Annotated in this window: 41 protein-coding genes and 3 tRNA genes (1 of these 44 running past the window's edge); 26 read left to right on the forward strand and 18 right to left on the reverse strand. The window is 63.3% G+C overall.

What is annotated here, in order from left to right; genetic code table 11:
- Nucleotides 1-42 precede the first annotated feature (42 nt).
- The 5 genes from dnaA to gyrB all read left to right on the forward strand — a co-directional run bounded on the left by dnaA (nucleotide 43) and on the right by gyrB (nucleotide 7,489).
- On the forward strand, nucleotides 43-1,620 hold the full coding sequence (gene dnaA / locus CIHUM_RS00005; RefSeq protein WP_034996684.1) for a chromosomal replication initiator protein DnaA: 1,578 nt from the start codon (nucleotides 43-45) through the stop codon (nucleotides 1,618-1,620).
- A 662-nt stretch (nucleotides 1,621-2,282) separates the two neighbouring features.
- Entirely contained in the window at nucleotides 2,283-3,467 is a 1,185-nt protein-coding gene (dnaN, locus tag CIHUM_RS00010) for a DNA polymerase III subunit beta (RefSeq protein WP_034996685.1), read from the forward strand.
- A 3-nt stretch (nucleotides 3,468-3,470) separates the two neighbouring features.
- Entirely contained in the window at nucleotides 3,471-4,652 is a 1,182-nt protein-coding gene (gene recF, locus CIHUM_RS00015; RefSeq protein ID WP_034996687.1) for a DNA replication/repair protein RecF, read from the forward strand.
- Nucleotides 4,636-5,244 carry a DciA family protein gene (locus CIHUM_RS00020; RefSeq protein ID WP_034996689.1) on the forward strand — a complete coding sequence of 203 codons (609 nt, stop codon included), beginning with the start codon at nucleotides 4,636-4,638 and terminating at the stop codon, nucleotides 5,242-5,244. The genes recF and CIHUM_RS00020 overlap by 17 nt, the downstream gene beginning before the upstream one ends.
- Before the next feature lie 145 nt (nucleotides 5,245-5,389).
- Nucleotides 5,390-7,489, forward strand: a complete 2,100-nt coding sequence (gene gyrB, locus CIHUM_RS00025; RefSeq protein WP_034996691.1) for a DNA topoisomerase (ATP-hydrolyzing) subunit B — start codon at nucleotides 5,390-5,392, stop codon at nucleotides 7,487-7,489.
- 101 nt (nucleotides 7,490-7,590) lie between these two features.
- Here the strand turns inward: gyrB and CIHUM_RS00030 are convergent, their stop codons facing one another.
- Nucleotides 7,591-8,025, reverse strand: coding sequence for a DUF6918 family protein (locus CIHUM_RS00030; RefSeq protein WP_034996692.1), 435 nt, complete (start codon nucleotides 8,023-8,025; stop codon nucleotides 7,591-7,593).
- Nucleotides 8,026-8,173: 148 nt separating this feature from the next.
- Nucleotides 8,174-8,590, reverse strand: a complete 417-nt coding sequence (locus CIHUM_RS00035; RefSeq protein ID WP_148363811.1) for a hypothetical protein — start codon at nucleotides 8,588-8,590, stop codon at nucleotides 8,174-8,176.
- A gap of 69 nt (nucleotides 8,591-8,659) precedes the next feature.
- Between CIHUM_RS00035 and CIHUM_RS00040 the strand changes: the two genes are divergently transcribed.
- Nucleotides 8,660-8,869, forward strand: a complete 210-nt coding sequence (locus CIHUM_RS00040) for a hypothetical protein (RefSeq protein ID WP_034996705.1) — start codon at nucleotides 8,660-8,662, stop codon at nucleotides 8,867-8,869.
- A gap of 55 nt (nucleotides 8,870-8,924) precedes the next feature.
- Here the strand turns inward: CIHUM_RS00040 and CIHUM_RS00045 are convergent, their stop codons facing one another.
- Entirely contained in the window at nucleotides 8,925-9,197 is a 273-nt protein-coding gene (locus tag CIHUM_RS00045; protein WP_034996706.1) for a hypothetical protein, read from the reverse strand.
- Nucleotides 9,194-9,406 (reverse strand): hypothetical protein, encoded by a 213-nt coding sequence (locus CIHUM_RS00050; RefSeq protein WP_034996708.1) that lies wholly within the window; start codon nucleotides 9,404-9,406, stop codon nucleotides 9,194-9,196. Before CIHUM_RS00050 ends, CIHUM_RS00045 begins: the two co-directional genes overlap by 4 nt.
- Before the next feature lie 61 nt (nucleotides 9,407-9,467).
- On the opposite strand from CIHUM_RS00050, the gene gyrA reads away from it, so the two are divergent.
- Both gyrA and CIHUM_RS00060 read left to right on the forward strand, forming a co-directional pair.
- Entirely contained in the window at nucleotides 9,468-12,017 is a 2,550-nt protein-coding gene (gene gyrA, locus CIHUM_RS00055; RefSeq protein ID WP_034996710.1) for a DNA gyrase subunit A, read from the forward strand.
- Nucleotides 12,018-12,020: 3 nt separating this feature from the next.
- Nucleotides 12,021-12,365, forward strand: coding sequence for a DUF3566 domain-containing protein (locus tag CIHUM_RS00060; protein WP_034996714.1), 345 nt, complete (start codon nucleotides 12,021-12,023; stop codon nucleotides 12,363-12,365).
- A 98-nt stretch (nucleotides 12,366-12,463) separates the two neighbouring features.
- Here the strand turns inward: CIHUM_RS00060 and CIHUM_RS00065 are convergent, their stop codons facing one another.
- The gene (locus CIHUM_RS00065; protein ID WP_034996718.1) at nucleotides 12,464-13,564 is read right to left on the reverse strand and encodes a zinc-dependent metalloprotease; all 1,101 of its coding nucleotides are present in this window, start codon (nucleotides 13,562-13,564) and stop codon (nucleotides 12,464-12,466) included.
- A gap of 387 nt (nucleotides 13,565-13,951) precedes the next feature.
- Between CIHUM_RS00065 and CIHUM_RS00070 the strand changes: the two genes are divergently transcribed.
- The 7 genes from CIHUM_RS00070 to CIHUM_RS00100 all read left to right on the forward strand — a co-directional run bounded on the left by CIHUM_RS00070 (nucleotide 13,952) and on the right by CIHUM_RS00100 (nucleotide 23,178).
- A tRNA-Ile gene (locus CIHUM_RS00070) sits at nucleotides 13,952-14,025 on the forward strand.
- 18 nt (nucleotides 14,026-14,043) lie between these two features.
- Nucleotides 14,044-14,116, forward strand: a tRNA-Ala gene (locus CIHUM_RS00075).
- Between the two features lie 135 nt (nucleotides 14,117-14,251).
- Nucleotides 14,252-15,997 carry an ATP-binding protein gene (locus CIHUM_RS00080; protein ID WP_034996720.1) on the forward strand — a complete coding sequence of 582 codons (1,746 nt, stop codon included), beginning with the start codon at nucleotides 14,252-14,254 and terminating at the stop codon, nucleotides 15,995-15,997.
- Nucleotides 15,998-16,134: 137 nt separating this feature from the next.
- Nucleotides 16,135-16,701, forward strand: coding sequence for a hypothetical protein (locus tag CIHUM_RS00085; RefSeq protein WP_034996723.1), 567 nt, complete (start codon nucleotides 16,135-16,137; stop codon nucleotides 16,699-16,701).
- A gap of 60 nt (nucleotides 16,702-16,761) precedes the next feature.
- Nucleotides 16,762-17,571 (forward strand): phytoene/squalene synthase family protein, encoded by an 810-nt coding sequence (locus CIHUM_RS00090; protein WP_051106284.1) that lies wholly within the window; start codon nucleotides 16,762-16,764, stop codon nucleotides 17,569-17,571.
- Nucleotides 17,568-19,097 (forward strand): phytoene desaturase family protein, encoded by a 1,530-nt coding sequence (gene crtI, locus CIHUM_RS00095; protein ID WP_034996726.1) that lies wholly within the window; start codon nucleotides 17,568-17,570, stop codon nucleotides 19,095-19,097. Before CIHUM_RS00090 ends, crtI begins: the two co-directional genes overlap by 4 nt.
- A gap of 523 nt (nucleotides 19,098-19,620) precedes the next feature.
- Entirely contained in the window at nucleotides 19,621-23,178 is a 3,558-nt protein-coding gene (locus CIHUM_RS00100; protein WP_034996728.1) for a hypothetical protein, read from the forward strand.
- Between the two features lie 224 nt (nucleotides 23,179-23,402).
- Here the strand turns inward: CIHUM_RS00100 and CIHUM_RS00105 are convergent, their stop codons facing one another.
- The 3 genes from CIHUM_RS00105 to CIHUM_RS00115 are packed head-to-tail and all read right to left on the reverse strand — an operon-like array spanning nucleotide 23,403 to nucleotide 26,600.
- Complete coding sequence (locus CIHUM_RS00105; RefSeq protein ID WP_051106196.1) at nucleotides 23,403-23,840, reverse strand: hypothetical protein; 438 nt, start codon at nucleotides 23,838-23,840, stop codon at nucleotides 23,403-23,405.
- 55 nt (nucleotides 23,841-23,895) lie between these two features.
- Nucleotides 23,896-25,989, reverse strand: coding sequence for a YhgE/Pip domain-containing protein (locus CIHUM_RS00110; protein WP_034996731.1), 2,094 nt, complete (start codon nucleotides 25,987-25,989; stop codon nucleotides 23,896-23,898).
- A complete protein-coding gene (locus CIHUM_RS00115) occupies nucleotides 25,986-26,600 on the reverse strand; it encodes a hypothetical protein (protein ID WP_034997727.1) in 615 nt (204 codons plus the stop codon). Before CIHUM_RS00115 ends, CIHUM_RS00110 begins: the two co-directional genes overlap by 4 nt.
- 96 nt (nucleotides 26,601-26,696) lie before the next feature.
- Here CIHUM_RS00115 and CIHUM_RS00120 point away from each other — a divergent pair, with 96 nt between their 5' ends.
- Nucleotides 26,697-27,251 (forward strand): TetR/AcrR family transcriptional regulator, encoded by a 555-nt coding sequence (locus tag CIHUM_RS00120; RefSeq protein ID WP_034996733.1) that lies wholly within the window; start codon nucleotides 26,697-26,699, stop codon nucleotides 27,249-27,251.
- Here CIHUM_RS00120 and CIHUM_RS00125 read toward each other — a convergent pair whose 3' ends face one another.
- Entirely contained in the window at nucleotides 27,252-28,010 is a 759-nt protein-coding gene (locus tag CIHUM_RS00125) for a hypothetical protein (RefSeq protein ID WP_273680219.1), read from the reverse strand.
- 314 nt (nucleotides 28,011-28,324) lie between these two features.
- On the opposite strand from CIHUM_RS00125, the gene CIHUM_RS00130 reads away from it, so the two are divergent.
- The 5 genes from CIHUM_RS00130 to CIHUM_RS00150 all read left to right on the forward strand — a co-directional run bounded on the left by CIHUM_RS00130 (nucleotide 28,325) and on the right by CIHUM_RS00150 (nucleotide 34,132).
- A complete protein-coding gene (locus CIHUM_RS00130) occupies nucleotides 28,325-29,257 on the forward strand; it encodes a methylenetetrahydrofolate reductase (protein WP_034996739.1) in 933 nt (310 codons plus the stop codon).
- 13 nt (nucleotides 29,258-29,270) lie between these two features.
- Complete coding sequence (gene metE, locus CIHUM_RS00135) at nucleotides 29,271-31,529, forward strand: 5-methyltetrahydropteroyltriglutamate--homocysteine S-methyltransferase (RefSeq protein WP_034996741.1); 2,259 nt, start codon at nucleotides 29,271-29,273, stop codon at nucleotides 31,527-31,529.
- A gap of 226 nt (nucleotides 31,530-31,755) precedes the next feature.
- Entirely contained in the window at nucleotides 31,756-32,721 is a 966-nt protein-coding gene (locus CIHUM_RS00140) for a PDDEXK family nuclease (protein ID WP_034996743.1), read from the forward strand.
- A gap of 154 nt (nucleotides 32,722-32,875) precedes the next feature.
- Nucleotides 32,876-33,397, forward strand: a complete 522-nt coding sequence (locus CIHUM_RS00145) for a peptidylprolyl isomerase (protein WP_034996746.1) — start codon at nucleotides 32,876-32,878, stop codon at nucleotides 33,395-33,397.
- A gap of 66 nt (nucleotides 33,398-33,463) precedes the next feature.
- On the forward strand, nucleotides 33,464-34,132 hold the full coding sequence (locus CIHUM_RS00150; protein WP_034996748.1) for a rhomboid family intramembrane serine protease: 669 nt from the start codon (nucleotides 33,464-33,466) through the stop codon (nucleotides 34,130-34,132).
- A 271-nt stretch (nucleotides 34,133-34,403) separates the two neighbouring features.
- Here CIHUM_RS00150 and crgA read toward each other — a convergent pair whose 3' ends face one another.
- From crgA to CIHUM_RS00190, 8 genes are read right to left on the reverse strand one after another with little or no spacing between them, the layout of a single operon-like run.
- Entirely contained in the window at nucleotides 34,404-34,679 is a 276-nt protein-coding gene (gene crgA, locus CIHUM_RS00155; protein WP_034996749.1) for a cell division protein CrgA, read from the reverse strand.
- A gap of 51 nt (nucleotides 34,680-34,730) precedes the next feature.
- On the reverse strand, nucleotides 34,731-36,809 hold the full coding sequence (pknB, locus tag CIHUM_RS00160) for a Stk1 family PASTA domain-containing Ser/Thr kinase (protein WP_074431952.1): 2,079 nt from the start codon (nucleotides 36,807-36,809) through the stop codon (nucleotides 34,731-34,733).
- Entirely contained in the window at nucleotides 36,810-38,381 is a 1,572-nt protein-coding gene (locus tag CIHUM_RS00165; protein WP_273680220.1) for a serine/threonine-protein kinase, read from the reverse strand.
- A complete protein-coding gene (locus CIHUM_RS00170) occupies nucleotides 38,382-39,836 on the reverse strand; it encodes a penicillin-binding transpeptidase domain-containing protein (protein WP_034996754.1) in 1,455 nt (484 codons plus the stop codon).
- Nucleotides 39,833-41,185: an FtsW/RodA/SpoVE family cell cycle protein gene (locus CIHUM_RS00175; protein ID WP_034996761.1), complete on the reverse strand. Its 1,353-nt coding sequence runs from the start codon at nucleotides 41,183-41,185 to the stop codon at nucleotides 39,833-39,835. Before CIHUM_RS00175 ends, CIHUM_RS00170 begins: the two co-directional genes overlap by 4 nt.
- Nucleotides 41,182-42,540 (reverse strand): PP2C family protein-serine/threonine phosphatase, encoded by a 1,359-nt coding sequence (locus tag CIHUM_RS00180; protein WP_034996764.1) that lies wholly within the window; start codon nucleotides 42,538-42,540, stop codon nucleotides 41,182-41,184. The genes CIHUM_RS00175 and CIHUM_RS00180 overlap by 4 nt, the downstream gene beginning before the upstream one ends.
- Nucleotides 42,537-42,986 carry an FHA domain-containing protein FhaB/FipA gene (locus CIHUM_RS00185; RefSeq protein WP_034996765.1) on the reverse strand — a complete coding sequence of 150 codons (450 nt, stop codon included), beginning with the start codon at nucleotides 42,984-42,986 and terminating at the stop codon, nucleotides 42,537-42,539. Before CIHUM_RS00185 ends, CIHUM_RS00180 begins: the two co-directional genes overlap by 4 nt.
- 11 nt (nucleotides 42,987-42,997) lie before the next feature.
- Entirely contained in the window at nucleotides 42,998-43,882 is an 885-nt protein-coding gene (locus CIHUM_RS00190) for a DUF3662 and FHA domain-containing protein (protein WP_034996766.1), read from the reverse strand.
- Between the two features lie 179 nt (nucleotides 43,883-44,061).
- Between CIHUM_RS00190 and CIHUM_RS00195 the strand changes: the two genes are divergently transcribed.
- The 5 genes from CIHUM_RS00195 to CIHUM_RS00215 all read left to right on the forward strand — a co-directional run bounded on the left by CIHUM_RS00195 (nucleotide 44,062) and on the right by CIHUM_RS00215 (nucleotide 57,656).
- Nucleotides 44,062-44,145, forward strand: a tRNA-Leu gene (locus CIHUM_RS00195).
- Between the two features lie 1,927 nt (nucleotides 44,146-46,072).
- Nucleotides 46,073-54,343 (forward strand): DUF7507 domain-containing protein, encoded by an 8,271-nt coding sequence (locus CIHUM_RS00200; RefSeq protein WP_273680221.1) that lies wholly within the window; start codon nucleotides 46,073-46,075, stop codon nucleotides 54,341-54,343.
- Between the two features lie 144 nt (nucleotides 54,344-54,487).
- Complete coding sequence (locus CIHUM_RS00205; RefSeq protein ID WP_034997730.1) at nucleotides 54,488-55,033, forward strand: LURP-one-related family protein; 546 nt, start codon at nucleotides 54,488-54,490, stop codon at nucleotides 55,031-55,033.
- An 84-nt stretch (nucleotides 55,034-55,117) separates the two neighbouring features.
- The gene (locus tag CIHUM_RS00210; protein ID WP_034996778.1) at nucleotides 55,118-56,470 is read left to right on the forward strand and encodes an MFS transporter; all 1,353 of its coding nucleotides are present in this window, start codon (nucleotides 55,118-55,120) and stop codon (nucleotides 56,468-56,470) included.
- Between the two features lies 1 nt (nucleotide 56,471).
- Nucleotides 56,472-57,656 (forward strand): hypothetical protein, encoded by a 1,185-nt coding sequence (locus tag CIHUM_RS00215; RefSeq protein WP_051106200.1) that lies wholly within the window; start codon nucleotides 56,472-56,474, stop codon nucleotides 57,654-57,656.
- Here the strand turns inward: CIHUM_RS00215 and CIHUM_RS00220 are convergent.
- Nucleotides 57,637-57,671 carry the 3' portion of a cupredoxin domain-containing protein gene (locus tag CIHUM_RS00220; RefSeq protein ID WP_034996780.1) on the reverse strand. 349 nt of this gene lie beyond the right edge of the window, so the window shows 35 of its 384 coding nt (coding positions 350-384); the start codon falls outside the window, past its right edge; it ends in the stop codon at nucleotides 57,637-57,639. The two genes, CIHUM_RS00215 and CIHUM_RS00220, sit on opposite strands and share 20 nt — an antisense overlap.

Raw genomic sequence — 57,671 nt, forward strand, 5'->3', positions numbered from 1 at the left:
TTGTGGATTGCACATGTAGACAGGAACAGACTGGAGACGACGTTGGCGGACCAACACCTCGAGGACCTGTGGCGCGGCGTCGTCGACGAGCTGCTGCGCCTCTCGGAGCAGGCCACCTCGTCCGTACCCACGCTTACCCCCCAACAGCGCGCCTACCTGCGGCTAATGAAGCCGGTCGTGCTTGTCGACGGCTACGCCCTCCTCTCCGCACCCCACCAAGCCGCGAAAAATGTCATTGAGGAGTCCCTGTCTCCCCACATCACGGCACTGCTGTCGTCCCACACCGGCCAGCCCTACGCCTTGGCCGTCTCCGTCGCCGCGCCCGAGCCGGAACCCGAACCAGAGCCTGAGCCTGTTCAGCCGCCGGCGCCTACACCGGAGCCGAGCTGGCAACCCACCCAATCCCACGTCGAAGCGCCGGCAGCGGGGGAGCAGATCCCCATGGGCCTGGACGAATTGGCGCAGATGCATGCTGCCCAGGTGGCGGGGCGTCGTCGAGAAGCAACTGCGCACCCCACCGTGGACCCAGTGGACCGCCGCATCCCCCGCGAGAAACCCGCGCACGACCCGGACCGCGAAGCCAGCCTGAACCCGAAGTACACCTTCGAAAACTTCGTCATCGGCTCGTCCAACCGCTTCGCCAACGGCGCCGCCGTCGCCGTCGCCGAAAACCCCGCCAAGGCCTACAACCCCCTGTTCATTTGGGGCGGCTCCGGTCTCGGCAAAACCCACCTCCTGCACGCCGCAGGCAACTACGCGCGCGTGCTGCAGCCGGGACTGCGCATCAAGTACGTCTCGTCCGAGGAATTCACCAACGACTACATCAACTCCGTGCGCGACGACCGCCAAGAATCCTTCAAGCGGCGCTACCGCAACCTGGACATCCTTATGGTCGACGACATCCAGTTCCTCGAGGGCAAAGAAGGCACCCAGGAAGAGTTCTTCCACACTTTCAACGCTCTGCACCAGGCAAACAAGCAGATCATCCTGTCCTCCGACCGGCCGCCGAAGGAGTTGACCACGCTCGAGGACCGGTTAAGGACACGCTTCATCAGCGGCCTAATCACCGACGTGCAGCCGCCCGACCTGGAAACCCGCATCGCCATCCTGATGAAGAAGGCGGCCGCCGACGGCACCCAGGTCGACCACGCCGTGCTCGAGCTCATTGCCTCCCAGTTCGAGTCCTCTATCCGCGAACTCGAAGGCGCGCTGATCCGTGTCTCGGCGTACTCGTCGCTGATCAACGAGCCGATCACCATGGAAGTCGCCCAAGTAGCACTGCGCGACATCCTCCCCGACGAAGGCGACGTCAACATCACCGCCGACGCCATCAAGGATGCCGCCGCCGAGTACTTCCAGGTCTCCCTGGACCAGCTCACCGGAGCCGGAAAGACCAGGCAGGTCGCCCACGCGCGCCAGATTGCCATGTACCTGTGCCGCGAACTGACCGAGCTATCACTGCCGAAGATCGGCGACGAGTTCGGCGGCAAGGACCACACCACCGTCATGTACGCAGACCGCAAGATCCGCAAGGAAATGACGGAAAACCGCGGCACCTACGACGAGATCCAGGAACTCACGCAGGTGATCAAGAACCGCGCCCGCATGCACGCGCGGTAGGTCGGGGCTCGCCGCGGCCTGTTTCGCGCCGGTTCACGCTCGTTCGCGCTAGACCCTGGGAGGCTCACCCTGGGATAGCGCGATTTTTGGCTGAGCCCAGGGTCTGGCTCCCAGGGTCTAGGTGGTGGCGGCGCACCCGTGTAGCCACGGCCACCCAATTCTCCTCCCCGATTCACTTCCGCACCACTCTCCACAGGCCTATCCACACCTGTGTAATTACACCGGTGTAGTTTGGCCAAACAGATCACAGTGTAACCGACGTCACACACTCGGGGCCTGGGGACAGCGTGTGCATAACCGGTGGATGAACGCGGTTCCGCTTGTGTAATTTCAACGCACCCGAAAAACTATCCACAAGCGACCCGACTTATCCACAAGTTATCCACAACCTAAATCACACGGGCGACACGCCGTGCGAACGGCACAAAGACGGCCCAATCCACAGATTCCCCAAGACCTACTGTTGTTCCCCTCTTTACTTCTTGTAATTCAATCTGGAGAAAGAGAGGGTGTGCAATCTTCGGCCCGGCCCTGACATTCGGCGGCGAACCGGAGGTGAGGCGTCGATAGGCAGAGTGCGCGCGGGTGAATCACAAATGTAGAGTGGTGTCCGATCTGGCTCTGCCCGAAATGCCAAACATGCCAAAGGAGACTGCGCAGTCATGGACAACAATGTGTCGTTTCGCGTCCATAAGGATGAGCTCGCGGACGCTGCGGCGTGGGTCGCGCGCAGCCTGCCCACCAAGTCGACGCAACCGGTGCTGCGCGCGCTTGTGATTACAGCCGACGACAACGGCCTGGAGTTCGCGGGCTTCGACTACGAGGTCTCTACCCGCGTGCGCATCGGTGCCGAGGTCAACGATCCGGGCCGCGTGGCGGTAGCCGGCAAGCTGCTCGCGGACATCGTGGGCACCATGCCTAACGACGCCATCGAGGTCTCCACCGATTCCAAGGTGATGACGCTGAAGGCGCGTTCCTCCCGCTTCGAACTGCCGCTGATTGCGCTGGACGATTACCCGCAGCTGCCGCACCTGCCGGAGGTCACGGGCCGAATCTCTCCGGCGGCGCTCACGGGCGCGGTGACTCAGGTGGCCTCCGCCGCCGGCCGCGATGACACGCTGCCGATGCTCACCGGCATCCACCTGGAAATCGACGGTGAGAATGTCACCCTCACGGCAACGGACCGATTCCGCCTGGCGCAGCGCCACCTGACCTGGGAGCCGACCAGCCCGGACGTCAAGGCGGACTTGCTCGTCCCGGCGAAAACGCTGCTGGACAACGCGCGCACGCTGGACACGTCCATCGACGATCCGGTGGAGCTCGCCGCGGGCACTGCCGACAACATCGGCGGCGACGGCCTGTTCGGCCTGCACACCGGCAACCGGGAAACCACCACCCGCATGCTGGATGCGGATTTCCCCAACGTTGCGCCTCTTTTGCCGAAGACGCACACGGCGATCGCGTCGGTGGAGGTCGCGCCGCTTCTGGAGTCCATCCGCCGCGTCAGCCTGGTCGCGGACCGCAACGCGCAGCTGCGCATGCACTTCAAAGAGGGCGAGCTGACGCTGTTTTCCTCCGGCGCGGATTCGGGCGCCGCCCAGGAGACCCTCCAGGCCGCGTTCACCGGGGTGGATGAGCTGCTCATCGCGTTCAACGCGGGCTATCTTCGCGACGGCCTTTCCGTCATCGGCACCGACCGCGTCGTGTTCGGCTTCACGGAGGCTTCCCGCCCGGCGATCATGATCCCGCAGCCGGAGGAGCTTCCGGAGCGCGGCGAGGACGGCACGTTCCCCACACCGGACACGCACTTCACTTACCTGCTCATGCCGGTTCGCCTGCCGGGCTAGCCCATGCACGTCCGCGAGCTTGATCTGCGTGATTTCCGCTCGTGGCCCGAGCTGAATCTCAAGCTTGAGCCGGGCGTGACGGTTTTCGCGGGCCGTAACGGCCACGGCAAGACCAATATCGTCGAGGCGGTCCATTATTCGTCGAAGTTGTCGAGCCACCGCGTATCGACGGATGCTCCGCTCATCCACGCCAACGCCGAGAACGCCCGCGTATCCGCCACCACCGTCAACGACGGCCGCGCGCTGACCACGCACCTGCTGATCAAGGCGCACGGGGCGAACCAGGCGCAGATCAACCGCACCCGGTTGAAATCTGCCCGCGAGCTGCTGGGCGTTTTGCGCGTGGTGATGTTCTCTCCGGAGGACCTGCGCCTGATCACCGGCGAGCCGGCGGAGCGCCGCAAGTTCTTAGACGACCTCGCAGCACTGAGAACTCCGCGCCTCGGTGGTGCCCGCGCGGACTACGAGAAGGTGCTGCGCCAGCGAAACGCCCTGCTGAAGAGCTCGAACATGGCGCTGCGCCGCGGCTACCAGGACGAAGATGGCGCAAGCGCGCTTTCCACCCTGGACGTGTGGGACAGTCAGCTCGCGGCGCTTGGCGCGCAGGTGGTGGCGGGCCGGCTCAGCCTCGTCGATGAGCTGGCCGAGCGCATCACCGAGTCCTACCAGTCCGTCGCGCCCGAGTCGCGCCCCGCGTCCGTGGCGTACAGCTCCACCCTCGACCAGGCCGTGACTGAGCTCAACGGCGGGCCCTCGCGCGACCCGGCGGTGTTTGAGGCCGCCATGCTCGCTGAGCTGGGCCGGCGCCGCAAGGACGAGATCGACCGCGGCGCCACCCTCGTCGGCCCGCACCGCGACGACCTCGCCCTCATGCTCGGCGACCAGCCCGCGAAGGGCTACGCATCCCACGGCGAAACCTGGTCCTACGCGCTGGCCCTCCACCTCGCCGAATACCAGCTTCTGGCCAGCGAGGGCACCGACCCGGTGCTGATCCTCGACGACGTATTCGCCGAGCTCGACGCCAAGCGCCGCGAACGCCTCGTCCACGTTGCCGCCGTCGCGGAGCAGGTCCTGGTCACCGCCGCGGTGGGCGACGACCTGCCGGGCAACCTCGACGACGCCGTCGCCGCGCGCTACGCCGTGACCATGCAGGACGGGGTGAGCGCCATTGAGCGATCTGATTAAACGCAGCTTCGACACCGTCCGCGCCACCGCCCGCAAACGCGGCCGCCCTCTGCCGGACTTGTCCCGCCAGGGCACCAGCACCATCCCCAGGCGCAACAATCCATCGCTTCACGACGGACCAAAGGCCGCCATCACCGTTCCGGGCCTTGAAACGGGGCTTGATCAGCCGGAGAAACGTCGTAAAGCAAATGTGCGCGGAATCCCCACCGGCCCGGACGGGCGCGCATTGCTGCGCAGCTACAAGGTTTCCTCCTTTTCCAACCTGCTGGGCTCTGAAATCCGCAAACGCGACTGGACCGAGAAGATGGCGCACGGCTGGGTCATGGGGCACTGGGCAGAGCTGGTCGGCGAGAAGATCGGCCAACACACGCACGTGGAGATGATCAAAGGCGGCGAAGTGCACGTCAGCTGCGATTCCACTGCCTGGGCGACGCAGATGAAGTACATGCAGCGCGAAGTACTCGCGGCGATCGCGGCGAAGGTCGGGCCGGACGTGGTGACCAAGCTGCACGTCTACGGGCCGAAGACGAAGAGCTGGCGGTATGGCCCGCTGCACGTGAAAGGCCGCGGCCCGCGCGACACGTACGGGTAAGCGCGAGCGAAAACCCGCGTGAAACGCCCTCTCGCGCGATGGACACCTCCCCGTTATGGCCCCCTCACCGTGTAATATAGGACAGGTTCAACGGGCCTGAATGACACATTCGGCCCACATTTACGCATGGAGGAGCTTCCCGAAAGTGGCAGAGCAGCAACCCCATTACGACGCGTCATCGATCACCATCCTCGAAGGCCTGGAGGCGGTGCGCAAGCGCCCGGGCATGTACATCGGTTCCACCGGTGCACGCGGCCTGCACCACCTGGTCTGGGAGGTCGTGGACAACTCGGTAGATGAGGCGATGGCGGGCTACGCCGACCGCGTCGACGTCACCCTGCTGGAGGATGGCGGCGTCGAGGTCGTGGACAACGGCCGTGGTATCCCGGTGGAGATGCACCCGACCGGCGCCCCGACCGTGCAGGTGGTTATGACCCAGCTGCACGCCGGCGGCAAGTTCGACTCGGAGTCCTACGCGGTCTCCGGCGGCCTGCACGGCGTGGGCATTTCCGTGGTCAACGCGCTGTCCACCCGCGTTGAGGCGGACATCAAGCGCGACGGCAAGCACTGGTACCAGCGCTTCAACATGGCCGTGCCAGACGAGCTGGAGGAGGGCGGCAACGCCCGCGGCACCGGCACCACCATCCGTTTCTGGCCGGACGCGGAGATCTTCGAGACCGTCGATTTCAACTACGACACCATCTCGCGCCGCCTGCAGGAAATGGCCTTTTTGAACAAGGGCCTGACCATCACGCTGACGGACCAGCGCGTCACCGACGAGGAGCTCGAGCTCGAGGCCATCGCCGACGAGGGCGACACCGCAGCGGCCATCGACGGCGACTCGTTCGACGACAACACCGAGACTGTGGACGCCGCCGATGTCGACCAGGACGGCGACGGCGACACGGTGGAGGCGGGCGACGAGGTCGCACCGGACGTAAAGAAGAAGCGTGAAAAGAAGGTCACCTTCTACTACCCGGACGGCTTGGTCGATTACGTCAAGTACCTGAACAAGTCCAAGACGGCCATCCATCCGACCATCATCGGTTTCGACCAGAAGGGCGACGGCCTGGAGGCCGAGGTGGCAATGCAGTGGAACGGCTCCTTCAAGGAATCCGTGCACACGTTCGCCAACACGATTAACACGCACGAGGGCGGCACCCACGAGGAGGGCTTCCGCGCCGCGTTGACGTCGTTGATGAACCGCTACGCGCGCGACCACAAGCTGCTCAAGGACAAGGAGCCCAACCTTACTGGCGACGACTGCCGCGAGGGCCTCGCCGCCGTCGTCTCCGTGCGCGTGGCCGACCCGCAGTTTGAGGGCCAGACCAAGACCAAGCTGGGCAACACCGAGGTCAAGGGCTTTGTCCAGCGCGCGGTGAACGAGAACATCTCCGACTGGTTCGACGCCAACCCGGCCGAGGCCAAGGTCATCGTGAACAAGGCCGTGTCCTCCTCCCAGGCCCGCCAGGCGGCCCGCAAGGCCCGCGACCTGGTGCGCCGCAAGTCCGCCACCGACCTGGGCGGCCTGCCCGGCAAGCTCGCGGACTGCCGTTCCAAGGACCCCATAAAGTCCGAGCTGTTCATCGTGGAGGGCGACTCTGCAGGCGGCTCCGCCAAGGGTGGCCGCGACTCCATGTACCAGGCCATCCTGCCGCTGCGCGGCAAGATCCTGAACGTGGAGAAGGCCCGCATGGACCGCGTGCTGAAAAACGCCGAGGTGCAGGCCATCATCACCGCGCTGGGAACCGGCATCAACGACGAGTTCGACATCGCTAAGCTGCGCTACCACAAGATCGTGCTGATGGCCGACGCCGACGTGGACGGCCAGCACATCGCCACCCTGCTGCTGACCCTGCTGTTCCGCTTCATGCCGGAGCTGGTGGAAAACGGCCACGTCTTCTTGGCCAACCCGCCGCTGTACAAACTGAAGTGGGGCAAGGGCGAACCGGGCTACGCGTTCTCCGACCGTGAGCGCGACGAGCTGCTGGCGGAAGGCCTGGAGGCCGGCCGCAAGATCAATACCGACGACGGCATCCAGCGCTACAAGGGCTTGGGCGAGATGAACGCCAAGGAGCTCTGGGAGACCACCCTGGATCCGGAGACCCGCATCCTGCGCAAGGTCGAGCTCGAGGACGCCCAGCGTGCCGACGAGTTGTTCTCCATCCTCATGGGCGACGACGTTGCGGCCCGCCGCAGCTTCATCACCCGCAGGGCGAAGGACGTGCGCTTCCTGGACGTCTAGGCGCTCGTAAAATCTGACAACGCCCCGACGCGTTTTCCCAGGTGAGGGAAAGCGCGTCGGGGCGTTTTGTCAACTTTTACGCGGGGGCGCTTGAGACGTCGTTAAGCAAAGCGCTCCACGATCTCGCCGAGCTGCGGCAACGACGGGCCCACGATCTTCGCGGCCTTGCCGCGCAGTGTGGAGTACACTTTCTTGATGGCGCCGGGCATGGAATCCGCCTGCTTGTCGCCTGCGTCGAGCATCGCCTTGACCACGTCGTCCTCGCGGCCGGAAAGGAACTCGCCGAAGCCCTGCTGGCCGCTGGCCTGGTAGGCGGACCAGTGCGGGTTGAGCTCGTCGACGATCTGCGGGAGGAACTTGTTCACGCCCTTGGAAATGGCGTCCGCGTCGGCCTTCTTACCTGCGGCGACAGCGGATTTGAGGGCCATGCCGGTGAGGCCGGATTGGCGGGCGACGGTGTCGTCGACAAGAGTGGTGATCTCCTGGACAACCTGGGGGCGCTTTGCTGCGTCGAGCAGCTGGGAAAGATCAGTCATGGCCACCAGTTTAACGGGAAAAACGGCCGGTGCGGGACCGGCCGTTCTCGGTTGCAGCTCTTCCACCACAGCACCCAGACCTCACATCAGTCACATGGATCACTGCAACCACAACGGGCACAACCGTAACACAGGGTGTGTGGCGGAGCTAACGCTGGGGCAGGTACTGATCAGCGTAGGACTGCACGAACGCCGTGATCTCCTTCGCCGGGATCAGGCGATTGCCTTCCGACGAGCCCGGCACATGCGTCAGATTAAACTGCTCCGCCAGGTTGTCCACCGCCTCGCGCGCCTGCGGCACGAAATCGACGATGAGCTGCACCGCAACCGCCGTCGCCGCAAACGCAATAGCCAAGGAGATCGGAGCCGAGCCCGTGTAGGACCCCTCCAGCGCACGCTTCTCCGGCGGGTTGACGTCCTTGTCATAGTCCGGGCGGTAGTTCGGCTTGGACGAACCCTTCGAGCTTGTAGAGGACAACTGCGAAATAGCGGTGTCCTGCGCAAAGGCGGGGGAGGGGGCGGCGAGCAGGGCGGCGGCCGCCAGCGCCGCAATAGTTTTCTTCATGGGGAACATGTTAGGCGCTCAGGTGGGCCGAAAAGGGAACCGCCGGGTGGTTGCGAGCGTCTAAGACACATGACCCACCTCTACAACGGCATGTCCACCACCGCTGGCGCGCTGCTTTACCCGAACCCCGGGCGTCTGTTACCGGGTATGACCAGCGTGAGCGGGAAGTTCCTCGTGCCACGCTCCGTACTGCGCCCGGAAAGCCTGGTCATCCGCGACTCCGTGCGCCACCCTCGCCGGGTGCGCGGATTCACAAAAGTTGACGAGCCCAAAATCTGACCTGGGGGTTCGCACCCGAGTTTCGAGCGGGTTGTCAACTTTTGCGAGCAGATGCTTATCGACGAGCATCCGCCCACCTCCGATACACCTCCGCCACGACAGCAGCGAACCCCTCGTTGGAGTCCGACAGCGGCGAAAGCGCCACCACGGCCTCAGAAAGCGCCGCGGCGGCAGCGTCCACGGAGTCGAACACGGCCACGCCGTGGAAACGGGCGCCGGGCACAGCGGCGCAGGCGGCCAAGGCAGCGAACGAGCGGACCTGGCAGCCGTGGAAGGCGCAGTACTCGTCCGCGATGGCCAGGAGCTGCTCGGGGGAAAAGCCCCTCATCCGCGCGCCTGCCGGATGCGCGATTCCATTCCGGAATAGGAGGGGATGAGGGAGCGGGCGAGGTCGGTGACGTGGGCGTCGTCAAGCAATCGCGATGCTGCCGCCACTACCGCACGGCGCGCCGCCTCCTGCTTCGAGCACCCCCACGCTGAAGCCAGTAACAAGAGCGCCTTGTCCTCGTCTGCGGTCAACCGGAGCGTCATAGCCATACCATTGTGATACCACGTTGCTCCTTCGCTCCAAGCAGAAGCCCCGCTAGACTCCATACACATGGCTGATGACACCACTGGCGGCTTGGACCGCATTCAACCAATCGACATCAACGAGGAGATGCAGACCAGCTACATCGATTACGCCATGAGCGTGATCGTGGGTCGCGCGCTCCCCGAGGTGCGCGACGGCATGAAGCCGGTGCACCGCCGCGTGATCTACGCAATGTACGACGCGGGTTTCCGCCCCGAGCGCTCCTACGTCAAGAGCGTGAAGGCCGTCGGCGAGACCATGAGTAACTACCACCCGCACGGCGACAGCGCCATCTACGACACCCTGGTGCGCATGGCCCAGCCGTGGTCCATGCGCTACCCGCTTGTGGACGGCCAGGGCAACTTCGGTTCCCCGGGCAATGACGGCCCGGCCGCTATGCGTTACACGGAGTGTAAGCTCACCCCGATCGCCATGGAGATGGTCCGCGACATCCGCGAAAACTCCGTGGACTTCGCCCCCAACTTCGACTCCAAGACCCAGGAGCCGACGGTCCTTCCGTCCCGTGTGCCGAACCTACTGATGAACGGCTCCAACGGCATTGCGGTGGGCATGGCAACCAACATCCCGCCGCACAACCTCAACGAGCTGGCGGACGCCATCCAGTGGATCCTGGAAAACCACGACGTCGAGGAGAAAGAGACCCTCGACGCTGTGATGGAGCGCGTGAAGGGACCAGACTTCCCAACGGCGGGCCTGATCGTGGGCGACCAGGGTATTAAGGACGCCTACACCACCGGCCGCGGCTCCATCCGCATGCGCGGCGTGACGGAGATCGAGGAGATCGGTAACCGCCAGGTCATCACGATCACCGAGCTGCCGTACCAGGTCAACCCGGATAACTTCATCCACAACATCGCCGAGCAGGTCACCGCCGGCAAGATGGTGGGCATCTCCAAGATTGAGGACGAGTCCTCCGACCGCGTGGGCATGCGCATCGTGGTCACGCTCAAGCGCGACGCGGTGCCGCGCGTGGTGCTGAACAACCTGTACAAGCACTCCGCGCTAGAGACGAACTTCTCCGCCAACATGCTCAGCATTGTCGATGGCGTCCCGCGCACCCTGCGCCTGGACCAGATGCTGCGTTTCTACGTCAAGCACCAGATCGAAGTCATTGTCCGCCGCACCCAGTACCGCCTGGACGAGGCCGAAAAGCGCGCCCACATCCTCCGCGGCCTGGTCAAGGCGCTGGACATGCTGGACGAGGTCATTGCCCTGATCCGTCGCTCGCCGACCGTGGACGAGGCCCGCGCCGGGCTGATCGACCTGCTCGACGTGGACGAGATCCAGGCCAACGAGATCCTGGCCATGCAGCTGCGCCGCCTGGCCGCCCTGGAGCGCCAGAAGATCGTCGACGACCTGGCCGCCATCGAAAAGCAGATCGCGGACTTCAAGGACATCCTGGCCAAGCCGGAGCGTCAGCGCGCGATTGTCGGCGACGAGCTCAAGGAGATCGTCGATAAGTATGGCGACGAGCGCCGCACCCAGATCGTCGCCGCCACCGGCGACGTCACCGAGGAAGACCTCATCGCCCGCGAAAACGTGGTGGTCACCATCACCTCCACCGGCTACGCCAAGCGCACCAAGGTGGACGCCTACAAGAGTCAGAAACGCGGCGGCAAGGGCGTACGCGGCGCCGAGCTGAAGCAGGACGACGTGGTGAAGAACTTCTTCATCTGCTCCACCCACGACTGGATCCTGTTCTTCACCAACTTCGGCCGCGTCTACCGCCTCAAGGCCTACGAGCTGCCGGAAGCGGGCCGCACCGCCCGCGGCCAGCACGTGGCCAACCTGCTGGAATTCCAGCCGGAAGAGAAGATCGCCCAGATCATCCAGATCCAGACCTACGAGGACGCCCCCTACCTGGTGCTGGCCACCCGCGACGGCCGCGTGAAGAAGTCCCGCCTCACCGACTACGAGTCCGCCCGCTCCGCCGGCCTGATCGCCATCAACCTCAACGAAGGCGACGCGCTCATCGGCGCCTCCCTCGTCGGTGAGGACGACGACCTGCTGCTCGTGTCCGAGCAGGGCCAGTCCATCCGCTTCTCCGCCGACGACGAGCAGCTGCGCCCCATGGGCCGCGCCACCGCTGGCGTGAAGGGCATGCGCTTCAAGGGCGACGACCAGCTGCTGGCCATGACCGTGGCCAAGGACGGCGAATACTTGCTCGTGGCCACCTCCGGCGGCTACGGCAAGCGCACCGCCATCGAGGAGTACAACACGCAGGGCCGCGGCGGCATGGGCGTGATGACCTTCAAGTACAGCCCGAAGCGCGGCAAGCTCATCGGCGCCCTCTCGGTTGCCGAGGACGACCAGATCTTCGCCATCACCTCCGCCGGCGGCGTGATCCGCACCGAGGTCGATCAGATCCGCCCGTCCTCGCGCGCGACCATGGGCGTGCGACTGGTGGACCTCGCCGACGGTGTGGAACTTCTGGCCATCGACCGCAACGTCGAGGACGAAGGCGAGGAGGAAGCCACCGCAGTCGCCACCGGGCAGAAGACCATCGAGCAGGCGCTTAGCGACGACAGCTCCGACGCCGGCGAGGACAAGGAGTAGCCCGTGGCCGTCCGCAAAGTGACCGTGCGCCACATCGGCGCCGGCTCCACCTTCAAAGTGGCAACTCTGCTGGCCTTTTTGGGCTTTATCGCCTGGATGGCCGCGTGCGTACTGGTCTACTACGGGCTGGAGCGCGCCGGGGTCATCGAGTCCATCAACTCGCTGATCGGCGGTGTCGGCGGCGACCAGGTGGTGGACATGAAACTGGCTATGTCCGCCGCGGGCCTGTTCGGCCTGGTGGGGTTCCTGTTCCAGGTGATCATGGCCCCGCTGACGGTGGTCATGTACAACGCCATCGCGGACCTGGTCGGCGGCGTTAGCTTCACCATGTCCAACCGGGCCAAGTAGGCGAATTTCCGCATTGCGGACAATCCCGGTGATCCCAATTATTGGTGCGCACCAATAAAAAGCGCCCCGCCAGAAGCGGGGCGCACGTTTCGGCGGGTTTAGAAGGGGAGCAGGCCGTTCATGGCGGCGAAACCTGCACCCGCGATGCCCAGGACGGCCAGGGCAGCGACGACGGAGCCGACGATGGCGGCGACGTTCACATCCGTGGCCTTGACAGGAGCGGTCTCGGCGGAAACCGGCTCGGCCTCAGAAACATCAGAAGCCTGTGCTACCGGAATCGCACCGTGGGAGACAGTGCGGGCGCCGAGCTCCACGGCGTCGCGGCCGATGCGCGGGGTGTCCAGGACGAGGGCGTCCCAGTCGACGGGCACCTCGACGGGGCCGTCCGGGCCTTCGGCGGTGTAGGGCTCCTCGGAGTAGTTGAAGTGGGTGAACTGGCGGTCGTAGTTCATCACGGACAGGTACTCCGCCGGCGTGGCTTGGGTGCGCGGCAGCTTGCGGGCGACGTCCGCGGAGCCGTTGTGGCGCAGGCCCAGGGTGTGGCCGAACTCGTGGAGGATGGCGTTGCGGAGCTGCTCATCGCTGTCGATCTGGTCATTGTTGGCAACGAAGAAGGCGCTGTCGCCGACCAGGGCGACGCCGGTGGTGTAGTCGCCGCGGTCGATCTGGTCGCCGATGATGCCTAGCCGGAAGGCGTTTGAACGGTCGCCGAGGTGGGTCTCAATGTCCTTCAGTAGACGCACGCCGGAGATCTGGTCGGCGAAGTAGTGCTGCGAGTAGGCCACGGTTTCGCCGCCGTGGAACTCGGTGTAGTTGGGGATGTTGGTGTGGGTCTCGCCGGCGTCGATGTGCAGGGCGATGCCGTGGTCGTCGAAGAGGTCGACGATGTCCTGCAGCGCTTCCGCGGACGGCGCGAAGGACTTTCCGTTATGCTCTTCCATCCAATTGATCTGCAGGAACAGGTCGGGGCGGTTGGGGTCGACGCCCCAGTCGGGGAGGGCGAGCTCCGTGCCGTCGTGAAGCACGATGCCCTCGGTTTCCCAGTCGTCGGGGAGGCCGTCGTTGTCAGAGTCGATGGCGTACTCGGCCGCTTCGAGGTCAACGAGTGCGGTGGTGTCCGCTGCGGCGGCCGGCTGAAGGCCGGTGAAGGCGAATGCTGCTGCGAGTGCGGCGGCGAGGGCCGTGGTTTGTGCGCGCATCTCGTTGCTCCTTTGACGTTGTGGTGGACATGGGCTGCTTTGATGCCTTCTACTTTATTCAGTGCGTTTGCGCAGGTAAACCGGGGTAAGATCGTTCAACACTTGGTTCGGATTGTTCAACGTTTGTCAAGCCCCCAGAGCCCGGATTGTTCACCAATCAGCCCCTGCCAAGCACCGCGCGCAAGCCCGGGCAGCCCGCTCACCTCGGGAGATGTGCAAAACCTCAGGAAAACCCGGATTGTTCACCATTTTCCGCCGCGCTTACCCCCGTCAGTTACCCCTGGGTGCCGGGGCGTGGAACGTCGATAAGCAATTGCTCTTTTATGGGCCATACGCTGGCGATTTGGAGCTGCAGTGGGTGCTCTGTAATATTCCTATTCGTTCCAAGGGCCTATAGCTCAGTCGGTTAGAGCGCATCGCTGATAACGATGAGGTCGCAAGTTCGATTCTTGCTAGGCCCACGGTACCCTTGGGTACGCGGGGCATTAGCTCAGTTGGTAGAGCACCTGCTTTGCAAGCAGGATGTCAGGAGTTCGATTCTCCTATGCTCCACAGAATGGCTCCCTCCAGTTGGAGGGGGCCTTTTTGCTTTGCGACGTAAGCTTCGCACTTTCCACTACCAAAGTCAGAATGAAACTCCGAAATCGCAGGTAGACAAAGTGTGAAAGTGTGGATACTGTGCGAGTTATGTCCTGGACTGAGCGGCGGTTGCGTGAAACACTTTCCCAGTTGCGTGCGTTTGGAGACGATACGACCCTGGTTGAGTGCAAAACAGCAGGTGGGGGAGTCCCTGAGCAGCTGGGCGAGACGCTGTGCGCGTTTGCGAACATGCCACAAGCTGGCGCAATCATTCTCGGGGTGAGTGAACGGCGTGGGTTCGAAGTCACCGGCGTTGCCGAGCCTGCGCAGATGGAGAAATCCGTGGTGAACGTGAACCGGAGTGCGGTGACGCCGGCGCCACAGTTGGAATTTTTCCACCACGTGCTTGACGGGAAGAACGTAGTCGTTGTGGAAGTTACGCCGCTTCTGGCTTCAGAGAAGCCGGCGAAGTTCGAGGGCAAACCATTTTTGCGCCAGGCAGACGGCGACTACGTGATGAATTCGAATGACTTGAAAATGTTGTCGCTGTCGGCGCTGACTGAGACTCAGCAAACCCACTTCGATTTTGCATCTTTGCCAGGCACCGATTCCGCCCTGCTTGACTCGAGCGTGCTTGACACATACGTGAAAACGGTGCGTGCTTCTCGGAGCCGCATAGCCAAAATCGACAACGTCGATCAGCTACTGCAGGTCACTAACGTTACGGACAACCAGGGCAACGTTCGCTTTGGCGGTTTGTACGCGCTGGGGTACCTCCCGCAGTCGGTTGAGCCAGCACTCGGAGCGACAGCGGCGGTGCGGCTGGCTCGAGGGGAGGGAGCGGGCCGAAACAGGAACCTGACTGAGATCGAGGGCCCGTTGCCCGTGATGCTGACGGAAGCGATGGAATGGATTCAGCGAAATGCGGACACCGTGAGCCGTTACACCGAAGCCGGCCACTTAGTGGATCAGCCGGAGTTTCCCCCGAGCGCTATCCGAGAAGTGCTAGCGAACGCTTTGGTGCACCGGGACCTGGGGCCCTCTGTGGACGTGGGCAAGAAGGTGGAGATCAGGCTCACGGAGCGAATGCTCATAATTGTCAGCCCAGGCGGTTTGCGTGGCCTATCCGTTTCTCAGCTTGAGGCGCCTTCATTGACTAAAGCCCCGGTTAACAAGCGTCTGTACGAAATCGCGCGTTACCTCCGCACGGACGACAGAGAGCGTGTAATTGAGGGCGAAGGTGGCGGCATTCAGGAAATCGTGACGGCGATCCGGGAGGCGCGCATGCCGAAACCTAAGTTCGTAGACAATGGTGTCGAGTTCAAGGTCCTCTTTCCGCGCGGATCCCGTTTCACGAAGGAAGAGGATGCCTGGTTGGAGGGTTTGCAGCGTGACGGGCTGCGATTGAGCCCGACTGAAGAGGATCTTCTGGTGGACCTGCGGAATCACGGCGGCGCCACGCTCTCCGGCATCCTGCAGCGCTACTCGCCTTACAGTGAGCAGTCATGCAAGAGGATGCTGGGTAGGCTCACGGAGACAGGGGTGCTCCAGGAAACCGACGGCCGGTACGCCTTGCCTGGAGCTCGGAACGACACACTGAGGTTCGAGGCCCTGCGGCCGGACATCACCGCCGCTTTCCACATTGATGATCTGGCTTCCCTTGGCAAAAACGTTCCCGCCGTCTACCGGGCTTTTACTCCTGGTGCACAGGTCACGTTGAAGGAGTTGCAGACTCAGACGGGCCTCTCGGCGGCGCAACTGCGGTATGCCCTTGAGCCCCTTCTCCACCACGGGCACGTAGTCATGCTCGGTGGTCAAGGCCGCCGGGGCACGACGTATCGGTTGAACTACTAAGACTTTCGCACTTTCCACTACCAAAGTCAGAATGAAACTCCGAATTAGCAGGTAGACAAAGTGTGAAAGTGCGAATCCCGAAACTGGAACTTCCCCACCAGTACTATCGCGGGCAAAACCACGTAGAGAGGCCCGCCATGAAGCAAAAAATCATCTCCGCGGTTGCCGCCGCAGCGCTGTGCCTGGGAGCCGTGGCGTGCGGGGCGGAGGAGACGAACGACACGAACCGCATGCTGGAGGTCAGCTCCGGGCCGCTGACAGTCCGGGTGCCGGAGAGCTGGTCGGAGTTTGATAAGTCCAGCGACCCGGATTCCATCGAGGACCCGTGGGTAGTGGGCGCGCGCGACAGCGAGGACGCGATGACGGTGCAGATCCGGCTGAGCAAGGACACCGGCGTGGCGCCTCATGCAGACGCGACCAACGCGGCCGTGCTGTACGGCAACATTTTCGCCCAGGACACGGTGATTGAGCCGAAGGGGGAGGACGCCGCCGACGTGGACGGCGCGGACAAGGCGATCGTGTCCTACTTTGAGGCCGTGGACGACGACGGCGACTACTGGGACGGCCTGTTCCTCTCCGCGGAGAACTCCGAGACCGGCAACGTGTCCACCATGGAGATGATCAGCCTGCGCGGGGAGGGGTTGTCGCAGGATGAAGCGAAGGAGATCATCTCCAACGCCACCTACGACAAGTCCAAGGAGTAGCGCCACGCACGCACGGTAAGCTGGCCAGGCGTGAACACCTTCCTCTCCCGCTTCGACGCCATGGCGGACAAGGCGGCGGCGCAGGTGATTGCGCAATATTCCACGAGTTTTTCCCTTGCTGTGCGGATGCTGCCGAACCGGGAGCGCACGCACATCCGGAACCTCTACGCGGTGGTGCGCATCGCGGACGAGATCGTGGACGGCACCACCGCCCAGGCCAACGAGTGCCCGGAAACCGCGCTTGACCTGTATGAGGAGCAGGTGCTGCACGCCTCGGCCCACCGCTTCCACACGGATCCGGTGCTGCATGCGTGGGCTTGCACCTACCGCGAGTGCCGCCTGAATCCCGAGCATGTGCGGGCATTTTTTGCCTCCATGCGCGCGGATCTGACGCAGACGGAATTCACGCCGCAACAGCTGGATACCTATATATATGGCTCGGCCGAGGTGATCGGCCTGATGTGCCTGGACATTTTCCTGCGCGGCCGCGACACCCCACGCCGCCGCGAGCTGGAGGAGGGCGCCCGTGCGCTCGGCAGCGCGTTTCAGAAGGTCAACTTCTTGCGCGACCTCGGCGAGGATAGCCGCGCACTCGGTCGAGCGTACTTCGGCGCCCCGCTCGACGACGACCTAAAGTCCACCCTCACCAGCCAAATCGCCGACGAACTCGACCGCGCCCGCGAGGCCATTTTGCTGCTGCCGCCAGCAGCGCGCGGGGGAGTGGCCGCTGCTGAAGCGCTGTTCCGTGAGCTCAACGCCCGTATCGCGGCCACCCCGGCAGCCGAGCTGCAGACCACCCGCGTCCGCGTGCCCAACTACCTCAAAGTAGCGCTCACAGCGAAAGCGCTAGCGAACTCGAGGAAGCCATGAACAAGCATCCGAAGTCAGCCATTGTGATTGGCGCCGGCGTGGCCGGCATGGCCACTGCCGCGTTGCTCGCCCGAGAGGGCATCGACACCACCGTGGTGGAGAAGCTGCCCACCTACGGCGGCCGCGCCGGCAACGAGACCATCGACGGCTTCCGTTTCGACACCGGCCCGAGTTGGTACCTGATGCCGGACGCGTTCGACCAATTCTTCAGCCTTTTTGGCAAGCGCACCGAGAACCTTTTGGACCTTCAGCCGCTCGCACCCGCCTACCGCCTTTTCCCGGAGACCGGCCAGCCCATCGACGTCCACTCCGGCCGCGACAACGCCGCGGAGCTTTTCGAAAGCATCGAGCCCGGCGCCGGCACCAAGCTCCGCGAGTACCTGGACAGCGCCGAGGAGATGTACGACCTGGCGATGCAAAACTTCCTGTACACCAACTTTCGCTCCCTGGCCCCGTTGAAGGGCCTCCGCGGCCGTTACGCCCGCCTCGCGCGCTACCTCACGGAGCCGCTGGATAGGTTCGTGGCGAAGCGCTTCACGGACACGCGTCTGCGCCAGATGCTCACGTATCCGTCCGTGTTCCTCTCCTCGCACCCCAGCCGCACGCCGAGTATGTATCACTTGCTCAGCCACACCGACCTCACCCAAGGTGTGCTGTACCCGCAGGGCGGTTTCGCGGCGGTTATGGACGCGCTGTTCAACCTCGCCGTCGACCAGGGTGCGCGGTTCCGTTTCAACTCCGAGGTCGCGGCCATCGAGGACAGGGGCGTCTTGCTTATCGACGGCCAAAGGCTCCCCGCCGACCTCACCATCTCCGCCGCGGACCTCCACCACACCGAAACCCGCTTGCTGCCGAAGAGCAAGCGCACCTACGACGAATCTTGGTTCGCCCCGCGCGACCCTGGCTTGGGCACGGTGCTGGTCATGCTGGGCGTTAGAGGCGGGATCCCGGAGCTGGCCCACCACAACTTCCTGTTCAGTGACGACTGGTTGGACGATTTTGATGCTGTATTCAATGGTCCCGTTGCCAGCCGGCCGCAGGCGGCGTCGCAGTCCATCTATGTCTCTCAACCTTCCGCCACTGATCCTTCTGTTGCGCCCGCGGGCTATGAGAACCTGTTTGTGCTGGTGCCGGTGCCCGCGGACCCGTCGGTGGGCCACGGCGACATGTACCGGGGTGAAGCTTCTGAGCAGGTGCAGCGCATCGCCGACGCGGCTATCGAGCAGATTGCGGCGAGGTGTGGGGTTGCGGGGTTGGGCCGGAGGATCGTCGTAAAGCAAACGCTTGGTCCCGCTGATTTTGCAGAGCGCTACAACGCCTGGTCTGGCGGATCGATCGGGCCCGCGCACACGCTGCGGCAGTCCGCGTTCCTGCGCGGATCGAATAAGAGCCGTAAGGCTGGCAATGTCCTGTACGCCGGGGCTACGACGACGCCGGGGGTCGGAGTGCCCATGTGTCTGATCTCTGCGGAGAACGTGCTGAAGCGGGTACGCGCGGATCGATCCTCCGGTCCGCTACAGGGATAAGGTTTTCGGCAGGTTTGCTCAAGCAATGGTGGCATCTGTGACTAGAAACACAGCGTCTATACCATTGCGTTACAATCCTTTATAACCCGAGGTAGAAGCACTATTTTAGGCAATTTTCAGATCGCTTAAGACAGTTTTAGGATTTAGTCTTAAATCTAGCTAGATATGCGTATACGTTTATAGCAGCAGGTAGAGGCGGTGAAAATTGACCGCTCGAAATTTCGTTGCGAATGTATGTGTTTTTCACAGCAACACACCCTTGGGGGAAGCGTTGAACAATCTGGAATGCAGCCTGTAGAACCTGTACTATCGGTCAAGTACCGAAACAGGTCGTTGAAAAAAGAGGCTCTGAGCAGGGAAATCAAGAAAGAGTTTCCATGCAGGGAGAGATCGAGACTTTTCAACACTTGTCGCGGACGAGGGCTGGGTGCCCTCGATTACTGCATTGAAGTTTTTGACGTTTGTCCCTCCGCCGGCAGTTCGCTGGCGCTGACAGATCCCTTATCGAGAGGAATTAAGGAAGATGGCTTCCAACCAAAAGAAGCGGATGCTCGCAATCGCGATTGCCGGTGCCACCGCGGCCGGCAGCACCGTAACGTTCGCGCCGAGTGCAAAGGCGTACACCCAGCAGCAGGTCCAGCAGCAGGTGATCGGCTCTGGCAATGACCTGCCGTTCAACTCCGGTTGGGTTGTTCGTGAGAGCACTCACTACATCACCTTCGACGAGGCGACCCCGACCTACTACATGGACCTCTACGATTGCTACGAGTGGCGCATCGTTAGCGGCAAGGAGATCCTCAACGTCAGCCCGAACGTGCAGCAGGATGAGTGGGGCAACGTCTGGACAACCGGCATCAAGCTTTCCCCGGCTCAGGAGAACCTCAGCGGCACTGTTGAGCTGCAGCTGCGTGACCAGCACGGCAACATCACCATCTACTACCTGTGCATCACCAATAACATGATCACCGGTGACTACCCGTCGAACCCGGTCGTGCGTACCGTGACCGAGACCGCTGCGCCGGTCACCGTCACAAACACCGAGACCGTGACCCAGGATCCGGAGGTCGTCGAGGTCACCAAGACCGTTGCTGGTCAGCCGGTCACCGAGACCAAGACCGTTACCCCTGAGGTGCGCACCGAGACCGTCGTCACCACCGTCGAGGGTGAGCCGGTCACCACGACCGTCGAGAAGACCGTTACCCCGGAGCCGAAGGTCGTCGAGGTCACCAAGACCGTCGAGGGCAAGCCGGTTGTCGAGACCAAGACCGAAACTCTCGTTGCTGAGCCGGTGACGAAGACCGTTACCCCGGAGCCGAAGGTCGTCGAGGTCACCAAGACCGTCGAGGGCAAGCCGGTTGTCGAGACCAAGACCGAGACCCCCGAGCCGGAGGTTGTGACCGAGACTGTCACCCGCACCGAGACCGAGACCGCTGCGCCGGTTACCGTCACCGACAAGGAGACCGTGACCCAGGACCCGAAGGTCGTCGAGGTCACCAAGACCGTCGAGGGCAAGCCGGTCACCGAGACCAAGACCGTTACCCCTGAGGTCATCACTGAGACCGTCACCCACTACCCGAAGCCGGAAGAGCCGGTCGTTCAGACCGTGACCAAGACCGTCACTCCTGAGGTTGAGACCCCGGCCCCGGTTACCGAGACCGTCACCACGACTCTGCCGGTGGAGAAGGACTCCGAGGGCAACGAGATCATCATTGTGAACAACAATGTGAACAACAACATCATCAATACTGGTGGTACCTCGAACCCGAACCAGCCGGCCATCAACTCGAACACCTCCGAGGTTGTTGTGACCGAGGGTGACGCCGACGGCAGCATCCAGGTTTCCGAGGCACGTCTCTCCAAGGAAGAGGGCGACCACGTCCGTGTTGCGGGCACCGTGTCTATTGACGACTCTGCGGTTGTGATCTCCGACGAGTCCAAGCTGATCATGGATCGCAACGAAGCTGGCGAGATCATCCTCGTGGCTACCGACGAGGCTCAGGTTGGCGACAAGATCGTTGTCAAGATCGGCGAGAAGACCATCATCAACGTCACCATCACTGAGGAGACCGTTGAGAATCCGATCGACTACTCGGTCAGCGTTGTTGAGAAGACCATCAAGAACAACCAGGATGTCGTCCTCGAGGGCAACGGCTCCTACGAGGTTGTGAAGGGCGAGGACCAGGTCATCGTCTACAAGGATGAGACCGGCGAGTTCCGCTTCATCCCGGTCGAGGGCGCAACCGGCGAGGTTGTCGTCGAGGAGACCGTCGATGGCATGGTCGTCACCCGCTACGTCTTCACCATCACCGACCAGGAGATCACCCGCGAAGTCACCACCACCAACACCGGTTCCGTCTCCGTCACGGTGACCCCGGAGTCCAACGAGGTGCGCGTCGCCGAGGGCTCCGAGGACCTCGTCGAGGTGAAGAAGGACGAGAACGGTAAGTGGATCGTCCTGCCGAAGGGTCCGGTTGGCACCGCTGTTGTCGAGATCGTTCACCCGGAGACCGGTCGCGTTGTTGGTCGCTACAACATCGACATCCAGCCGAGCATCAAGAACTACAAGATCCTGAGCATCCAGAAGCTCAAGATCAACCCGATCGTCGACGGCAACAAGCTGGTTGTCGTCGAGGGCGGTGACCTTGGCGAGCTCGACGGCAACGTCTTTGTCCCGAACGACGACGCACAGGGCCGCGCAACGGTCCACGAGATGGACGCTGACGGGAACATTGTTGGCAAGTACATCATCGACATCACCCGTGGCGCCTTCACCCACGAGCTGCGCGAGAAGGACCAGTTCCTGATTGCATGGGATGAGAACACCCGCGTCGACATCACCAAGGGTGAGGACATTGTCGACGTCAAGGTGGAGACCGTCGACGGCCGAAAGGTTTGGGTTGTCACCCCGAAGCCGGGTAAGGAAGGCACCGCTGTTCTTGACCTGATCAAGACCATCAACGGTGAAGAGCGCGTCGTCTCCCGTTACTACCTCAACGTGAAGAAGGACGAGCGCAACGTCCGTATCGAGGACGAGTACTCCTCCAACGGCGAGACTGTTGTAGTGACCCCGGGCAAGAAGGGCAGCACGCTCAAGGTCCTTGAGGGTGGCTCCCTGGTCGACGTCAAGGAGAACTCGGATGGCTCCGTGGAGATCATTCCGAAGGATCCGAAGAAGACCGGCGGTGTCGTCGTGGTCAGCATCGACGAGGACGGCAACGTCGACAAGCAGATCAACATCGGCCTCAACAACGACGACCCGGAGACCGAAGAGGGCGCGAAGATCCTCATGCCGGAGGACGGCAAGGACGGCCGCTCCATCAGCATCAAGCTGCCGAAGGACAAGGGTGACCTGAAGCTCGTCGGCAAGGACGGCGAGCCGCTCGACTCCGAGTCTGGCCTGGAGCTGATCGAGAACGAAGACGGCACCTACGAGCTGAAGTGGTCCGGCGACGCTAACAAGACCCCGGAGTTCAAGCTCCAGTGGTTCGTCGACGGCAAGCTGGTCGAGGAGCACATCGGTCACGCCCGTACCGAGGGTGGCCACACCTACATCACCTTCATCCAGAACCCGGGTGGTACGGATATCGACACCAACATTGTCGAGAACGGCTCCGCTAACGGCTCTTCCGTGAAGGACCTCGACGGCAAGTGCATCGCCGGCCTCGTCGGCCTCGCAGCTCCGCTGATGCTGGCTATCCCGGTTGCTGTGCTTTCCCAGGTGCAGATCCCGGGCCTGGAGGGTATCTCCGGCCAGATCAACGGTGCTATCCAGGATGTAAACACCCGCATCCAGCAGGGCCTGGGCATCTTCAACGAGGATCGCGCTTCCCGCGCCGCTGGCTTCCAGGGCGCTTTCAACATCCAGAACCCGGAGATGCTGGGTATGGCTGGTGGCGCGATCGCAGCCATCACCCTCGGCCTGCTCGCTATCGACGGTCTGATGCGTGCCTGCGGTGCGGAGGAGTACACCTCCTCCTACCAGGTGGGCAAGGCAACCGGTAACGAGAAGCTGATGGGCCTGTCCTCCACCAAGGTGGACAAGGACACTGACGCTAAGGGCGACGACTCCTCCGAGAAGTAAGCCCTCACCGGTCCGCGACGAGCGGACAGGATGACAGCGAACCGCCCGGCAACCGATACGGTTGCCGGGCGGTTTCTTCGTTTCTGGGGCGTGTGGACGGGTATCGCCGCACTACCCGCTCCATCTTCCAGTTACGCATGCGGCGGGTTCCAAGAATGCGAAAACCCCGTGCCAGCCGCCTGGATGACGTGCATGGGGTGGCGCAGCGCAGCCGCGCTTGGCGGCTACTTGCGTGGAAGGGCAGCCAGCGCCAGGCCGATGCCCACGAGCCAGGAGTCCTTCGCAATGGCGAGGCCTGCGCTGGACGGGCGGATGCCGTCGTCCTCGGTGTACTGGTCGTTACCGAAGTACATGGAAAGCAGGCCGGCACCGAACGCGGCCAGGCCCAAGCCGGCCAGGCGGTTCGGGATCAGCGGGCACAGGAGTGCCGCACCCAGGGCAGTCTCAGCCGAGGCGAGGCCGGTGGCGAAGTTTTCAGCGTCGATCTGGCCCAGCTGCGGGATACCGTCTGTAGCCATGTCGCGCAGGCCCTCGGCGCCTTCCTTGTCCACCTGGAATTTGCCCAAGCCGGAGTTTAAGATCAGGGCGCCGGTGGGGATGCGCAGCGCCGCGGACGGCAGACGCAGGTTGATCTTGTCCTTGTTGGATTTCTTGAAAAACATGGGTGGGGTCCTTCGGTCTATCTGGGGAAATGTTGTGCCCCGCCCATGGTAGGGGTTAAACGGACAGCTCGGGGTGGAGGTCCTTCATGTGCCAGGTCCGGCGGCCGTACAAAGCCACGCACGAGATGGCCACGGACAGCGCGCCGACGAACAGCAGCACGGTCACAGCGGTCCACATGCGCGGGTCGTAGGACGGGGTGCCGAACAGCGCGTAGCGCACCAGATCCACCGAGTAGCGCATCGGGTCCCAACTGTGCACCCACTGGATGAACGCGGGCTGCACCTCCGGCGGATACAGGCCGTTCGACGCCACCAGCTGCAGCGACATCAACGCCATGGTGGCCAGGCGCCCAGGGGCGGGGCCCAGCGCGGTGTTCAGGGCCATGATCGCGGTGACGAACACCCAGGACACCAGCACCAGCACGGCGAACAGTGACAGCGGGTGCAGCGGCTCGACGTCCAGGATGAACGTCTGCATCACCCACAGGGCGATGGACTGGAAGAAGCCGATGATGAATGACGGGATCATCGTGTACAAAAGCACACGCAGCGGGTTGGTGCCCGAGTCGATCGCTCGGCGGCTAAACGGCGGCATGATCATGTACATAATCAGCACGCCGAACCACAGCGACAGCGACAGGAAAAACGGGCTGAGGCCCTTGCCGAAGAAGGTCACGCCGTCGCCGGTGTTTTCGGTGTGCACCGGGTCCGCGGCGGCGTCGATAGCCTTGTTCAGGCGCTCACCCTCCCAGCTTGGGGCCTTTTCGGCGCCGTCGGAAAGGCTCATGGAGAGCTCGCCGGTACCATCGGAGAGCTTGACCAGGCCGTCGTTGAGGTCGCCCAGGCCCACCACCAGCTGGTTAGACCCGGCGGCCAGGCGCGAGGTGGCGTCGGTGGCGGTGTTCGCCGCCACGACCAGTTTGCCCGTGCCGTCCTTCAGCGTGGTCACGCCGGCGACCAGGGTGCCGGAGCCTTCCTGCAGGCGCTTCAGGCCGTCCGCAAGCGTCTTTGCGCCCTCGACGGCGCTGTCAACGCCGCCGCGGTACTTCGCGCTCGGGTCCGATAGCTGGGTGGCCAGCTCGTGTGCGCCGGCCTGCAGCTGCATCAGCTGGCCCACCAGGTTGTTTTCCGTGACCGCCTGCAGCGGGCCGGCGTTGATCTGCAGCTGCACGCCACGCGCCTGGTTTGCCAGCTCGTTGCTGCCCGGGATGGGGGAGCGGTCCAGGTCCGCGATCACGTTGTTCAGGTTTGCGTTGATGTCGTCCAACGCGGCCTGCAGCTCGTTGATCTTGCCGGCAAAGCCAGCGATTTTGTCAACGCCGCCGGCGATCTGCGTCGCGCCGTCGCCAAGCTGCTGCGTACCCGCCTGCAGCTGAGTCAGGCCGTTGGAGAGCTGGTCGGCGCCGCCGGAAGCGGTGGTGATGCCGTCGTTGAGCTGGATCGCGCCGTCCTGCAGGCGTGCGACACCGCCGTCGAGTTTGGTCACGGCGTCCGGCAGCTGCTGCACCTTGTCGTTGAGCTGCTGGATGCCGTCGTTGAGCTTCGTGCCACCCTCGTTGAGCTGCTCCGAGCCGTCGTGCGCCTTGTTCGCGCCCTCGTCCAACTGCCCGGCGCCGTCGGCGGCCTTATGCACGCCGTCCGAGAGTGTGTTGATGCCTACAAACAGTTGCTCAACCACCCTGCTGCCCACGGAATTCGACACGGCAGAGCCGATCGCCTCCGCGGCCTTCTCGCCCAGCATGGTGGGGATGAAACCGTTGGTCTCGTTCAGCGTGATGTTGATCTTCGCTGAATGCGGGTCATCTTCCTTCACGCTGGTCACAGCCTCAGAGAAGTCCGTGGGGATCTCCAAGCCCAGGTAGTACTTGCCGCTGGCGATGCCTTCCTGGGCCTCCTCGGCGCTGACAACCTGGAAGTCCATGGGGCGCTGCTCCAGCAGCTTGTCCACAACCTGCTGGCCGTTGTCGCCCTCGTCCGAGTTCACCAACGCGACGGGCAGCTTGTGCAGGTTGCCCAGCGGGTCCCAGTACGCCCAGGGGAACAGGCCGCCGAACAGCAGCGGCAGCAGGCATATCGCCGTGATGGCGAGCGGGGGAAGCTTGCCGTGGGCGAACTTCCGGAAGTCGGATCCAATGTGCAGGCCACTCATAGCCCCTCCTCATTCACCGTGTTCACCATTACGGGCAGGTGCACCGCGACCCCGCGCAGATCATCCAGCAGCTTGCGGCGGATGTCCATCTTGCGCACCTGGTCCACATCGTCCACGATCAGCATCTTCGCGTCCGGGCGGGAAATCAGCGCCAGCAGCACGCGCAGGCGGAAACGGTCCGTCGGGCCGATGTCGCCGACGTGCGCCGTCATGTCGATGTCTTCCAGCTGCAACGGCCCCAGCCACTTTTCCACGTTGTCGTGGGACTTGATCGCCTCGGATGAGTGCGGTGTGCGGGCGAAAAAGTTCTGCGACCACGCAATCTGCTCGCGCACCACGTCGCGGATGCGCACGAGGCGGTCCAGCCCGTCAATTTCGGTCACGCCTGCAAGCGCGATCTGCTTGAAGCGCTGGCGTGTCCTGGTTTCTTCCCCGTCGAGGAGGATCGTGCCGGAGTGCGGGTTGAAGCGCCCCGCCAGCGCGAGGCTGAGCAGGGTCGAATCGGACTCTCGCCGCGTGTTCAGCAGGGTCAACCCCCGACCGATGTCGAAGTTTTCCGGGGTGTCGCCCTTGCGGAGCACGAGGTCTTGCGTGCTGAGTATGGGGGTCATGCGGTCCCTTAACCGTAGGGTGGACTATCACTTAACTCGTGCTATGGTGCTCCCCAAAATAGTCACTGTCAAACCCAAAAAGGGGGCTGGTCAACAATGCGTGCAGACGCCCGCGCGAAACGCGACCAGATTGTCACCGCTGCGCTGGCCCAGATAGGTACTCGCCCGAACTCCGAAATCACCCTCGAGGGCATCGCGGCGGACGCCGACGTGGGCATCGCCACCCTCTACCGTCACTTTCCCACCCGCGCCGCGCTCTACGACGCCTGCGCGATCGTCTTCCTCGAACGCATCGAATCACTCCTCGATGACGCCCTCGACGGCTTCGAAGACAATCCCACCGAACATTTCGAATCCTTCGTCTGGGCGCTCGTCGATTCGGGCGTGGGCATCCTTGCCACCGCGCTGGCCGCCGATAGCTCCGACGGCGGTCTCGGCGCACGGCGTGACGCGTTCATGAGCAAAGTGCAATTGCTTATCGACGCCGCCGCCCCCCACGGCATCATCGCCCCCGGCCAGTCACCCATGCAGCTGGCCACCGAGCTCGTCGTAGCGACGCGGCCGCTCACCGCCCCGCTCGCAGACATCCTTCCGGATGTGCGCGACCGCCTAGTGCGCCACCTCATGGCAGGCTGGCGCACCACGGCTTAACTACTTGTTGCCGTCCTGCGGGAAGTCGTTCAGGTCCTGTCCGATACGGCCGTCGCGGAACGTGCGTTCCGCCGGTTCTTCGCGCAGCTCGTGGCGGCCGCCCTCAGTGCCGGCGGCGTCCTCCACGGAGTGCTGGGCGTGGGTGGCCTTGCGCTGGTCCTCCGCCAGGGTGTCCAGGGTGGTCAGGCCCTCCCCGCCGAGGTCTTTGGTGGTGCCTGCCAGATCATCTTCCGTACGCGTCGAGTACACGATGGTGGAGGAGCCGGTCTTATCCGTCTCCGTGCGGGTCGATGCCGGGCGGTACGTCTCCGCCGGCGCCTCCTCGCCCGCGAGCTTGTCCTTGAGGAAGAACTCCCAGGCAGCCCACGCGCCACCCGCGAGCGCGGCGGTGCCCAGCGTTGCGCCGACGACCTTGCCAAACCCGCCCTTCTTCTTTTTCTTCGCGGTCTTCGCGTGCTTCTCCAGGAACTCCTGGCGCTCCTTGCGGCTCGGGGCCGCGTCCGCGAACTGCTTGCGACGGCGGTCCAGGCGGTCGTGCGCGTCGCGGGTGATCTCGCCGGCCTGCGCCCGGGCGGCGCCGTAGAGTTCCTGCAGCTGATCGACGTCGAACTTCTCGTGGATGTCGTCCAGCTTGCCGTCCTTCAGGTTGTCCAGCAGGGACTGGTAGATATCGCGCTCGCGCTTGTCGTTCTGGTCGCGCAGGTACTTCCACGCCTGGTTGGCAATAGCGGCGGCGAAGCCGATGTTCTTCAGGTTCACGGGTTTCTCCTTGTGTTGCGTTTGTAAGTTTCGGGTGGTTGCGGGGCCCAGGGTAGCGAAATCCGCCGTGCCTGCTCGCAAACCGGGAGCGCCATCGCACCACCGGGCTCAGTGCGTACCAAGCGTTCCGCAAAAGTGAACAGCTCGGTTCATTGTGCGCGATTAACATTCACACCAAATAACCCGGTACGCAGCACAGACAGCGCTTAAAACCGTCAACTCATTGTGGCGGTTACGTGGCGTAAATAAGTTTCAAGGCACCGTTTAAACACGGTGCAACGAAACACAACAACCCAGCCGAGAAAGGTCCCGCCATGTTCGAAGCCTCTCTTTCGACCAGGCTTTCCGCCTCGGCGCCGCTGGACCGCGAGGGCGCGCAGCTGATCCGCCACCCCCGCCGGGAACGCCAGCGCACCGCCCTGAGTTTCGAGATCATCCCGCCTCGCCCCACGGACGACCCGGAGAAGAACGACCAACTCATCGCGGGCCTGGCGGAGTACAAGCCGGATTACGTCTCCGTGACCAGTTCGCACCGCAGCGAGTGGCTGGAGGGCACCGCCGCCGTGATCTCCCGCATCGCGGAGACCACCGATCTGCGCACCATCGCGCACCTCGCCTGCACCGCGGGCACGCGCGATGAGATGGCGGAGTGGGTGCGGGTGCTTATCGACGCCGGCGTCCGCGGGTTCCTCGCCCTGCGCGGGGACCTGCCGGAAGAGGGCCTGCCTGCGGACCACCTGCAGTACGCCACGGATCTGCTCAACCTGATCCAGGACGTGCAGGAGGAAGAGGCGTTCCGCCTTGCCGCCGGCAAGCTCGCGCTCTCGGTGGCCTGCTACCCCAAGGGCCACGAGGAGTCGCGCAACTTCGACCACGACCTGGACGTGCTGTTGACCAAGCAACGCCTGGGTGCGGACTTCGCCATCACGCAGCTGTTCTTCGAGGCCCAGGACTTCCTAAAGTTCGTCGAGGTGGCGCGGCTGGCGGGTGTGCGCATCCCGCTCATCCCCGGCATCATGCCCATGACCTCGCTGCAGCGTGTCCGACGCATGGGGGAGTTGTCGGGGCTGGAGGTGCCGGTAGGCGTCGAGAAGCAATTGCTCGAAGCGGACGACGAGTACGAGGCCGGCATGCAGCTCACCGCCAACTTGGCGCGCGAGATCTTGGATGCCGGCGCGGGCGGACTCCACGTGTACACGCACAACAACCTGCACGTCACGCGGGACTTTCTGGACCGCATCGGATAGATAAAGGACAACAATGACCACTTTCCCCAAGGCCACCATCGAGGGCTACCCCCGCATCGGCGCGAACCGTGAGCTCAAGCGCGCGCTGGAGAGCTACTGGGCGGGCCGCATCGACGCTGAGACGTTCCGCTCCACCACACGCGCCTTGCGAGTGAACAACTACAACCACCTGCGCGACCTCGGCCTGACCGAAGATTACGCCATACCGGCGGACGTTGCGCTCTACGACCAGGTGCTCGACACCGCCCTGACCGTCGGCCTCGTGCCGGGCGGAGTCGACTTGGACGAGGAGTTCGCGCTCGCCCGCGGCAACGACACCCGGGTGCCGCTGGAGATGACCAAGTGGTTCGACACCAACTACCACTACCTCGTGCCGGAGATCGAGCCAGGCCAAACGATCAAGGCGGTGCCGGAGCGCATTCTGCGCATCGTGGAAGAAGCCGTCGAGGCCGGCCACAAGGTCCGCCCGTTCCTGGTCGGCCCGGTCACGCTGATTGCGCTGTCCAAGCCGGCCGAGTGGTCGCTGCTGCCGTCGCTGGTGGAGGCGTACGCCGAGGTTTTCGCCGCGCTGAAGGATGCCGGCGTGGAGTGGGTCCAGATCGCCGAGCCCGCCGTGGTGGCCGACCTGTCCACCCCGGACGCGGAGATCGCTTCCTACCTGCGTGAGGCTTGGTCTGATTTGCTGGGCCGCGAGACCCGCCCGAACGTGTACCTGACCACCCCGTACGGCTCCGCCCGCAAGTCCCTGCCGGTGCTCGGCGAGCTAGGCGTGGAGGTGCTGCACGTGGACCTGTCCCCGTGGACCCTCGAGGCGGATGCCGGCTACCCGGAACGCGTGCGCGAGGCGATCCCGGCCGAGACCCACCTGGTCGCCGGACTTATCGACGGCCGCAACGTCTGGACCGCCAACCTGCGCGAGCGCACCGAGGTGCTCGAGTCCCTGGGCCGTTCCGCTGATTCGGTGTCCGTGTCCACCTCCACCTCCCTGCAGCACGTGCCGCACACCCTGAAGACCGAGCGCAACATCCCGGTCGAGGTCGCCCCCTGGCTGGCGTTCGCCGACGAGAAGCTCGCCGAGATCCAAGCGCTTGTCGCAGGCTCGGACGAGGCCGTCGAGGCGTTTGCCCAGTCCGACCGCGCCGTGCGCACCCGCGCAGAGTCCACCACCATCCACAACTCCGCCGTCGTGGACCGCGTCGCCGCTCTGCCGGCCGGCGCCGTCAAGCGTGAGCCCGCGTTCGAGGAGCGCAACAAGGTCCAGCGCGAAGAGCTCGGCCTGCCGACGCTTCCGATCACCACGATCGGTTCCTTCCCGCAGACCACCGAGATCCGCAAGGCGCGCGCGGACCACCGCGAGGGAACCTTCTCCGACGCCGAGTACACCGAGGCGCTGAAGGCCGAGATCAAGCAGGTCATCGAGCTGCAGGAGGAGATTGGCCTAGACGTCCTCGTCCACGGCGAGGCGGAGCGCAACGACATGGTGCAGTACTTCGCCGAGCTTCTCGACGGCTTCGTGGTCACCGAAAACGGCTGGGTCCAGTCCTACGGCTCCCGCTGCACCCGTCCGCCGATCGTGGTCGGCGACGTCTCCCGCCCGGAGGCCATGTCGGTGGAGTGGTCGGCCTACGCCCAGTCGCTTTCCGACAAGCCGGTCAAGGGCATGCTCACCGGCCCGGTGACCATCCTGGCCTGGTCCTTCAAGCGCGACGACGTGCCTTTGAGTGTTTCCGCCGACCAGATCGGCGTCGCACTCGCCGACGAGGTCGCGGATCTGGAGAAGGCAGGCATCAAGGTCATCCAGATCGACGAGCCGGCGCTGCGCGAGCTGCTCCCGCTGCGCGAGGACGACCGCGCCGCCTACCTGGACTGGGCCCAGCGCGCCTTCCGCCTGGTGTCGTTGAACGCGAAGCCTGCGACCCAGATCCACACCCACCTGTGCTACTCCGAGTTCGGCCAGATCATCGAAGCCGTCGCAGGCCTCGACGCCGACGTCACCTCCATCGAGGCAGCCCGTTCCAGGATGGAGCTGCTCGAGGACATCGACGAGACCTTCCACTCCGAGATCGGCCCCGGCGTGTGGGACATCCACTCCCCGCGCGTGCCCTCGGCCGAGGAGATCGCCGGCCTGCTGCGCGCCGCACTGAACCACGTGCCCACCGAGCGCCTCTGGGTCAACCCGGACTGCGGCCTGAAGACCCGCGGCTACGCCGAGGTCGACCTCTCCCTGCGCAACCTGGTCGCGGCACGCGACGAGGTCGTCGAAGGGCTCTAGCGCGCCGGGCGGGGCGGAGCTGACGTCGTCAAGCTTGAGCCCCCGCGCCCAGCCCTCACCCTCGCGCCCCTCGCCGCCCTCACCCCGCGAAAGTCGAGTACGGGAGGTCGAGTAGGCCCGCTATTTGGGCCGAACTCGACCTCCGCCGCTCGACGTTTGGCGGGGCTCTTTCGTTCTCGCCAGTAGCCATGTACTCTGAGCGAAACAAACAAACATCGGGGGGATCATGGACAGGAGAAAGCTAGCGCAACTACTGGTCAGGCCGGGTGAGTCGGACCGGCAAGCGTGCATCAAGTTATCCGCGAACAAATTCATCGCAGAGGTGGAATGGTCGCGGCTGAAACACCACGAGCGGGAGTTTCTCAGCTGCTATGCAGTCGGCACCGCGAGCCGGAAAGCGGTGCTGGTGGGGCGCTCCGCGGCAATCGTGCACGGCCTGTGGACGCTGCCCGCCCCAGACGCGCCCGTCCTACTGGCCATCCCGGGACAAAAACCGCCCGCCAGGGCAAGCTGGCCGGAAGGGGTCGAGTACCGCAGCCTGCGCATCCCCGAAGAAGATGTGGTGGCCATCGAGTGCGCGACGCCTGGCGACGTCCTCCGGTTAACCAGCCTCGTCCGCACAGCCGTCGACGTCGCGCGCCTGCACGGGGTGAGGGCAGGAGTCGTCGCGATGGATTCCCTGTTTGTGGGCAAGCCACCGCTGGAGCAGGAACGCATCCAGGCCGAACTCCATGCGACGATCAAGCGTCTGGCCGGCAAGAAGGGGATCGGGCGGGCACGGCAGGCGCTGCGTTGGTCGTCCACCAAGTCCGAGTCGCCGTACGAGTCTCTCCTGCGCGTGATCCTGCGCGAGCGGAACATTGTCGTCCGCGAGCAGATGTGGATTGGTCGTTACGTGCGCCCGGACTTGCTCTGGGGGCAGGTGGCGATTGAGATCGACGGGCTGGTCAAGACGGTGAAGAAAGACGAGGAGGCGGCGAAGAAGGTGTCGCGCGACCAGCTCCTGCGTGAAAATTGGTTACGGAAGCAGGTCTACGAGGTCGCCCGCTTCGAGCCGTTGGATATTCTCCGGGACGAGGAGGCCTGTGTCCGGGAGATCCTGGAGCTCAAGGCCCGCTCCGGTCTCCTCGGCGAGCCGAAAGTACCGGCCACGGTGTTCAGACCGGTGCACGGGGAACACTGGCGGAGGTAGGGGCGCTATACGCCGCCGAAAGTCGAGTACTGGAAGTCGAGTACGGCACCGAAACCGGGCGTACTCGACCTCCCGGACTCGACCTTTAGGGCCGTGAGCCCAACCCCGCACCCGCCCACACCCCACGCGGCGGAACCCGCGTACTCTGGAGCGCATGACTCAAAAGACTCAGACGATGACTCTGCACACCAATCACGGCGACATTGTGATCGACCTGTTCGGCAACCACGCGCCGAAGACGGTCGAGACGATTACGGGCCTGGCACAGGGCACGGCCGACTACTCCACCAAGAACGCCAAGGGCACCACGGATGGTCCGTTCTACGACGGCGCGATTTTCCACCGCATCATCCCGGGCTTCATGATCCAGGGCGGAGACCCGACCGGCACCGGCACCGGCGGCCCGGGCTTCCAGTTCGCCGACGAGTTCCATCCGGAGCTGCAGTTCGACCGCCCGTACCTGCTGGCCATGGCTAACGCTGGTCCGGGCACGAACGGTTCCCAGTTCTTCATCACCGTCGACGCGACCCCGTGGTTGAACAACCGCCACACCATCTTCGGCGAGGTCACCGACGAGGCGTCGAAGAAGGTCGTCGACGAGATTGCGAACGTGCAGACCGGCCGCATGGACCGCCCGGTCGAGGATGTCGTGATCGAGTCCGTCGACATCGCCTAAGCCAAAAGCGCCACTTGCGCGCCGCGCCCCCGCCACCGTGCGGGGGCTTTTTCGTACCCTGATCCCATGCCTACTCTCCGCAACTTGCCCCGCACTGCCCCCGCTACGACCGCGCTCGCGGCGATCTGCACGCTCGTCTTTTTCGTCGCCGCGCTCCAGGCTCGTTCGCTCACGGACGTGGTGTGGGATTCGTCGGTGGGTTCCAGCACCATCCTCTACGGCCCTGAGGTGTACGGCGCGGGCTACCTCCGGGCGCTGACTGCCGGCTTCATGCACTTGGACGTCACACACCTCTTCGTCAACATGTTCATGCTGGTCTTGGTGGGTGCGGAGGTGGAGCGCTTCCTCGGCTCTGGTCCGTTTGTGGTGGCTTGGGTCGCGGGGGTCCTTTGGGCGTCGGCAAGTGTGCTTGCATTTAGCTTTACGACGCCCACGGCCGGCGCTTCCGGCGCCCTCTACATGCTGATGGCGCTGCTGATCGCCATTGCTTTTCGACGTTCCACGGACCTGCGCGCGCCCCTTGCCCTGGTGGCGGTGAACGTGGCCTACACGCTGCTCAGCCCGGGTGTGTCGCTGTGGGGGCACCTGGGTGGTTTGGCTGCGGGGGCGGTGATGGCGTGGCCGTTGACGTCGCAAAGTATGCGCACCCGCTGGATCACGGCGGGCGTCGCGGCCGTGGTGGCGTGTGTGGCCATCTGGGCGCTGACGATCCCGTCGACGCTGCCGGTGTACTAGTTATCCACAGCGGTTGTCCACAATGTGGAGAACTACACGCGTGTAACTCCTCGAACGACACGTCGAACAACCAAAATGACACGCCGACGGAACCTGGCATTTTCGAAAGAAAACCAGCACATTTCGCAGCCCTGTGGAGTTGTGCACAGAGTTATCCACAGGTGTGGATAGAAGAAGCCCGTTGAGTCCGGCTCACCCCACCAACGCAAAAATCGGATTGTGGCAAATATTTGCCACAATCCGATTTCACACATCCCCCCGGAGGAAAGCGCTATCGCCAACCCATAGTCATCAGCAGACCGAGGATCATGCCGGCGAAGCCGATGGCGTAGTTCCACGGCCCGAGCTGCCCGAGCCAGGCGATCTGGTCGCCGGCGAGGTAGTAGAGGATCAGCCAGGCCAGGCCGAGGAGCATCAGCCCGAACATGATCACCTTGTACCACATCGGGGTTCCGCCGGTGTTGACCTTCACCGGGGTACGGTTTGTGCCAGCGGAGGTGCTGCTAGCTGGGCGGATAGGGTCTTTGGTTACTTTTGCTTTAGGCATGTGCGCTCCCTTAGTGTGTGCGGGCCATAGCGTCTAAAGCGTCTTAGACGCCTAAAGCCCTAGCTCGCGCTGCATGTTGCGCAGCGCGGTGTTCGCGTTCTGGGGTTGAACTGTATCAGCCTGCCGTGAAGCCGCGTTATTCTGCGGAATGAGTTTGCCTGCATCGAACTTCCACAGGTTGTAGCCGATGGCCTGGTCCTTGCGGATGGTTTCGCCGGCGGCGATTTCTTGGTGGCCGACCAGGCCGTCGTCCACAAGCGCGCCGGTGGGCACCGTCGGGCCGGGCACGAAGCGGCCGTTCCAGCCGGCGTCGCGGAGTGCTTTTTCGGCCTCTTCGGAGCTCTGGCGTGTGATATCCGGCATGGTCATGAGCATGCCGTTGGAAACGCGCAGCTCGATGGTGGTGCCGGATTCGACGTCGGTGTTTTCGCCCGCCACGGCGAGCACCTGCCCCTCCGGCTTGGTCGAGTCCACGCTGGTGACCGTGGAGCGCAGCTGCAGGGAAGACAGGGTCGCGGTGGCATGCTCGACGTTCAGGCCCACCAGGGACGGCACCTGCACCATTTCCGGCCCGGAGGAGACGGTGATGGCGATGCGCGAGCCCTTGGCGATCTGGGTGCCGCCGGCCGGATGCTGCGACGTGATCAAGCCTTCTTCGATGTTGTCGCTAGATTCGCGGCGCACGTTGGGGTTGAGTTCCAGCCCGGCGTTCTTCAGCTCTTCGATGGCTTCTTCGGCCGTCAGGTTGGTCACGTCCGGCACGTCGGTCATTTCCTTGCCGGTGGAGACGGTCAGCGTGATCTGGGTGCCGCGCTTGAGTTCGGAGCCCGCGGCGGGGTTGGTGGAGATAACGTTGCCGCGTTTGATTTCGGGGCTGGGCTCTTCCGTCACAGAGACTTCGAAGCCGAGGTGCTCGAGTTCGCGGATGGCGTCGTTGCGCGGCATGTCCACGAGTTCGGGCACGGGCACCATTTCCTCTTTGACTACCTCAGCGCTGTCGTTGTTTACGGAGAAGTAGTCGTAGACGAACCAGCACACCGCGCCCGCGAGCAGCAGGCCGAGCAGCGCGGAGAGCCACTTGAGCCAGTTGGAGGAGGTTTTCTCGTTGGCGGCGCGGTGGTCGGCGTAGCGCGTGTGCCCGGAGGCAGCAGTTGCTTCTCTGCGCACCACAGGTTCGCGCACCACATCCCCAACCACAACGGTGTGGTCCTGGGACGGCGAGTCCACGGCGTGGGAGCCTGCGTCTTGTTCGGCGGCGGCGAGGTGGTTGCGGGCGGCGGTGGTGACGTTGCCGCGCTCTAAAAGCGCGAAGTCCGCGCCCATTTCGTCGGCGGTTTGGTACCTGTCGGCGGGGTGTTTCGCCATCGCGGTGAGGATGACCGAGTCAACGTTGACCGCCTCGTTGTCCGACAGCGGCGCGGCGATGCGCTCGGACGGCGGCACCGGGTCTTCTTGCACGTGCTGGTAGGCGACGGCGAAGGGGGATTCGCCCTCAAACGGCGGCACCCCGGTGATGGATTCGTACATCACGCAGCCGAGCGCGTAGACGTCGCTGCGCGCGTCGGCGGCTTTTCCGCGGGCCTGCTCGGGGGAGAGGTACTGTGCGGTGCCGATGACGGCGGAGGTTTGCGTCATGGCGGAAGTGGAATCATCCAACGCTCGCGCGATGCCGAAGTCCATGACCTTCACGGCACCGGTGTTGGTGACCATGATGTTGGCGGGTTTAATGTCGCGGTGGATGATGCCGGCGTCGTGGCTGGCCTGCAGCGCCCGGGTGACTGGCAGCAGCAGTTTCGCGGCGCGCTCGGGGGACAGCGGCCCTTCGTTGCGCACGATGTCGCGCAGGTTCATGCCGTGGACGAGCTCCATCACGATGTAGGGCACGTCCACGCCGGAGGTTTCCACGGAGCCGGTGTCGTAGACCGAGACGATGTTGGGGTGGTTCAGACGCGCGGAGTTTTGCGCTTCGCGGCGGAAGCGTTCGCGGAAGTTTTCGTCGCGCGCCATGTCGATCTTCAACATCTTCACGGCGACTTCGCGCCCAAGCGAGACATCGGTGGCGGCATACACGTCCGACATTCCGCCAGTGCCGATGATGTCGCCGAGTTCGTACCGGTCCGCGATCAGCATTTACCTGCCACCTCCGAGCAAGCTATCAAGGTTGGGCAATTCTACCGCAGGGGCCGGTGAGTTTGTGACCTCGGGCTGATTGCTTATCGACGTCGCGCTTTCCGGTGTTCCAGCCTGCTGCGTAGGAGTCGCCGCGGACGGTGCAGACGGTTCGGAGACGTCGGCGGACGGAGCAGAGGGCTCCGCGGACGGCTCCGCGGGAGCCGGGGCGTTGTCGGTCTCGGACTCTTCGAAGCGCAGGGTGCCCGGGTTGCGCGGTTCCGTGATCGTGGTGCGCTCGCGCTCCGTGGTGGTTTCGGTGACCGGCTGTTCTGCGTCTTCTGTGTCTTCTGCCTCTTCCTCCGCCGTCGGCGTGGTCGCGCTCATGGTGGGCCGCGGGGTGGTGGGGGTGCCGCCGCCGGTGAAGCGGTCGAACACGCCCTCGGTGTACGCCCAGGCGGCGCCGCCGGCAAGCAGCGCGAGCAGCAAAATCGCGGAGATCACAGGCCCGGCCGCGGAGGACTTCTTCTCCGGCGCGTGTTCGCGCGGCGCTGGTGTCGCGACGCGGGAGGGGGCGGGGGGAGCCGGAGGACGTCGAGAAGCAACGGCTCTTGCTGCGGACGGCGGGTAGGCGCCCTCCGGGTGGGAGGTGCGCTCCTCGGCAACGCTGGCCAGCATCTGGGTGGACGCGGTCGCGGACGGCTCGGTAGCCACCACCTGGGTGTGGCCACCCGGCTGGGCGGGGCGCAGGCCCTGGCGGACCTGGGAGATGGCCAGCTGGAACTCGTTGCCGTCGCGGAAGCGCTGGCCGGGGTCCTTGCGCAGCGCGATCTCGATGAGCTCGCGCGCCGGGGCAGAGACCGAAATGGGCAGCGCGGGCGGCTCGGCGGAAACGTGCGCGAGCGCCACGGACACGGAGGAATCGCCGTTAAAGGGGCGCTTGCCGGAGAGCAGCTCGTAGCCCACCACGCCCAGCGAGTACACGTCGGACGCCGCGGTGACCTTCATGCCCTGGGCCTGCTCGGGGGAGACGTACTGGGCGGTGCCCACCACCATGCCCGTGCGCGTCAGCGGCACGGCCGCGGCGGCCTTGGCGATGCCAAAGTCCGTGATCTTCACCTGCCCGTGCTGGGTGAGCATGAGGTTGCCCGGCTTGATGTCGCGGTGCACCAGCCCCATGCGGTGGATCACGGCCAGGCCGTGGGCGGCCTGCTCGAGCACGTCGAGCGCCAGCGCCTCATCCAGCTGGCCTTCGCGGGCGATGAGGTCCGCGAGCGACTCGCCGCGGATGTACTCCATGATGATGTAGCAGACGGTGGAGCCCGCGTCGGTGTCTGCTTCGCGGTAGTCGTAGGTGGCCACCACGTTGTCGGAGTTGATGCCCTGGGCGGACAGCGCCTCGTTGCGGAAGCGGGCGAGGAACTCCGCGTTGGAGCTGTACTCAGGGCGCAGCACCTTGATGGCCACCTCGCGCTCGTTGGCCAGGTCGTCTGCCAGCCACACGGTGGACATGCCGCCGTGGCCGATGATCCACTGCAGCTTGTAGCCGTCGCCGATGAGCTGTTGCAGGTCCTCGCGGTTTTCGGTGTTCATCTACTCTGCTCCTTCCACGGGTGCGGGGGCGGCGGGTGCTGCGCGCAACACGGCGCGTCCGATCGGTCCGGCGACTTGGCCGCCGGTGGCGGCCTCGCCGAGGTTGCCGCCGTTTTTCACCACCACGGCAACGGCGACGTCCTTGGCCGGGTCGAACGCTACGTACCACACGTGCGGGGCGGCGCCTTCGGCGTGCTCGGCCGTGCCGGTCTTGGAGGCGAAGCCGTTGCCGTCGTAGCCGAAGGTCCACCGCTCGGACGCGAACATCAAGTCCGTGATCGTTGCGGCTTCTTGTTCCGTTACGGCCTCGTTCAGCTCCACCGGCTCGGTTTCGTGCAGGAGTTTGCCGTTGGCGTTGCGCACCTGCCGCACCACGTGCGGTTCCATGCGCTTGCCTTTATTCGCGATGGTCGCAGACATCATCGCCGCCTGCAGCGCAGTCATGGTCACGTCGCGCTGGCCGATGGCGGACTGGGCCAACTCGGCCCCGCCGGGCAGCTCGCCCAGCGAGCCCGCGGCGTTGGGCAGGCCCAGGTTGTAGCGTTCGCCGACGCCGAAGCGGGCGGCGGCGTCGCGCAGCGCATCGGGGCCCATAGCAAGGCCCATCTGCACGAACGCGGTATTGCAGGACAGGGCGAACGCGGTGCGCAGCGGCACCTGTCCGCCGCCGGCGCAGGCCTGGCCGCCGTAGTTGGTCAGCGGGATGTTGTCCGTGCCCGGCAGGATCGTCTGCGCCTCGCCGGTCAGCGGCGACTCCGGCGTGAAGCCGTTTCGCAGGCCTGCGGCGGTGGTGATGATCTTGAAAATCGAGCCTGGCGGTAGTTGCTCCTGCGCCGCGTGGTTTAACAGCGGGTTCGCGGGGTTGCCGGTGGCCTCGGCCCAGGCGCCCTCGGCGGTCGCCGGGTCGGCAATGCCGTTGGGGTCAAAGCTGGGGGTCGAGGCCATGGAGAGCACCTCGCCTGTCGACGCCCTCACGGCCACCACCGAACCATCAAAGCCCGGCTTGGCCAGCTGGTCGTACGAGAAGGCCTGCAGGTTCGGGTCTAGGGTCAGCTCGACTGTGTCGCCCTTTTTGCCGTCCTCGAGCCCGGTGCGCAAAAAGCGCGATGCGGCGCCGGAGTCGCCGGTGAGGTCACCGTTGTGGGTAGCCTCCAGCTGGGAGGTGCCGAACTGGTCGGAGACGAAACCGACGATGGGCGCAAACGAGAACGGCATGTTGGGGTAGGCGCGCTGGTAGAAGCCGGTTTCCTCGTCGCGGTAGCTTTGGGCCAGCACGGTCTCGCCCGCGACGATGTCGCCGCGGTTGGTGCGCTTGAGGTCCATGAGGATGCGCGAATTGTGTTGGTTTTGCGCGTACTCGTCTTCGCGCAGGCCCTGGACCACGGTGAAGTTGACCATAAGCGCCGCGATCATCACCAGCGCGACGACGGCGCCGTAGCGGATGGACTTGTTCATCGTGCGCCCACCACCTCAGGGCGCGCGGTGCCGGCGGCGACGGCGTCGTAGTCCGCAGGGCGGTTGGCGCTGTTGGAGATGCGCAGCAAAAGGCCCAAAAGGATGTAGTTGGCCATCACGGAGGAGCCGCCGGCTGACATGAACGGGGTGGTCAGGCCCGTCATGGGCAGCATGGCGGACACGCCGCCGGCGACCACGAAGATTTGGATGACAATGGTCAGCGCCAACCCGGACGCGAGCAGCTTGCCGTAGGAGTCGCGCGCCTGCATGGCGGTGCGGAACCCGCGGGTGATAAACACCGCGAACAGGCACAGCACCGCAGCGATGCCCACGAAGCCGAGCTCCTCGCCGATGGCGGCCAGGATGTAGTCGGAGTGCGCCACGGGCACTAGCTCCGGGTGGCCGTAGCCCAGACCGGTGCCGGTGATGCCGCCCCAGCTCAGGCCGATCAGGGCGTTGGCGGGCTGGTTGCCAATGCCGTCGAAGTCCGCGAATGGGTCGATGAAGTTGGACACGCGCTCCTGGATCTTGGAGCTGACCTGGTAGACGGCGTAGCCGCCCACGGCCACCAATCCGACGCCGATGAATAGCCAGGACGCGCGGCCGGTGGCGAAGTAGACCATGCCTAGCACGGTGGCGAACAGCAACAGCGCCGGGCCGAAGTCGTTGGAGATGCCCATGATCAAAATCGCGATCGCCCACACCATGAGGATCGGCGCGAGGTCGCGGATGCGCGGGAAGGTCATGCCCAAAAAGCGCTTGCCGGCCACGGTGAACAGGGCGCGCTTCTGGGCCAAAAGCTGGGCGAAGAAGATCAGCAGCAGGATCTTGGAGAACTCGCCGGGCTGGATGGAAAACGGGCCCAGCCACAGCCAGATGCGCGCTTCCTCGTAACCCGGGGGCTGCGGCCACACCAGCGGCAGGGCCAGCAGGATCAGGCCCACCAGGCCCAACAGGTAGGAGTAGCGCGACAGGGATTTGTGGTCGCGGATGACCACCAGGGTCAGCACCATCAGCCCCACGCCAACGAGCGACCACAGCATCTGGCGCTCCGCCAGCGGCCCGTAGCCGGGGCGCTCCGCCAGGTCAAGGCGGTAGATCACCACGAGGCCCACGGCGTTGAGCAGCGCCACCACGGGCAACATCACCTGGTCCGCGTACGGCGCCAAGAAAGCGATGGCCACGTGCGCGATGGCGTAGACGCCCATGAATCCGCCGATGATGTAGAGCATTTCGGTGGACAGGGTGCGCCCTTGGCTCGTCTCTAGGCCGAAGAGCATCAGCGCAAGGAGCCCTGTGGCGAACAACAAGAGGAGCAGCTCGCGGCTGCGGGATACTAGGCGGCTCATCGCACCTCCCGGCAGGTGTCTTCCTCGGCGCTCTTCTTGTCGGTGCAGGCCGGCAGCGCCTGATCCGCCAACTCATTCAACTTGGCTAATACGTCATCGTAGGAGCCGGTGACGTCTTCGACCTCGCGCTTGTCCTTGGGCAGGTCGGAGGTGGCAAAGATGCTGCAATCGCCCGGCTTGGTGTCCTTGGAAATCACGCGCATCTCGCCCTTGGTGTTTAAGCAGGCGCGCTGGATGTCCTCGGTTTTCGCGTCCGCGAACAGGTTGTCGCGAGTGGTGTGCTGCACCACAAACTCGCCGGAGTCCTGCACCTTCAGCACGTAGGCGTCCGTGGCGCGGGATTGCGACCACATCACGCCCGCCACCGCAAGCACCAGCAGAAGCACTAGCGTTGCGACGACCCAAGGCCACACCGACGACGGCCCCTTCTTCCCGGCTCCGCTAGTGTGGCCCTCCTCGTCGTCGGAAGCATCTGCGTCCTGGAGTTTGGCCCGGTTGTGGTCCGGGGTGATGGTTTCGGACCTGCGCAGCAGTGCTGCGGCGCGGGAGGCGGCGGAGTCAGGGTGGGATGACTCGTAGCCCGGGTCCAGCGCGCCGGCTTTGACCACGGCGCGAGTCTCTGCCGCGGCATCGCCCTCGGAGGCCTCCACGACTTCCGCCACCACCACGGTGACGTTGTCCGGCCCGCCGGAGCGCAGCGCCAGCTCGATCAGGCGGTTCGCCGCCATCTCCGGGGTGCCGTCGCCGAGCGCGAGCTGAATGGTCTGCTGTGTCACCGGGTCGCTCAACCCGTCGGAGCACAACAGCACGCGGTCGCCCGGCTTGACCTCGATGAGCTCCAGGTGCGGCTCCACGGCCCGGCCGGTGTAGGCCTTCAGAATCAGGGACTTCTGCGGGTGCGACGAGACGTCCTCGGGCGCGAGCTTGCCGCCGTCCACCAGCGACTGGACGAAGGTGTCGTCGACGGTGAGCTGCCGCAGTTCGCCTTTACGAAGCAAATAGCCCCTGGAGTCGCCCACGTGGATCAGGCCGAGCTCGCGGCCATTGAACATCGTCGCGGTAAGTGTGGTGCCCATGCCGGCCTGCTCGGGGTGCTCAGCCACAGACGCCTCGATCGCGGCGTTGCCGTCCTCCGCTGCCGCGCCCAAAAGCGCGAGCATGTCCGCGTCCTCGGGGTCGCGGTCCAAGTGCTCGAGGTGCTCGACCATGAGCTGGCTGGCTACCTCGCCGGCGGCGTGGCCGCCCATACCGTCCGCAAGCACCAGCAGGTGCGGGCCCGCGTACGCGGAGTCCTCGTTGTTGGCGCGGACCAGGCCCCGGTCGGACGCGGCCACGAAATCTAGCGCGAGCTTCACGGCATCAGCCTCACAATCGTGCGTCCCATCTTCATGTCCGTGCCCACGGTCACCCGCTCAGGCTGATCAATGCGCACCCCGTTGACGAAGGTGCCGTTGCGCGAGTCCAGGTCCTCCACGAACCAGTCGCTGCCCCTGCGGAACAGGCGCGCGTGGCGCGAGGAGGCGAAGTCGTCGCCCAGCTGGAAATCGTTGTCTCCGGCTCTACCGACAGTCAAGTCTTCCAAGCTGGCAATTTCCATGTGGGAGCCTTTCAGCGGCCCCTCAACTACCGCAAGGGTGCGCGCTTTCTCCCTGGGGGCAGGGGCAGACGCACTTGCCTTACGACGCATCGTTCCGCCCGCCGACACCACATCCTTCCTCTGCGTCCACATCACCAGGAAAATGAACACCCAGAGCAAGGCCAGAAGGCCGAAGCGGGCGCTGAGGATCATGGTCGAATCCATGTGAAACCCTTCTACGGGCGGAAGTATTCGGTGCTGGGGTGCGCCACCGAATCCGTGAACTCCGGCTGGTTGGCGCTGGCCTGCGGCTGGTCCTCGCCGCCGATGATGCGGACCTCAATGCTGGAATGGCCCAGCGTGATCACGTCGCCGTCCGCGAGCATCCAGTTTTCCACCGGCTCGTCGTTGACCGTGGTGCCGTTGGTGGACTGCAGATCCACCAGCACCGCCACCTGGCCGTCCCAGGTGATCTCCGCGTGCTGGCGCGACACACCGGTATCCGGCAGGCGGAAATCCGAGTCGTTGGAGCGGCCCAGAATGTTGGAGCCCTCGTGGACCAGGTAGGTGCGCGACGAGCCGTCTTGAAGCAGCAGGCTCACCGTGGCCGCATCGGTGTCGGCAGCGGCCTGCGGCTGGTTGGCGTTAGGTTCGGACATTGCATCCTCCTTCAATTGCGAGCGCGAGGCCTTGCGCTTCTTCGGCTCCGCCACAATGGCGTCGAAGCCGCTGACCACATCCGGCATGGTGTCGATATATGAGGACACCCGGAGCTGGCCAGTGCGCAGACCCGACTCCTCCGCGATACGCACAACAACAGGGCCGTCGAGGAACCACTGCTTGTTACGCACGTAGCGCATGAGTTGATCGGCGAGGTCCACAGGAAGATCGCGGTTTTGCGACAAGTTCTCCAAATCCTTCGAAGACACACCCACCGCGTACACGTTCGGGGCGACGTACTCGTCCCTGTCCGTGACCACCAGCGAGTCCTGGGCTTCCTGCTTGACCAGCTCCTCAACCTCTTCAGGCACGACCTTGCCGCCGAAGAGCGCCGCCATAGAGTTATCCAGGCCGCGCTGCAGGGAACTATCCAGCTTTGCCAGCTTGTCCATCACTGCCATTTCCTGTGCACCTCCTTTCTTCACATCAGAATTTAAGTAACTCGGACAGTATAGGTGGCCACCCCGACACGACCTATACGCGCAGCGTGTCTCGCGTGTTGATCCACCGGGTAGAAATGCACCATGCGCTGGCGATTTGTGATTTTTGTGAGCTCCGTTCTATATTTATCAAGTCGCCCGCCCGGGTGGCGGAATTGGCAGACGCGCTGGCTTCAGGTGCCAGTGTTCGCAAGAACGTGGGGGTTCAAGTCCCCCCCCGGGCACAATGTGTTGTCTCGAGACATCGTTCCTACGGTGTCTCGAGATTTTTTGTTTTTGGCGTGACCCGGGGTGGGTAGGTAGTGGGGCTCCGGCAGTTTTGTAGCTAAATCATGACTTGTTGGACGGGAACCTTGATCGCTCCGGATGCTGTGGGGTGTTCTGTGTACCAGAAAAGGACGGCGCGCTGACTCACCTCGCATTCGTAAAAACCTGTCAATTCATTGTGGAAGAGCCGTTTCCTGTTAGACAGTTGAACGACTGGGAGCTCTGTAATAGTCTTTGTAATGTTCGCTGCACTGTGCCGTTTTGTGCCCTGAAATGGGAGCTTTGGCTCGGGCGGGGAAGCGATGGCCGGGAAGTACGCAAAATTCTGGCCCTCGTCATACACGCGGGTTGTTTCGGCAACCTTGACATTTAGGAGACACCTTGACAGTGATACCCAAGAGGATGCGGGCGTTCCTGCAGCATCCCCTTGCGCTGCTCATGGCACTGGCGTTGGCGGCGGCAATGGTCGTTGTCGCGCCGGTGACAGGGCAAACGTGGTTACCAGCCGCGCAGGCGCAAGAGACAAATAGCGAGTCAGCCGAAGGTGGTGCTGGCGAAGTCAGTAAAGCGGGGTCGTCAGTTTCAGACGGGGGCCTGACGCTCACCGTCGATCCGATCACGCCAGACACGGTACCGGCTGGTGGCGGTGAGGCACGCCTCGTGTACAAAGTGGAGAACACAACTGAAGACGACGTCTTCAGGCTCGACACCACGGCCAACGACATCTGTGGTTCGAATGTTTCTTCTTCCGGTTTGGAGCACACGAAATACCTTTACCCAGGTCAGGCAGTTACGTTCGCGTGTAGCGGGTGGGTGACGTGGTCGAAACCGGCAAACGTGTCTGTCACCTTCACCAAACTGGACGACCAGATTGAGAATCCCACGACGGTGACGTTGGAAGAGACCGACACCCGTGTTGTGGTCGAGGACAACACCAACGACGGTCAGGTGGAGCCGAAGTGCAACCGTCAGTACTTCTCGACGGGGTACGAAAATGCCATGTACTACAGAGTATCCAACGTCATTGGATACTTTGACCCCGAAACGGGTGCACCAGCGGAGAAACAATGGAATTTTCCAATGGTTGTAACAAATGGAGAGAACTGGGGAGACGGATCGCCGGCACTTGCGATCGACCCAACGAACCCGGACATCGCGTATGCCGCTCTGCGAGAAGCCAACCGATATAGCTCAGTCCTAATAAAGATCAACCTGAAAAACAACAATGCACGGGTTGTCGGGCGTAGTCTGCAAGGGAAACAATCTCTCGGTAGTGACCCGCTTAGAACAAATCGCCTCGCAATGGATCGTTACGGGACGTTATGGTCCTTGGCGACGGACGGTCATCTTTGGGCAATTAGCTCGGACGAGCTGTCGAAGTCTAGTTCGGATGTAGTAGATTTGGGGGAACCGGGCGACGACGTGCGCATTTACGTTGGCGAGTCCGACTACAAGAGCATAGAGGCCGAGGATTACGGTCTGCTTACTGCCTCGATTAGGTTGCCCGACGGTACTGAAGATCCAGATCGCTTGGCGGTCGCTGATACGCGAAATGCCAAGCAGCTGCATTATGGCGATATCGCCTTCGATGGTAATGGTAATCTTTGGGCGATTTTGGCTTCTGGCGTCTCCAGCCAGCAGGGACATTCTCTGGAATCCTCTCTGGTCACCGTTTCCCGCGAGGAACTATCGTCAGGTGGTTCGAACGGTATTTCTGGCCGATATGTTGGCGAGAAGCGGGATAACATGGGCTCGGGTGGCCTCGAGAGCGGAGGGTATTATGGTATCTCCTTCGGTGAGGATGAATCCGGCCGATCAATCCTGTACGCGAATAGTGCGATCCCGAATCAGGATGCCAATAGTCAGTCATCCAGTTTTTACGAATTGGATGAGAGCACCGGCGAAGCCGCCGCCATCGATGACAACATCCCAGAGTTGACTATCTACGATCTAGCTTCGTGTGCCCAACCTCAGGGCGATCTCGCTATTGAGAAGACGGTGAAGCTGCTTAAGTCCGAGAAGGGTGTCTCTGAGCTTGAGTACACCGTCACTGTGCGGAATACGGGTAACGTGACCGCTACAGCGGTGACATTCCACGATGAGCTGGATGCTGAATCGGTAACGTATGTTCCAGAATCGACGACGTTGAACGGGCACGACGTGCCGGACGAGGACGGTGTCTTCCCATATCAGGAGGTCCGTTACATCAACGGCGCCACGGTTGAGGGCAACGAGCTTGCTGACGACGTGGATCTGTTCCGTGGTGTGATTCCGCCGAACGATCAGGCGACGGTGACTTTCCGTGTCACGGCCGAGAAACAAGATAAGGTTTGTAACCAGGGTCGTGTGGCGAGCCTGTCTGTACAAGACGGCATTTTGTCTGACGATCCATCGGTGATGGGCCGTGAACCTACAGTTGACCCGACGTGTATTGAACTGTCTGATCCGAATATCACAATCGACAAGATCGGACACCCAGATCCGATCGATCTGACGACTGCCCAGCGCTATGGCGACGAAACGTTCGAACTGCCGTACACCATTCGGGTGACTAACGACGGCGATGTTGCTGGCGAGTACCCGCCGATCCGTGACCTTCCGGAGAACTACAAGGGCTTCAAGATCGTCGGTATGGAATACGGTCAGTTGAATGCGCGAGGTGAGGCGAAGACTGACGAAAATGGAGAGCGTCTCTACGCTTCTGCCAATAACTTCGGTACTGAAAAAGAACCAGAGTTCCGAGTCCCGAGTGGCGTAATCGTTAATGGCAAGACCATTGAGATTCCGATTCGTTTGATCGTATCCGCGAAGGATGTCGCTGAAGACTTCGATTGGTCTCAGTTTGGTGAGTGTCGTGAAGGTGGCACTTCCGATGGTGCGTCTAAGGGCTTCATCAACACTGTGGTCAAGCCTTCTGTTCCAGGTTCTGAGGAATCCCGAGATACCGCATGTGACGAAATTCGCGTGCCGCAATTCTCGGTGAAGAAGGAAGCTAACGGTGCCAAACCAGAGCTGACCTGGGATGCTGGTGAGAATGCCTTTGTGTTTACCCGCACCTATAAAGTCACCGTGACCAATACAGGCGAGATCGAGGCTACTTCCTCGAAGGTGTTCGACAAGCCGATCTTGGGTGAGGGCACCGAGCTCACTGAGCTGAAGGTTAACGGCACGAGTGTCAAAGCAGGTGAGGATGGCCGCTACCTGATCTCTGACGGCGTTGTGCTCGAGGCAGGCAAGACCCAGGACTTCACTGTTGTGCTGTCGGGCACGATGACTGCAGATGCAGCCGCGAAGCTGCCGGCGGACAACTCCGGCGTATGTGAGGCGCTCGACCCGTCGAAACCCACTGCTGTGAAGGGCATTGTGAACACGGTGTCCATGCGGGGTGATAGCGACGACGAGGGCGATAGAAACAACATCGTGTGTGATCCGGTTCCGTGGAAGGACCCGAAGTTTGTCATCGATAAGCAAGCTCAGGAAGGTGACGTTGTTGTCACCTGGGATGAAGAGCAGGGCAAGTTCACGTTCAAGCGTGAGTACTCCATCACCGTAAAGAACAACGGCGTCGCACCGGGCAATTCCGGTGTGGTTTATGATCAGCCGGCTCTGCGTGAAGGTCTTGAGATCGCGTCGTTTACCACAGATGGTGGTGAAGCTCTCACCGCCGATGATGAGGGTCGTTATGTTCTGTCTAAGGGTGTCGACCTAGCGCCGGGTGGCAAGCAGGTCTTCAAGGTGTCTATTGCTGGCACTGTGACCCGCGATGTGGTCGAAGCACTGCCCGCGACGGAAGATCAGTGCAAGGCTGCTAATAACGAACCGTCTGCGGCAACAGGCTTGGTCAACATCGCCATGCTTGGCGACGGCACCGGCGAGGGCGAAAAGGACATCGAGTGCAATCCGGTTAAGAACCCGGAGACTCAGTTCGCAGTGGAGAAGGAATCTGCAGATGACACGCCTGTGGAGCTTGAGTGGGATCAGGATGCGAATGCGTATGCGTTTACCCGGTCCTACAACGTCACTGTGACGAATCAGGGTGATGTCAAGGGTACGTCTGCTGCTATTTACGATGAGCCGCAGTCCGACGGTGGTGTCACCATTGCCGAGGTCAAGGTTGACGGCGAAGCTGTCGAGGCTGACGAGGTCACTGGTGGTTACCTGGTGAGCGAGGGTGTTGAGCTCGATGCCAAGAAGACGAAGTCGTTCGAGGTTACGATCTCGGGCACGATGTCCTCTGAGCGTGTTGAGCAAATCATCGCCAACGAGGCAGAACAGTGTCTTGTCACGGCGCCGGGTGCATCTGCATTTGGTCAGGGCCTGGTCAACGTGGTGCGTATGGATGGCGACTCCGATGAGGAAGGCGAATCCAACAACATCGCGTGTGATCCGGTGACCCCGCCGACGCCGGGTCTCGATATTACGAAGCTGGTCAACGATCAGGACGCCGATATCGCTGCAAACGCCCCGGTGGTTGCGCCTGGTGAGGACATGACGATCACCTACCGTGTGAAGAACACGGGCACGATGCTGCTGCGTGACGTCAAGATCACCGACGTGGTCACCCAGGCGAAGGATGACGAAGCCAAGGGTGCACTGCAGCAGGCTATCGATGCTGAGCTGGCAAAGCTTGAGGCTGTGGACATTGCGCCGGGTACCGTCGCAGAGTTCACGATCACGGTGCCGGCTGCTGCTGGTGGCCACGAGAACGAGGCTCGTCCGACGGTGCCGCCGGTGACTGTTCCGGGTACCACTCGTCCGGGTACGACTGTGCCGGGTACGACGAATGAGACCACGACGGTTCCGGGCACCACTGATCCGGGCACGACGGTTCCGGGTACCGAGATCACGGTGACCACTCCGTCTGATCCGGGTCGTGCGAATGATCCGCAGATTGCGATCGTTAAGTCGATTAATGGTCAGGATGCGAACGATGTTGCTGATGCTCCGGTCGTTGCTCCTGGCGAGGACATGGAAATCACCTACACGGTGACGAACACTGGCAACGTGGCACTCGAGGGTGTGCACGTTGTTGATGAGGTCACTGAGGGTGCTGCCAAGGATGAGCTCCAGCAGGCGATTGACGCTGAGTTGGAGAAGCTGGATGCAGTTGATCTCGAGCCGGGTGAGTCGAAGGACTTCACGGTGACGGTGAAGGCAACGAAGGGTGGTCACGTCGATGTGGCTCGTCCGACGGTGCCGCCGGTGACTGTTCCGGGCACCACTCGACCGGGTACCACGGTTCCGGGTACGACCGAGTCGGGTACGACTGTGCCGGGCACTACTGATCCGGGCACGACGGTTCCGGGTACTGAGGTTACGGTGACGACGCCGTCTGATCCGGGTCGTGTGAACGATCCTCGTATTGAGATCAATAAGACGATTAATGGTCAGGATGCGAACCATGCTGCTGATGCTCCGGTGATTGCTCCTGGTGAGGACATGACGATTACCTACACGCTGACCAATACGGGCAACGTGGATTTCACAGGTGTGCATGTTCTTGATCAGGTCACTGAGGGTGCTGCGAAGGATGAGTTGCAGCAGGCGATTAACGCTGAGCTGAAGAAGCTCAAGGCTGTTGATTTGGCTGCTGGTACGGCGGCTGAGTTCACGGTGAAGGTGAAGGCAACGAAGGGTGGCCACGAGAACGAGGCTCGTCCGACGGTGCCGCCGGTGACTGTTCCGGGTACCACTCGTCCGGGTACGACTGTGCCGGGTACGACGAATGAGACCACGACGGTTCCGGGCACCACTGATCCGGGCACGACGGTTCCGGGTACCGAGATCACGGTGACCACTCCGTCTGATCCGGGTCGTGTGAATGATCCGCAGGTTGCGATTACGAAGTTGATTAATGGTGAGGATGCGAATGAGCCGGAGTCTGCTGTGACTGTGGCTGCTGGTGCGCCGATGACGATTTCGTATGTGGTGTCGAATCCGGGCAATGTGGATCTCACAGGTGTCAACGTCGTCGATGTGGTCGAGGGCGAGGACAATGCTGATCTGCAGGCGGATATTGATGAAGCACTGAAGGGTGTTGAGCCGTTTGATTTGGCTGCTGGTGAGTCGACCACGGTGACTGTTGAGGTGGATGCTCCGGAGGGTGCGCATAAGAATGTGGCGCGTCCGACGGTGCCGCCGGTGACGATTCCGGGTACCACGGTGCCGGACTCCACGGTTCCGGGCACGACCGTGCCGGGTACGACGAATGAGACCACGACGGATCCGGGTACGACCAAGCCGGGCACGACTGTGCCGGGCACGACGGTGTCTTCGACTGTGGTGACGGTGACGACTCCGACTGATCCGGGTCACTCCACGCCGGAGCCGAAGGCTGGTCTTGAGGTGAAGAAGTACATCAACGGCCGTGACGCTGACTCGCTTGATGATGCTGCGGCGATTGTTCCGGGTGATGACATGGTTATTACGTACCGTGTCGTTAATACGGGCAATGTTGACTACTTCGGTTTGGCGCTTGCTGATACTGTGACCCAGTCGCCGGAGGGTGCACTGGGCGAGGCGATTGCCGAGCAGCTTGATGAGCAGGTCGGTACGTTTGATTTGCCGGCTGGTCAGGGCCGTGAGTTCACCGTTACTGTGACAGCTGAGGAAGGCACCCACGAAAACGAGGTTGTTGTCGAGGTGCCGTCGACGGTGCCGGGCACGACCAATGAGACGACGACGAATCCGGGGACGACGAATCCGGTGCCGTCGACGGTGCCGTCCGATAAGGGCGGTTCGAAGGATTACGCACTTCGGATCAAGAAGTTTGTTGACGGGTTTGATGCTGAAGCGTCTGGTGATGCCAGCGCGACAGTGGTTCCGACGGTGACGCCGGGTGCGGACATGGTGATTCGTTACGTGGTGGAAAACACCGGTAACACGCCGTTGTCTGGTGTGCGCATTGTTGATGAGGTTGAAGGCGACTCCGAGGTTGCTGGGAAGTTGCAGCAAGATATTGAGGCTGCGCTTGCAGACAAGACCGTTGACCTTGAGCCGAAGACGTCGACTGAGGTTGAGGTAACTGTGCCGGCTCCGGCTGAGGCGCATGTGAACTTCGCTCACCCGGTGGCAGTTACTACTGTGCCGGAAGTGACCATCCCTGCAACGACGCTGCCGGGTACCACGATTCCGGAGACTGTGGTGTCTTCGACTGTGGTGACGGTGACTGCGCCGAAGGATCGTGGTGCGTCGACGCCGACGGTTGATACTCCGGTGCCGGAGCCGACGCCTGAGCCGAATCCGCAACTGGAGATTGTCAAGACGATCAACGGCAAGGACGCTGACTTTGCTGCTGATGCTCCGGTGGTTGCTCCTGGTGAGGACATGAACATCGTCTACACGGTGACCAATACGGGCAACGTGGATTTCACAGGTGTGCATGTTCTTGATCAGGTCACTGAGGGTGCTGCGAAGGATGAGTTGCAGCAGGCGATTAACGCTGAGCTGAAGAAGCTCAAGGCTGTTGATTTGGCTGTTGGTACTGCTGCTGAGTTCAAGGTGACGGTGCCGGCTGTTGCTGGTGGTCACGTGAATGTGGCGCGTCCGACGGTGCCGGTGTCGGTGCCGGGTACGACGGTGCCGGGCACCACGGTGCCGGGTACGACTGAGTCGGGGACGACGAAGCCGGGGACGACTGAGCCGGGTACGACTGTGCCGGGTACGACGCAGCAGGTGCCGTCGACAACACCGACTGATTCTGGTCGTGTGAATGATCCGCAGGTTGCGATTACGAAGTTGATTAATGGTGAGGATGCGAATGAGCCGGAGTCTGCTGTGACTGTGGCTGCTGGTGCGCCGATGACGATTTCGTATGTGGTGTCGAATCCGGGCAATGTGGATCTCACAGGTGTCAACGTCGTCGATGTGGTCGAGGGCGAGGACAATGCTGATCTGCAGGCGGATATTGATGAAGCACTGAAGGGTGTTGAGCCGTTTGATTTGGCTGCTGGTGAGTCGACCACGGTGACTGTTGAGGTGGATGCTCCGGAGGGTGCGCATAAGAATGTGGCGCGTCCGACGGTGCCGCCGGTGACGATTCCGGGTACCACGGTGCCGGACTCCACGGTTCCGGGCACGACCGTGCCGGGTACGACGAATGAGACCACGACGGATCCGGGTACGACCAAGCCGGGCACGACTGTGCCGGGCACGACGGTGTCTTCGACTGTGGTGACGGTGACGACTCCGACTGATCCGGGTCACTCCACGCCGGAGCCGAAGGCTGGTCTTGAGGTGAAGAAGTACATCAACGGCCGTGACGACAATGCGCTTGTCACTGCTGGTGAGGATATGGAGATCACCTACCGTGTCACCAACACTGGTGAGACCACCATTGACGGCATCCGTTTGCTGGATGAGGTCAAGGAGGACAACGCTGATCTGCAGCAGCAGATTGATGCGCAGCTGGGCAAGCAGCCGTCGTTCGGTTTGGCTCCGGGTGAGTCCCGTGATGTCACGGTGACGGTGAAGGCGCCGGTTGGCCGCCACGACAATGTTGTGCGTGTGACTGTGCCGCCGGTGACGGTTCCGGGTACGACCGAGCCAGGGACGACGGTTCCGGGTACGACTGATCCGAACACTACGGTTCCGGGTACTACGGTTCCGGGTACTACCAATCCGGGCACGACTGTTACCTTGACGTCGACTCCGTCGGATGATGCTTCGTCTGATTCGCCGCAGCTTGCGATTGTCAAGGAGATCAAGGGCGTTGACGAGGATGAGGATGCGTGGCGCGATGCCGAGGAGGCGCACGATGCGCTGCCGGTGAAGCCGGGTGCAGATATGCAGCTGCGCTACACGGTGACCAACACTGGTTCGGTGGCGTTGGCTGGTATCGACGTAGTTGATTCGGTGACTCGCCTCGATGATGGTGATGCGGATGAGTTCGCGGCGCTGATCAATGAGGCCCTTGAGGGTGAAGGTCGCGGGTTTGCGCTCGCACCTGGTGAGTCGAAGGCAATTGTCATTACGGTGGCGGCGCCGGAGGGTTACCACGTCAATGAGGCGATTGCGACGGCTCCGCCGGTCACGGCCACGGAGACGGTTGTGACGTCGGTTCCGGGTACTACGGATGCGACGACGACGGTGCCGGGCACCGTCACCACTGAGACCACGGTGGTTGAGCGTGTGCCGAACACCCCGGTTGATAAGGCGCAGTCCACTCCGACGGTTGATCCGACGCCGTGTGACTGCACGGTTGAGACCACGACGATTACCCCGTCGCCGGTGACGGTGACGCGTACGACGCCGGTGACGACGGTGCAGACGATCACTCCGGAGCCGAGCACTGTGGTGACTACGGTTACGGGTCCGACTGCGACGACGACACCGAAGGTGCCGGGTCAGGTTGTTGTGGTTGTCGACGAGGACGACAAGGCAGTCACGACTGTGTCGCCGACGCCGACTGACGGCTACGTCCCGGAGGTCACGCACACGGCGACGTACACGCTGCCGCCGGTGACGACGGTGACGGTGACGGATACGCCGGTGACGTCGACGACCAAGACCAGTGTGATCAACAAGTGCGTGGCGAACGCTGTTCGCTCGCCGTTGCTGTACATGGTGCCGCTGGCCTTGGCTGGTCAGGTGTTGGGTGATGCGGCTGCGCCGTATGTTGCCCAGATCAATGACCGGTTCAACCAGATCTCCAATGAGATTCAGGAAGAGATCCGCCGCAATACCCCGGATCTTGGGTTCGGTCGCCGAGGCCACGAAAATGAGCAGGTGGCGCAGCTGCGTGCTCGTCTGGATGAGGCGAATCGTCAACTGGGTCAGCTGATGAATAGGCCGGAGGTCCGTGAGTACGGCAAGTGGGCTGCGGTTGCACTTGGTGTGGTTGTGGCAGGCTCTGTGCTCTACGACTGGTGCACCAATGAAGAGGGTGAGGCGTTTACCGCGATTGGTCCGAAGAAGACCACCACCATCGACGATGTGCGCGTTGGCGGCTCGTCGTTGCTGGGACGCGGTGGGGTAGCCACCTCGGTTGCCCCAGTGACGCAGACCACGGAGGGTGAGACCACCGACGGAGACGTTGAGGCTGATGCCGGTTCGGCCGACAGCTCCTCAACCGGACTGTTGGATGGTTCCTCCGACGGTTCCTCTGAGGGGTCCTCGGACGGTTCGTCTGAAGGCTCGTCTGGGTCCTCGAAGTAACCCACCAATCAGGTAAACCCCGGCAGTTCAATCGCGAACTGCCGGGGTTTCCCCATGCTCGGTGCTGCTCTCGTTGGCGTGGGCACACTGGGGAGGACTCCCCCAACTAAACACAGCCCGCGGCGTTAGGGTGGGGGCGTGTTTATGGAACGTGAGATCGTCGTAAGGCAAACGAAGGCCCTGGGCCGCGACACATTCGCGATCGAGGGCCCGGGCGGGGAGCTGTTGGGCACGGCCAGGCAGACGCTGAAGATGAGCGACCTGGTCAAGGCCTCGCGCGGGGTGGAGGTCTTCGACGCGGCGGGCAGGCACGTGCTGAGCATCGAGGACCCGGTGAACTTCATCCGCGACAAGTACGTCGTGCACCAGGTCAACCCGCCGCTAGAGCTCGCGCGGTTGACACAGCGGTTCGCGTGGATCGGCGTGAAGTTCGACGTGGAGGTTGCGGGTTTCCCGGACGTGCAGATCCAGGGCCAGGCGTTCCAGCTGAACTACACGCTGACCAGCCAGGGCCGCCCGCTCGCGCGCGTGGACGCTGAATACTCCGGCATGGGGCGGATGCTCATGGGTAAGACGAGCTACCGGGTGCGCATCGAGCCTGGCCTGGACGAGCGCCAGCATGCGGCGGTAATCGGCATCGCGCTAGCGATCGATATGAGGCGCGCGAAGATGCGCAAACAGTCGGGGTAGTGGGGTTTGGCAGGTAGAGGCGGGCGGCCGAGGTTATAACGTCGCAGTCCCATCAGCTCCCGGCACTAGCGGTAACATCTGTCCATGACTAAAGCGCAGCGCTGGGGATTTTTCGCGGTGGTTTCACTCGGGTTGCTCATGATCGGCCTGGACAATTCAATCCTCTACACCGCGCTGCCGGCGCTGGAGCACAGCTATGACGCCACCCCGGAGCAGGGCCTGTGGATCATTAACGCGTACCCGCTGGTGCTCTCCGGCCTGCTGCTGGGCACGGGCGCGCTGGGCGACAGGGTGGGCCACCGCCTGATGTTTATCGTGGGGCTGGGCATTTTCGGCCTGGCCTCCCTGGGTGCGGCGTTCGCGCCCGGGCCGCTGGAGCTGATCCTGGCACGTGGGATGCTTGGCATGGGCGCGGCGGTGATGATGCCGGCCACGCTCGCGCTGATCCGCCTGACGTTTCCAGACGAGCGGGAGCGCAACACAGCCATCGGCATCTGGGGCTCGGTGGCGGTAGCGGGCGGCGCGCTCGGCCCGGTGGTCGGCGGCGCGCTGATCCAGCATTTCTGGGTCGGGTCAGTCTTCCTCATCAACGTGCCTATCGTGGTCGTCGCGCTAGTGCTCACCGTCGCGCTCGCGCCGGAAAACCTGCCCAACCGAAACAAACAGTGGGACGTGGTCTCCTCGTTCTACGCCTTGGTCGCGTTGTCGGGCCTGACCATGGCCATCAAGCAGGCCGCCCACAGCCCCGCCACCGCTCTCGCCGCCCTCGCCGCTGCCGCTGTCGGTGCATGGTTGTTCGTGCGCCGTCAGCACCGCCTCGCGGACCCGCTGCTGACCTTCGACATCTTCCGCTCCCGTCTGTTCACCGGCGGCGTCCTCGCAGCGGCTGGCGGCATGTTCGTCCTTGCTGGTTCCGAATTGATGACCACGCAGAAGCTGCAGCTTGTCGACGCACTTACGCCGCTTACCGCCGGCGCCACCGTCGCCGTGATGGCCCTGTCCGCCATCCCGGCCTCCGTCCTCGGCGGGGCATACCTGCACAAGGTCGGCTTCCTGCCGCTAATCGCGGGTGGGTTCTTCGGGGCGGTAGTGGGGGCGGTGGCGTTGGCGACCGGATGGACGTCGATAGGCATGGTGCTTTTGGGGCTGTCCGCGGGCTCGGTGATGAGTGTCTCCTCGATCGCGATCATCGGGTCCGCCCCGATGCACCGCTCCGGGATGGCCGCGGGTGTGGAGGAGGTGTCCTACGAGCTGGGTACGCTGATTACCGTGGCGCTGACGGGGTCGCTGCTGCAGGCGGCGCTGGACCGCGGGGTAGAGTACACGGACGCTTACAACGGGGTGATCGGTGTGCTGGCCGCGGGCTCCGTGTGTTTTGCTGTGGCCACCTGGTGGTGTTTCCGCGACAACCCGAAGTCTGGAGGAGTCGATGCCTGACATGAACCCCCGCGCGTGGCACCGCAAAGCCTCGCGCCCGGTGAGTATCTGGATGGCGGTGTTCATCCTCATCGGTCTTGCGCACCCGTTCATCCCGGACGGGTCGTGGCTGCTCATCCACATTTTCACGCTGGGGATTTTGACCAACTCGATCCTGTTGTGGTCCCAAAACCTCACCGAGCGCTTCTTGGGGCAGAAGCTTGACCGCGCCTCACGGCCCGCCCAACTTACCCGCACCTACCTCCTCAACGCCGCCATCATCGCCGTGCTGGTGGGGCAGCTTGTCCGGTGGTACTGGCTGGTGTGGGTTGGTGCTGTGGTGGTGGCAGTCGTGCTGGCCTGGCACGCGGCGGTGCTGGCGCGCCAGGTGCGCACGGCACCGCGCCGACATGCCGGGGTTGTAGGCTTTGTCGCTTCCGCATGCTGCCTGCCGGTGGGGGCTATGTTTGGCGCGGCGCTATCCGCGGGGCTGCCGGGGCAGTGGCATTCCGCGGTACGCCAGGCGCACATGTTCACCAACGTGGGCGGCTTCGTGGGATTTGCGGCGATGGGCGCACTGAGCGTCCTGTTCCCGGCGATGTGGCGCACCCGCGGCCAGGACCGCGTCGGCGTGGCGCTCGCGCTCGCCGGCATTGGTGTTGCCGTGGCGGTGGCGGGCTCGCTGCTGCGCCTGCCCGTGGTGGTGGGCGCGGGCACCGTGGTGATCCTGGCCGGCTGGGTGTGGCTCTACCAGGGGTTCGTGGCCAGCGCGCTGACGGTGCTCAAGGATCCGCGCGACCGTGTGACCTACCCGGCGCTGTCCGCGCTGTTCGCGGTGACCTGGCTCATCGGCGGGCTGACCTGGTACGCGGTGCGCCTGTTCGGCCGAGCCGGCGAGATCCCCACACTGCCGCTGCTGCTCGGCTTTGCGGGCCAGCTGCTCATTGGCACCATGAGCTACCTCATGCCCACCACCATGGGCGGCGGGCCGGCGGCGGTGAAGGCGGGTTTGCGCGAGCTCAACCGGGGCGCCTACCTGCGCGCCGGCCTGTTCAACGCGTCGCTTTTAGCCTGGCTCGTGGTGGGCAATTCCTACGTGCGGATCGTGCTGTCGTTTGTTGCGTTCGGTGTGCTAGTGGCGTTCATCCCGCTTTTGACCCGCGCGGTGAAGGCGCAGGTGGCGGTGATTAGATCACGTCGACCTTAAACGTCATCCCCATCG

It is taken from the genome of Corynebacterium ihumii (assembly GCF_028609825.1).
Classification (GTDB): Bacteria; Actinomycetota; Actinomycetes; order Mycobacteriales; family Mycobacteriaceae; genus Corynebacterium; species Corynebacterium afermentans.

Excerpts from the sequence above, each read along its gene's own strand:
- crtI (WP_034996726.1), top strand. The coding sequence starts at position 17,568 with ATGAACAAGCATCCGAAGTCAGCCATTGTGATTGGCGCCGGCGTGGCC.
- CIHUM_RS00120 (WP_034996733.1), top strand. The coding sequence starts at position 26,697 with ATGCGTGCAGACGCCCGCGCGAAACGCGACCAGATTGTCACCGCTGCG.
- CIHUM_RS00210 (WP_034996778.1), top strand. The coding sequence starts at position 55,118 with ATGACTAAAGCGCAGCGCTGGGGATTTTTCGCGGTGGTTTCACTCGGG.
- recF (WP_034996687.1), top strand. The coding sequence starts at position 3,471 with ATGCACGTCCGCGAGCTTGATCTGCGTGATTTCCGCTCGTGGCCCGAG.
- CIHUM_RS00030 (WP_034996692.1), bottom strand. The coding sequence starts at position 8,025 with ATGACTGATCTTTCCCAGCTGCTCGACGCAGCAAAGCGCCCCCAGGTT.
- CIHUM_RS00130 (WP_034996739.1), top strand. The coding sequence starts at position 28,325 with ATGTTCGAAGCCTCTCTTTCGACCAGGCTTTCCGCCTCGGCGCCGCTG.
- CIHUM_RS00085 (WP_034996723.1), top strand. The coding sequence starts at position 16,135 with ATGAAGCAAAAAATCATCTCCGCGGTTGCCGCCGCAGCGCTGTGCCTG.
- metE (WP_034996741.1), top strand. The coding sequence starts at position 29,271 with ATGACCACTTTCCCCAAGGCCACCATCGAGGGCTACCCCCGCATCGGC.
- CIHUM_RS00100 (WP_034996728.1), top strand. The coding sequence starts at position 19,621 with ATGGCTTCCAACCAAAAGAAGCGGATGCTCGCAATCGCGATTGCCGGT.
- CIHUM_RS00205 (WP_034997730.1), top strand. The coding sequence starts at position 54,488 with ATGGAACGTGAGATCGTCGTAAGGCAAACGAAGGCCCTGGGCCGCGAC.
- CIHUM_RS00190 (WP_034996766.1), bottom strand. The coding sequence starts at position 43,882 with ATGGCAGTGATGGACAAGCTGGCAAAGCTGGATAGTTCCCTGCAGCGC.
- CIHUM_RS00145 (WP_034996746.1), top strand. The coding sequence starts at position 32,876 with ATGACTCAAAAGACTCAGACGATGACTCTGCACACCAATCACGGCGAC.
- CIHUM_RS00065 (WP_034996718.1), bottom strand. The coding sequence starts at position 13,564 with ATGCGCGCACAAACCACGGCCCTCGCCGCCGCACTCGCAGCAGCATTC.
- CIHUM_RS00150 (WP_034996748.1), top strand. The coding sequence starts at position 33,464 with ATGCCTACTCTCCGCAACTTGCCCCGCACTGCCCCCGCTACGACCGCG.
- CIHUM_RS00105 (WP_051106196.1), bottom strand. The coding sequence starts at position 23,840 with ATGTTTTTCAAGAAATCCAACAAGGACAAGATCAACCTGCGTCTGCCG.
- CIHUM_RS00175 (WP_034996761.1), bottom strand. The coding sequence starts at position 41,185 with ATGAGCCGCCTAGTATCCCGCAGCCGCGAGCTGCTCCTCTTGTTGTTC.
- CIHUM_RS00045 (WP_034996706.1), bottom strand. The coding sequence starts at position 9,197 with ATGAGGGGCTTTTCCCCCGAGCAGCTCCTGGCCATCGCGGACGAGTAC.
- CIHUM_RS00170 (WP_034996754.1), bottom strand. The coding sequence starts at position 39,836 with ATGAACAAGTCCATCCGCTACGGCGCCGTCGTCGCGCTGGTGATGATC.
- CIHUM_RS00050 (WP_034996708.1), bottom strand. The coding sequence starts at position 9,406 with ATGGCTATGACGCTCCGGTTGACCGCAGACGAGGACAAGGCGCTCTTG.
- gyrA (WP_034996710.1), top strand. The coding sequence starts at position 9,468 with ATGGCTGATGACACCACTGGCGGCTTGGACCGCATTCAACCAATCGAC.
- CIHUM_RS00035 (WP_148363811.1), bottom strand. The coding sequence starts at position 8,590 with ATGAAGAAAACTATTGCGGCGCTGGCGGCCGCCGCCCTGCTCGCCGCC.
- CIHUM_RS00040 (WP_034996705.1), top strand. The coding sequence starts at position 8,660 with ATGACCCACCTCTACAACGGCATGTCCACCACCGCTGGCGCGCTGCTT.
- CIHUM_RS00090 (WP_051106284.1), top strand. The coding sequence starts at position 16,762 with ATGGCGGACAAGGCGGCGGCGCAGGTGATTGCGCAATATTCCACGAGT.
- CIHUM_RS00110 (WP_034996731.1), bottom strand. The coding sequence starts at position 25,989 with ATGAGTGGCCTGCACATTGGATCCGACTTCCGGAAGTTCGCCCACGGC.
- CIHUM_RS00165 (WP_273680220.1), bottom strand. The coding sequence starts at position 38,381 with ATGAACACCGAAAACCGCGAGGACCTGCAACAGCTCATCGGCGACGGC.
- dnaN (WP_034996685.1), top strand. The coding sequence starts at position 2,283 with ATGGACAACAATGTGTCGTTTCGCGTCCATAAGGATGAGCTCGCGGAC.
- CIHUM_RS00080 (WP_034996720.1), top strand. The coding sequence starts at position 14,252 with ATGTCCTGGACTGAGCGGCGGTTGCGTGAAACACTTTCCCAGTTGCGT.
- CIHUM_RS00215 (WP_051106200.1), top strand. The coding sequence starts at position 56,472 with ATGAACCCCCGCGCGTGGCACCGCAAAGCCTCGCGCCCGGTGAGTATC.
- crgA (WP_034996749.1), bottom strand. The coding sequence starts at position 34,679 with ATGCCTAAAGCAAAAGTAACCAAAGACCCTATCCGCCCAGCTAGCAGC.
- CIHUM_RS00185 (WP_034996765.1), bottom strand. The coding sequence starts at position 42,986 with ATGGATTCGACCATGATCCTCAGCGCCCGCTTCGGCCTTCTGGCCTTG.
- pknB (WP_074431952.1), bottom strand. The coding sequence starts at position 36,809 with ATGCTGATCGCGGACCGGTACGAACTCGGCGACATCATCGGCACTGGC.
- CIHUM_RS00140 (WP_034996743.1), top strand. The coding sequence starts at position 31,756 with ATGGACAGGAGAAAGCTAGCGCAACTACTGGTCAGGCCGGGTGAGTCG.
- CIHUM_RS00115 (WP_034997727.1), bottom strand. The coding sequence starts at position 26,600 with ATGACCCCCATACTCAGCACGCAAGACCTCGTGCTCCGCAAGGGCGAC.